Annotated in this window: 51 protein-coding genes and 1 tRNA gene (1 of these 52 only partly in view); 9 read left to right on the top strand and 43 right to left on the bottom strand. The window is 70.4% G+C overall.

Going from position 1 to position 57,671, the window contains the following annotated elements:
• The 6 genes from carB to pyrR form a co-directional block, all read right to left on the bottom strand.
• Nucleotides 1-2,956, bottom strand: the 5' portion of a protein-coding gene (gene carB / locus CU044_RS34965) for a carbamoyl-phosphate synthase large subunit (RefSeq protein WP_129772751.1). The gene continues 365 nt to the left of window position 1, outside the view; the window shows 2,956 of its 3,321 coding nt (coding positions 1-2,956); its start codon is at nt 2,954-2,956; the stop codon falls past the left edge of the window.
• On the bottom strand, nt 2,949-4,121 hold the full coding sequence (carA, locus tag CU044_RS34960; protein ID WP_129772750.1) for a glutamine-hydrolyzing carbamoyl-phosphate synthase small subunit: 1,173 nt from the start codon (nt 4,119-4,121) through the stop codon (nt 2,949-2,951). The genes carB and carA overlap by 8 nt, the downstream gene beginning before the upstream one ends.
• Nucleotides 4,118-4,696, bottom strand: coding sequence for a hypothetical protein (locus tag CU044_RS34955; protein WP_129772749.1), 579 nt, complete (start codon nt 4,694-4,696; stop codon nt 4,118-4,120). The genes carA and CU044_RS34955 overlap by 4 nt, the downstream gene beginning before the upstream one ends.
• Nucleotides 4,693-5,982 carry a dihydroorotase gene (locus CU044_RS34950; RefSeq protein WP_129772748.1) on the bottom strand — a complete coding sequence of 430 codons (1,290 nt, stop codon included), beginning with the start codon at nt 5,980-5,982 and terminating at the stop codon, nt 4,693-4,695. The genes CU044_RS34955 and CU044_RS34950 overlap by 4 nt, the downstream gene beginning before the upstream one ends.
• A gap of 2 nt (nt 5,983-5,984) precedes the next feature.
• The gene (locus CU044_RS34945; RefSeq protein ID WP_129772747.1) at nt 5,985-7,001 is read right to left on the bottom strand and encodes an aspartate carbamoyltransferase catalytic subunit; all 1,017 of its coding nucleotides are present in this window, start codon (nt 6,999-7,001) and stop codon (nt 5,985-5,987) included.
• An 82-nt stretch (nt 7,002-7,083) separates the two neighbouring features.
• Entirely contained in the window at nt 7,084-7,713 is a 630-nt protein-coding gene (gene pyrR / locus CU044_RS34940; protein WP_240046011.1) for a bifunctional pyr operon transcriptional regulator/uracil phosphoribosyltransferase PyrR, read from the bottom strand.
• A gap of 222 nt (nt 7,714-7,935) precedes the next feature.
• On the opposite strand from pyrR, the gene bldD reads away from it, so the two are divergent.
• The gene (bldD, locus tag CU044_RS34935; RefSeq protein ID WP_030355502.1) at nt 7,936-8,436 is read left to right on the top strand and encodes a transcriptional regulator BldD; all 501 of its coding nucleotides are present in this window, start codon (nt 7,936-7,938) and stop codon (nt 8,434-8,436) included.
• 243 nt (nt 8,437-8,679) lie between these two features.
• Here the strand turns inward: bldD and nusB are convergent, their stop codons facing one another.
• From nusB to CU044_RS34860, 14 genes are all read right to left on the bottom strand, one after another.
• The gene (gene nusB, locus CU044_RS34930; RefSeq protein WP_030355501.1) at nt 8,680-9,108 is read right to left on the bottom strand and encodes a transcription antitermination factor NusB; all 429 of its coding nucleotides are present in this window, start codon (nt 9,106-9,108) and stop codon (nt 8,680-8,682) included.
• A 2-nt stretch (nt 9,109-9,110) separates the two neighbouring features.
• Complete coding sequence (gene efp, locus CU044_RS34925) at nt 9,111-9,677, bottom strand: elongation factor P (RefSeq protein WP_129772746.1); 567 nt, start codon at nt 9,675-9,677, stop codon at nt 9,111-9,113.
• Between the two features lie 49 nt (nt 9,678-9,726).
• Entirely contained in the window at nt 9,727-10,842 is a 1,116-nt protein-coding gene (locus CU044_RS34920; RefSeq protein ID WP_129772745.1) for an aminopeptidase P family protein, read from the bottom strand.
• 181 nt (nt 10,843-11,023) lie between these two features.
• The gene (locus CU044_RS34915; RefSeq protein WP_165372046.1) at nt 11,024-12,061 is read right to left on the bottom strand and encodes an AAA family ATPase; all 1,038 of its coding nucleotides are present in this window, start codon (nt 12,059-12,061) and stop codon (nt 11,024-11,026) included.
• Between the two features lie 129 nt (nt 12,062-12,190).
• Nucleotides 12,191-12,631 (bottom strand): type II 3-dehydroquinate dehydratase, encoded by a 441-nt coding sequence (gene aroQ / locus CU044_RS34910; protein WP_129772743.1) that lies wholly within the window; start codon nt 12,629-12,631, stop codon nt 12,191-12,193.
• Nucleotides 12,628-13,722 (bottom strand): 3-dehydroquinate synthase, encoded by a 1,095-nt coding sequence (aroB, locus tag CU044_RS34905; protein ID WP_030355496.1) that lies wholly within the window; start codon nt 13,720-13,722, stop codon nt 12,628-12,630. The genes aroQ and aroB overlap by 4 nt, the downstream gene beginning before the upstream one ends.
• Entirely contained in the window at nt 13,719-14,276 is a 558-nt protein-coding gene (locus CU044_RS34900; protein WP_240046010.1) for a shikimate kinase, read from the bottom strand. Before CU044_RS34900 ends, aroB begins: the two co-directional genes overlap by 4 nt.
• 56 nt (nt 14,277-14,332) lie before the next feature.
• The gene (gene aroC / locus CU044_RS34895; RefSeq protein WP_129772741.1) at nt 14,333-15,517 is read right to left on the bottom strand and encodes a chorismate synthase; all 1,185 of its coding nucleotides are present in this window, start codon (nt 15,515-15,517) and stop codon (nt 14,333-14,335) included.
• 159 nt (nt 15,518-15,676) lie between these two features.
• A complete protein-coding gene (locus CU044_RS34890; protein ID WP_129772740.1) occupies nt 15,677-16,540 on the bottom strand; it encodes a shikimate dehydrogenase in 864 nt (287 codons plus the stop codon).
• The gene (gene mltG / locus CU044_RS34885) at nt 16,537-18,363 is read right to left on the bottom strand and encodes an endolytic transglycosylase MltG (RefSeq protein WP_129772739.1); all 1,827 of its coding nucleotides are present in this window, start codon (nt 18,361-18,363) and stop codon (nt 16,537-16,539) included. Before mltG ends, CU044_RS34890 begins: the two co-directional genes overlap by 4 nt.
• A 123-nt stretch (nt 18,364-18,486) precedes the next feature.
• A complete protein-coding gene (gene ruvX / locus CU044_RS34875; protein WP_129772738.1) occupies nt 18,487-18,951 on the bottom strand; it encodes a Holliday junction resolvase RuvX in 465 nt (154 codons plus the stop codon).
• 6 nt (nt 18,952-18,957) lie between these two features.
• Nucleotides 18,958-21,627, bottom strand: coding sequence for an alanine--tRNA ligase (gene alaS / locus CU044_RS34870; RefSeq protein ID WP_129772737.1), 2,670 nt, complete (start codon nt 21,625-21,627; stop codon nt 18,958-18,960).
• On the bottom strand, nt 21,627-21,989 hold the full coding sequence (locus CU044_RS34865; RefSeq protein WP_129772736.1) for a DUF6167 family protein: 363 nt from the start codon (nt 21,987-21,989) through the stop codon (nt 21,627-21,629). The genes alaS and CU044_RS34865 overlap by 1 nt, the downstream gene beginning before the upstream one ends.
• A 7-nt stretch (nt 21,990-21,996) precedes the next feature.
• The gene (locus CU044_RS34860) at nt 21,997-22,440 is read right to left on the bottom strand and encodes a DUF948 domain-containing protein (RefSeq protein ID WP_129772735.1); all 444 of its coding nucleotides are present in this window, start codon (nt 22,438-22,440) and stop codon (nt 21,997-21,999) included.
• 169 nt (nt 22,441-22,609) lie between these two features.
• Between CU044_RS34860 and CU044_RS34855 the strand changes: the two genes are divergently transcribed.
• A complete protein-coding gene (locus tag CU044_RS34855; RefSeq protein ID WP_129772734.1) occupies nt 22,610-24,802 on the top strand; it encodes an AAA family ATPase in 2,193 nt (730 codons plus the stop codon).
• Nucleotides 24,803-24,817: 15 nt separating this feature from the next.
• On the opposite strand, the gene rpsD is transcribed toward CU044_RS34855, so the two are convergent.
• Nucleotides 24,818-25,432: a 30S ribosomal protein S4 gene (gene rpsD / locus CU044_RS34850; protein ID WP_030355486.1), complete on the bottom strand. Its 615-nt coding sequence runs from the start codon at nt 25,430-25,432 to the stop codon at nt 24,818-24,820.
• A gap of 176 nt (nt 25,433-25,608) precedes the next feature.
• Between rpsD and CU044_RS34845 the strand changes: the two genes are divergently transcribed.
• Nucleotides 25,609-26,310: a DUF2470 domain-containing protein gene (locus tag CU044_RS34845; protein WP_129772733.1), complete on the top strand. Its 702-nt coding sequence runs from the start codon at nt 25,609-25,611 to the stop codon at nt 26,308-26,310.
• A 165-nt stretch (nt 26,311-26,475) separates the two neighbouring features.
• On the opposite strand, the gene CU044_RS34840 is transcribed toward CU044_RS34845, so the two are convergent.
• From CU044_RS34840 to CU044_RS34825, 4 genes are all read right to left on the bottom strand, one after another.
• Nucleotides 26,476-27,831 carry a replication-associated recombination protein A gene (locus tag CU044_RS34840; protein ID WP_129772732.1) on the bottom strand — a complete coding sequence of 452 codons (1,356 nt, stop codon included), beginning with the start codon at nt 27,829-27,831 and terminating at the stop codon, nt 26,476-26,478.
• A 69-nt stretch (nt 27,832-27,900) separates the two neighbouring features.
• Nucleotides 27,901-28,536 carry a vitamin K epoxide reductase family protein gene (locus CU044_RS34835; protein WP_129772731.1) on the bottom strand — a complete coding sequence of 212 codons (636 nt, stop codon included), beginning with the start codon at nt 28,534-28,536 and terminating at the stop codon, nt 27,901-27,903.
• Nucleotides 28,537-28,716: 180 nt separating this feature from the next.
• Nucleotides 28,717-29,979 carry a histidine--tRNA ligase gene (gene hisS, locus CU044_RS34830; RefSeq protein ID WP_129772730.1) on the bottom strand — a complete coding sequence of 421 codons (1,263 nt, stop codon included), beginning with the start codon at nt 29,977-29,979 and terminating at the stop codon, nt 28,717-28,719.
• A 13-nt stretch (nt 29,980-29,992) separates the two neighbouring features.
• Entirely contained in the window at nt 29,993-30,715 is a 723-nt protein-coding gene (locus CU044_RS34825; protein ID WP_129772729.1) for an MBL fold metallo-hydrolase, read from the bottom strand.
• A 141-nt stretch (nt 30,716-30,856) separates the two neighbouring features.
• On the opposite strand from CU044_RS34825, the gene CU044_RS34820 reads away from it, so the two are divergent.
• The gene (locus CU044_RS34820; protein WP_129772728.1) at nt 30,857-31,654 is read left to right on the top strand and encodes a peptidylprolyl isomerase; all 798 of its coding nucleotides are present in this window, start codon (nt 30,857-30,859) and stop codon (nt 31,652-31,654) included.
• A gap of 150 nt (nt 31,655-31,804) precedes the next feature.
• The gene (locus CU044_RS34815; protein WP_129772727.1) at nt 31,805-33,034 is read left to right on the top strand and encodes a DUF349 domain-containing protein; all 1,230 of its coding nucleotides are present in this window, start codon (nt 31,805-31,807) and stop codon (nt 33,032-33,034) included.
• A 131-nt stretch (nt 33,035-33,165) separates the two neighbouring features.
• Here CU044_RS34815 and CU044_RS34810 read toward each other — a convergent pair whose 3' ends face one another.
• The 15 genes from CU044_RS34810 to pgsA form a co-directional block, all read right to left on the bottom strand.
• Complete coding sequence (locus CU044_RS34810) at nt 33,166-35,721, bottom strand: bifunctional (p)ppGpp synthetase/guanosine-3',5'-bis(diphosphate) 3'-pyrophosphohydrolase (RefSeq protein ID WP_129772726.1); 2,556 nt, start codon at nt 35,719-35,721, stop codon at nt 33,166-33,168.
• Nucleotides 35,722-35,879: 158 nt separating this feature from the next.
• Entirely contained in the window at nt 35,880-36,425 is a 546-nt protein-coding gene (locus tag CU044_RS34805) for an adenine phosphoribosyltransferase (protein ID WP_129772725.1), read from the bottom strand.
• A complete protein-coding gene (gene secF, locus CU044_RS34800) occupies nt 36,422-37,549 on the bottom strand; it encodes a protein translocase subunit SecF (protein ID WP_129772724.1) in 1,128 nt (375 codons plus the stop codon). Before secF ends, CU044_RS34805 begins: the two co-directional genes overlap by 4 nt.
• Nucleotide 37,550: 1 nt before the next feature.
• On the bottom strand, nt 37,551-39,320 hold the full coding sequence (gene secD / locus CU044_RS34795) for a protein translocase subunit SecD (RefSeq protein ID WP_129772723.1): 1,770 nt from the start codon (nt 39,318-39,320) through the stop codon (nt 37,551-37,553).
• Between the two features lie 144 nt (nt 39,321-39,464).
• Nucleotides 39,465-39,917, bottom strand: a complete 453-nt coding sequence (gene yajC / locus CU044_RS34790; RefSeq protein ID WP_129772722.1) for a preprotein translocase subunit YajC — start codon at nt 39,915-39,917, stop codon at nt 39,465-39,467.
• A 165-nt stretch (nt 39,918-40,082) separates the two neighbouring features.
• Nucleotides 40,083-41,123, bottom strand: a complete 1,041-nt coding sequence (gene ruvB / locus CU044_RS34785; protein ID WP_129772851.1) for a Holliday junction branch migration DNA helicase RuvB — start codon at nt 41,121-41,123, stop codon at nt 40,083-40,085.
• A 119-nt stretch (nt 41,124-41,242) separates the two neighbouring features.
• Nucleotides 41,243-41,866: a Holliday junction branch migration protein RuvA gene (gene ruvA / locus CU044_RS34780; RefSeq protein ID WP_129772721.1), complete on the bottom strand. Its 624-nt coding sequence runs from the start codon at nt 41,864-41,866 to the stop codon at nt 41,243-41,245.
• Nucleotides 41,863-42,420 carry a crossover junction endodeoxyribonuclease RuvC gene (ruvC, locus tag CU044_RS34775; protein ID WP_129772720.1) on the bottom strand — a complete coding sequence of 186 codons (558 nt, stop codon included), beginning with the start codon at nt 42,418-42,420 and terminating at the stop codon, nt 41,863-41,865. The genes ruvA and ruvC overlap by 4 nt, the downstream gene beginning before the upstream one ends.
• A 128-nt stretch (nt 42,421-42,548) precedes the next feature.
• On the bottom strand, nt 42,549-43,301 hold the full coding sequence (locus tag CU044_RS34770) for a YebC/PmpR family DNA-binding transcriptional regulator (RefSeq protein ID WP_030355470.1): 753 nt from the start codon (nt 43,299-43,301) through the stop codon (nt 42,549-42,551).
• A 62-nt stretch (nt 43,302-43,363) separates the two neighbouring features.
• Nucleotides 43,364-43,954, bottom strand: a complete 591-nt coding sequence (pdxT, locus tag CU044_RS34765) for a pyridoxal 5'-phosphate synthase glutaminase subunit PdxT (protein ID WP_129772719.1) — start codon at nt 43,952-43,954, stop codon at nt 43,364-43,366.
• Between the two features lie 6 nt (nt 43,955-43,960).
• Nucleotides 43,961-44,875, bottom strand: coding sequence for a pyridoxal 5'-phosphate synthase lyase subunit PdxS (gene pdxS / locus CU044_RS34760; RefSeq protein WP_129772718.1), 915 nt, complete (start codon nt 44,873-44,875; stop codon nt 43,961-43,963).
• A gap of 108 nt (nt 44,876-44,983) precedes the next feature.
• Nucleotides 44,984-45,529, bottom strand: coding sequence for a hypothetical protein (locus CU044_RS34755; protein WP_129772717.1), 546 nt, complete (start codon nt 45,527-45,529; stop codon nt 44,984-44,986).
• Between the two features lie 426 nt (nt 45,530-45,955).
• Nucleotides 45,956-47,146, bottom strand: coding sequence for a glycosyltransferase family 4 protein (locus CU044_RS34750; protein ID WP_129772716.1), 1,191 nt, complete (start codon nt 47,144-47,146; stop codon nt 45,956-45,958).
• Nucleotides 47,143-48,048, bottom strand: a complete 906-nt coding sequence (locus CU044_RS34745) for a phosphatidylinositol mannoside acyltransferase (RefSeq protein WP_129772715.1) — start codon at nt 48,046-48,048, stop codon at nt 47,143-47,145. Before CU044_RS34745 ends, CU044_RS34750 begins: the two co-directional genes overlap by 4 nt.
• On the bottom strand, nt 48,045-48,713 hold the full coding sequence (pgsA, locus tag CU044_RS34740) for a phosphatidylinositol phosphate synthase (protein ID WP_129772714.1): 669 nt from the start codon (nt 48,711-48,713) through the stop codon (nt 48,045-48,047). Before pgsA ends, CU044_RS34745 begins: the two co-directional genes overlap by 4 nt.
• Nucleotides 48,714-48,999: 286 nt before the next feature.
• Between pgsA and CU044_RS34735 the strand changes: the two genes are divergently transcribed.
• On the top strand, nt 49,000-51,207 hold the full coding sequence (locus tag CU044_RS34735; RefSeq protein WP_129772713.1) for an elongation factor G-like protein EF-G2: 2,208 nt from the start codon (nt 49,000-49,002) through the stop codon (nt 51,205-51,207).
• Between the two features lie 228 nt (nt 51,208-51,435).
• The gene (locus CU044_RS34730; RefSeq protein ID WP_129772712.1) at nt 51,436-53,091 is read left to right on the top strand and encodes a hypothetical protein; all 1,656 of its coding nucleotides are present in this window, start codon (nt 51,436-51,438) and stop codon (nt 53,089-53,091) included.
• Nucleotides 53,092-53,123: 32 nt separating this feature from the next.
• Here CU044_RS34730 and CU044_RS34725 read toward each other — a convergent pair whose 3' ends face one another.
• The gene (locus CU044_RS34725) at nt 53,124-53,684 is read right to left on the bottom strand and encodes an HIT domain-containing protein (RefSeq protein WP_129772711.1); all 561 of its coding nucleotides are present in this window, start codon (nt 53,682-53,684) and stop codon (nt 53,124-53,126) included.
• A gap of 66 nt (nt 53,685-53,750) precedes the next feature.
• Here CU044_RS34725 and CU044_RS34720 point away from each other — a divergent pair, with 66 nt between their 5' ends.
• Nucleotides 53,751-54,440: a potassium channel family protein gene (locus tag CU044_RS34720; RefSeq protein WP_240046009.1), complete on the top strand. Its 690-nt coding sequence runs from the start codon at nt 53,751-53,753 to the stop codon at nt 54,438-54,440.
• A 63-nt stretch (nt 54,441-54,503) separates the two neighbouring features.
• Here the strand turns inward: CU044_RS34720 and thrS are convergent, their stop codons facing one another.
• On the bottom strand, nt 54,504-56,480 hold the full coding sequence (gene thrS / locus CU044_RS34715) for a threonine--tRNA ligase (protein WP_129772709.1): 1,977 nt from the start codon (nt 56,478-56,480) through the stop codon (nt 54,504-54,506).
• A gap of 263 nt (nt 56,481-56,743) precedes the next feature.
• Between thrS and CU044_RS34710 the strand changes: the two genes are divergently transcribed.
• Nucleotides 56,744-57,478 carry a 3'-5' exonuclease gene (locus tag CU044_RS34710; protein ID WP_129772708.1) on the top strand — a complete coding sequence of 245 codons (735 nt, stop codon included), beginning with the start codon at nt 56,744-56,746 and terminating at the stop codon, nt 57,476-57,478.
• Between the two features lie 73 nt (nt 57,479-57,551).
• Here CU044_RS34710 and CU044_RS34705 read toward each other — a convergent pair.
• A tRNA-Val gene (locus CU044_RS34705) sits at nt 57,552-57,623 on the bottom strand.
• Between the last annotated feature and the right edge of the window lie 48 nt (nt 57,624-57,671).

Raw genomic sequence — 57,671 nt, 5'->3', positions numbered from 1 at the left:
CCAGCTCACGGGCCGGGAAGATCATCGAGCGCTTGTCGCGGTTGGCGACGGAGATGAAGGCGCGGCCCTTGGTGGGCAGCGGGCCGTACGCGCCGGCCTGCGACTTGGCGTACGCCGTGCCGAAGGCGGAGTCGATGCCCATCACCTCACCGGTCGAACGCATCTCCGGGCCGAGGACGGTGTCCACCCCGCGTCCGTGGATGTCGCGGAAACGCGACCACGGCATCACGGCTTCCTTGACGGAGATCGGCGCGTCGAGCGGCAGCGTGCCGCCGTCGCCCTGGGCCGGCAGCAGTCCCTCGGCGCGCAGTTCGGCGACGGTGGCGCCGAGCGAGATACGGGCCGCCGCCTTGGCGAGCGGTACGGCCGTCGCCTTGGAGGTGAAGGGGACCGTGCGGGAGGCGCGCGGGTTGGCCTCCAGCACGTACAGGATGTCGCCGGCCATCGCGAACTGGATGTTGATCAGCCCGCGGACCCCGACGCCCTTGGCGATGGCCTCGGTCGAGGCGCGCAGCCGCTTGATGTCGAAGCCGCCCAGCGTGATGGGGGGCAGCGCGCACGCCGAGTCGCCGGAGTGGATCCCCGCCTCCTCGATGTGCTCCATGACGCCGCCGAGGTACAGCTCGGTGCCGTCGTAGAGCGCGTCCACGTCGATCTCGATGGCGTCGTCGAGGAACCGGTCCACCAGGACGGGCCGGGTGGGACTGATCTCGGTGGATTCGGCGATGTACGAGGAGAGCCTGATCTCGTCGTACACGATCTCCATGCCGCGCCCGCCGAGCACGTACGAGGGGCGGACCAGCACGGGGTAGCCGATCTCGTCGGCGATGGCCTTGGCCTCGGCGAAGGTGGTGGCGGTGCCGTGCTTGGGCGCGGGAAGCCCGGCCTCGGCGAGTACCCGGCCGAAGGCGCCGCGGTCCTCGGCGGCGTGGATCGCCTCGGGGGGCGTGCCGACGACCGGTACGCCGTTGTCCTTGAGCGCCTGGGCGAGGCCGAGCGGGGTCTGCCCGCCGAGCTGGACGATGACGCCCGCGATGGGCCCTGCCAGCGTCTCGGCGTGCACGATCTCCAGGACGTCCTCCAGGGTGAGCGGCTCGAAGTAGAGCCGGTCGGAGGTGTCGTAGTCGGTGGAGACGGTCTCCGGGTTGCAGTTGACCATCACGGTCTCGTAGCCCGCGTCACTGAGCGCGAAGGAGGCGTGGACACAGGAGTAGTCGAACTCGATGCCCTGGCCGATCCGGTTGGGGCCGGAGCCGAGGATGATCACGGCGGGCTTCTCGCGCGGCGCGACCTCGCTCTCCTCGTCGTAGGAGGAGTAGAAGTACGGGGTCTTCGCGGCGAACTCGGCGGCGCAGGTGTCGACCGTCTTGTAGACGGGTCGGATGCCGAGCGCGTGCCTGACCTCGCGGACCACGTCCTCGCGCAGTCCGCGGATACCGGCGATCTGGGCGTCGGAGAAGCCGTGCCGCTTCGCCTCTGCGAGCAGCTCGGGGTCGAGCTCGGGCGCCGAGGCCAGCTCGTCCGCGTACTCCTTGATCAGGAACAGCTGGTCGACGAACCACGGGTCGATCTTCGTCGCGTCGAAGACCTCCTCGGGGGTGGCACCGGCCCGGATGGCGTGCATGACGGTGTTGATCCGGCCGTCGGTGGGGACCTTGGCGGTCTCCAGCAGGGCGTCCTTCTCGGCGGGGCCGCCCGCCTCGCCGGTGAAGTCGAACTGGCTGCCCGCCTTCTCCAGCGAGCGCAGCGCCTTCTGGAGCGCCTCGGTGAAGTTACGGCCGATGGCCATGGCCTCGCCGACCGACTTCATGGTGGTGGTGAGGCTGGCGTCCGCCGCCGGGAACTTCTCGAAGGCGAAGCGCGGCACCTTCACGACGACATAGTCGAGCGTGGGTTCGAAGGACGCCGGGGTCTTCTCGGTGATGTCGTTGGGGATCTCGTCCAGCGTGTAGCCGACGGCGAGCCGGGCGGCGATCTTCGCGATCGGGAAGCCGGTTGCCTTGGAGGCGAGCGCGGAGGAGCGGGAGACGCGCGGGTTCATCTCGATGACGATGACCCGGCCGTCGTCGGGGTTGATCGCGAACTGGATGTTGCAGCCGCCGGTGTCGACGCCGACCTCGCGGATCACGGCGATGCCGACGTCCCGCAGGATCTGGTACTCGCGGTCGGTGAGCGTCATCGCGGGCGCGACGGTGATCGAGTCGCCGGTGTGCACGCCCATCGGGTCGAAGTTCTCGATGGAGCAGACGACCACGACGTTGTCGTGCTTGTCGCGCATCAGCTCCAGCTCGTACTCCTTCCAGCCGAGGATGGACTCCTCCAGGAGCACCTCGGTGGTCGGGGAGAGCATCAGGCCCTGTCCGGCGATCCGGCGCAGGTCCTCCTCGGTGTGCGCGAAGCCGGAGCCGGCGCCGCCCATGGTGAAGGAGGGGCGTACGACGACGGGGTAGCCGCCCAGTTCGTCGACGCCCTTGAGCACGTCGTCCATGGAGTGGCAGATGACCGAGCGCGCGGACTCGCCGTGGCCGATCTTGGTGTGGACGGCTTTGACGACGTCCTTGAAGAGGTCGCGGTCCTCGCCCTTGTTGATGGCCTCGACGTTGGCGCCGATCAGCTCGACGCCGTACTTGTCGAGCGTGCCCGCGTCATGGAGCGAGATCGCGGTGTTGAGCGCGGTCTGCCCGCCGAGGGTGGGCAGCAGCGCGTCGGGGCGCTCCTTGGCGATGATCTTCTCGACGAAGTCCGGGGTGATCGGCTCGACGTAGGTGGCGTCGGCGATCTCCGGGTCCGTCATGATCGTGGCGGGGTTGGAGTTGACCAGGATGACCCGCAGTCCCTCGGACTTGAGGACGCGGCACGCCTGGGTACCGGAGTAGTCGAACTCAGCGGCCTGGCCGATGACGATCGGTCCTGAACCGATGACCAGGACGGACTGGATATCGGTGCGCTTAGGCACGCTGGCCCTCCATGAGCTGTGTGAAGCGGTCGAACAGGTACGCGGCGTCGTGCGGGCCCGCGGCCGCCTCGGGGTGGTACTGGACGCTGAAGACCGGCCGGTCGAGCAGCCTGAGCCCCTCGACCACGTTGTCGTTGAGACAGACGTGGGAAACCTCGGCGCGGCCGTAGGGGGTGTCGGAGATCCGGTCGAGCGGTGCGTCGACGGCGAATCCGTGGTTGTGGGCGGTGACCTCGACCTTGCCGGTCGTACGGTCCTGCACGGGCTGGTTGATCCCCCGGTGGCCGTACTTCAGCTTGTACGTGCCGAACCCGAGCGCGCGGCCGAGCAGCTGGTTGCCGAAGCAGATGCCGAAGAGCGGGGTGCCGCGCTCCAGCACGCCCTTGACGACGGTGAGGTCGGCGGTGGCCGGGTCGCCGGGGCCGTTGGAGAGGAAGACTCCGTCGGGCCCGGTCGCGTACACCTCGTCGAGGGTGGCGGTGGCGGGCAGGACGTGCACCTCGATGCCGCGCTCGGCCATCCGGCGCGGGGTCATGCCCTTGATGCCCAGGTCGAGCGCGGCGACGGTGAAGCGCGCCGTGCCCGGCGGGAGTTCTTCGCCGTCGGGGCCGAGCGCGGGGACGACGTACGTCCGCTCGGTGGCGACCTCGGCGGACAGGTCGGCGCCGGTCATCTCGGGGGCCCGCTGGACACGGGCGAGCAGTGTCGCCTCGTCGGCCAGGGAGGCTCCGGAGAAGATGCCGACGCGCATCGCGCCGCGCTCGCGCAGGTGGCGGGTGAGCGCGCGGGTGTCGATCCCGCTGATGCCGACGACTCCCTGGGCGACCAGTTCGTCGTCGAGGGAGCGCCGGGAGCGCCAGTTGGAGGGGGTGCGCGCGGGGTCGCGTACGACATAGCCGGAGACCCAGATCCGCCGCGATTCGGCGTCCTCGTCGTTGACGCCGGTGTTGCCGATGTGCGGCGCGGTCATCACGACGACCTGGCGGTGGTACGACGGGTCGGTCAGGGTCTCCTGGTAGCCGGTCATGCCGGTGGAGAACACCGCCTCGCCGAAGGTCTCCCCCACGGCCCCGTAGGCACGGCCGCGGAAGCTGCGGCCGTCCTCCAGGACGAGTACGGCGGGAGTCGCCTTGTCGCGGGCGGTTCCCGGAGTGGAGGTGGTCATCGTGCGGGGCCTTCCGTCGTCGTGAACTGGTTCATGAAGTTGATGGCCTCGACCCATGCGCTGTGCTCGGCGGAGTGGTCGGAGCGGAAGCCGGAGTCGATCAGCTTGTCGCCGTGCTGCCAGGTGACGATCAGCAGCCCGCCCTCGGCCAGCACCTTGCCGGCGATGCCCTTGTCGAGCCGGGCCTCGCGCAGCTGGGCGGCCGGGACGAAGAAGTCGTTCGCGCCGGGGCGTACGACATCCAGCCCCGCGTCCGTGAGCGTCAGCTCGACGCGGCTGCGGGCGCCGAGGCCATGGGCCACGATCCGGTCGAGCCACTGCCCGGCGGTCGTGGAGCCGTGGTAGCGGCCGCTCATGCTCAGCTTGGCCTCACCTGGCGCTTCGGGCGCGCTGGGCAGCTCCGGCAGATCCGACTGGAGGCTGCCGCGCCATTTCCAGCCCTGGCGCATCAGCCAGTACACGAAGGCGATGAAGAGCAGCAGGCCGAGGACCCAGCCGATCCGGGCGGCCCAGTCGGTCACCTCCGCCGATTTCTGTTCGGCGGCCAGTGGCAGCAGAAGGTTCGCAGTAGTCACGCCAGATTCCCGTCGACGACCGTGGCACGGCCCCGCAGGAAGGTGTGGGTCACCCGCCCCGGCAGCTCACGCCCCTCGTAGGGGGTGTTACGGCTGCGGGAGGCGAACCCCGCGGGGTCCACGGCACCACGGTATGCCGGATCCACCAGCGTGAGGTTGGCGGGCTCACCCGGCGAGACGGGACGGCCGTGGCCGTCGAGCCTGCCGATACGGGCCGGCCGGAACGACATGCGGTCGGCGACCCCGGCCCAGTCGAGCAGTCCGGTCTCGACCATCGTCTCCTGGACCACCGACAGTGCCGTCTCCAGCCCCACCATGCCCATGGCCGCGGCGGCCCACTCGCAGTCCTTGTCCTCGTGCGGGTGCGGGGCGTGGTCGGTCGCGACGCAGTCGATCGTGCCGTCCGCGAGCGCCTCGCGCAGGGCCATCACATCGGCCTCGGTGCGCAGCGGCGGGTTCACCTTGTAGACGGGGTTGTACGACCGTACGAGTTCGTCGGTGAGCAGCAGGTGGTGCGGGGTGACCTCGGCGGTGACGTTCCAGCCCTTGGACTTCGCCCAGCGGATCAGCTCCACCGAGCCGGCGGTGGAGAGATGGCAGATGTGCACGCGCGAGCCGACATGCGCGGCGAGCAGGACATCGCGGGCGATGATCGACTCCTCGGCCACGGCGGGCCAGCCGCCGAGTCCGAGCTCGGCCGAGACGATGCCCTCGTTCATCTGGGCGCCCTCGGTCAGCCGCGGTTCCTGGGCGTGCTGGGCGATCACCCCGTCGAAGGCCTTCACGTACTCCAGCGCGCGGCGCATGATCACGGCGTCGTCCACGCACTTGCCGTCGTCGGAGAAGACCCGGACGGTGGCCGCCGAGTCGTGCATCGCGCCGAGCTCGGCCAGGTGCTTGCCCGCCAGGCCGACGGTGACGGCGCCGACGGGCTGGACGTCGCAGTAGCCCGACTCCCTGCCGAGCCGCCAGACCTGCTCGACCACACCGGCGGTGTCGGCCACGGGGAAGGTGTTCGCCATGGCGTGGACGGCCGTGAATCCGCCCACGGCCGCGGCCTTCGTACCGGTCAGCACGGTCTCGGAGTCCTCGCGGCCGGGCTCGCGCAGATGGGTGTGCAGATCGACCAGCCCCGGCAGCAGGATCCGGCCCCCGGCCTCGACGACGGTCGTCGCCCCGTCCGCCGGCAGCCCGGTGCCCACCTGGGCGATGGTCTCGCCGTCGATCAGTACGTCCTGTGCCTCGCCACCGAGCACCCGCGCGCCCCGGATCAGAATCTTGCTCATGGTTACTTGTTCTCCTCGGCGTTCAGGCGGGAATGGGTGACGGCGGGCTCGTTGCCGCCCAGCAGCAGATAGAGCACGGCCATCCGGATCGAGACACCGTTGGCGACCTGCTCGACGGCGGTGCAGCGGTCGGAGTCGGCGACCTCGGCGGTGATCTCCATGCCGCGGTTCATCGGCCCCGGGTGCATCACGATCGACTTCTCGGGCATGCGGCCCATGCGCTCGCCGTTCAGCCCGTAGCGGCGGGAGTACTCCCGCTCGGTCGGGAAGAAGGCGGCGTTCATCCGCTCGCGCTGCACCCGCAGCATCATCACGGCGTCGGACTGGGGCAGCACCCGGTCCAGATCGTACGAGACCTCGCACGGCCACCGCTCGACCCCGATCGGTACGAGCGTGGGCGGGGCGACCACGGTGACCTGGGCGCCGAGGGTGTGCAGCAGCAGGACATTGGAGCGCGCGACCCTGCTGTGCAGCACATCGCCGACGATGGTGACGCGCCGCCCGTCGAGATCCCGCCCGATGCCCGCGTCCGCGCCGACGAGCCTGCGGCGCAGGGTGAAGGCGTCGAGCAGCGCCTGCGTGGGGTGTTCGTGCGTACCGTCGCCGGCGTTGACGACCACGCCGTCGATCCACCCGGAGGTGGCGAGCCGGTACGGGGCGCCGGAGGCGCCGTGCCGGATGACGACGGCGTCGGCGCCCATCGCCTCCAGGGTCAGCGCGGTGTCCTTGAGCGACTCGCCCTTGGAGACGGACGAGCCCTTGGCGGAGAAGTTGATGACGTCGGCCGACAGGCGCTTGGCGGCGGCCTCGAACGAGATCCGGGTACGGGTCGAGTCCTCGAAGAAGAGGTTCACCACGGTGCGGCCGCGCAGGGTCGGCAGCTTCTTGATGGGCCGGTCGGCGACGCGCGCCATCTCCTCGGCGGTGTCGAGGATCAGGACGGCCTCGTCGCGGCTGAGGTCGGCGGCGGAGATGAGATGGCCGGGTGTGCGGGGGCCGGCCCCCGGGAGGCGCAGCATCTGGAGTGCTCCGTTGTGTGGGTGTGCGGGCGTGCGGGCGCGCGAAGGCATCCGTACGCGATGGGTGGCGTACGGAGGCGTGCTAGCGGTCGCCGGACGCGGGCTGCTTGAGGCCGAGCAGCACGGTGTCCCGGCCGTCTTCCTCCGCGAGCTGGACCTTGACCGTCTCGCGCAGCGAGGTGGGCAGGTTCTTGCCCACGTAGTCGGCGCGGATCGGCAGCTCGCGGTGGCCCCGGTCGACGAGTACGGCGAGCTGGACGGCGCGCGGCCGCCCGATGTCGCCGAGCGCGTCGAGGGCGGCGCGGATCGTACGGCCGGAGAAGAGCACGTCGTCGACGAGGACGACCAGTCGTCCGTCGACGCCGTCGCCGGGGATGTCGGTACGGGCCAGCGCGCGGGCGGGCCGCAGGCGCAGATCGTCGCGGTACATGGTGATGTCGAGGGAGCCGACGGGGATCGAGCGGCCGGTGATCTCCGCGAGCTTTCCGGCCAGCCGGCGGGCCAGGAAGACTCCGCGGGTCGGAATGCCGAGCAGCACCACGTCGTCGGCGCCCTTGGCGCGTTCGATGATCTCGTGGGCGATACGGGTCAGGGCCCGTGCGATGTCGGGGGCCTCCAGGACGGGGCGTGCCGCCTCGCCTGCCCCTTCTGCCCGGTCGGCCTCGTTGGTCTGACCGGTCAGGCCGGTGTCGCTGGAGTTGCTGGTGTCCATATGAAAACGGACCTCCTTCTCCGCCTCACGGGACGGATCTTAAAGGACGTCGAAATTACGCCACCCAGGCTAGCAGGAGGCCTTCGGAGTACCTGGTCGCACCCCTGTCGTGACACGGCGGGAAGCCCACCGCGGACCTTGGCGGGACTCCTTCGGCTTGACGCATCCAAGTAACGCTGCGTAACCTCACAGTGAGTTACCAGACTTCGTCCGGGGAGCTATATGTCCAGCGAATACGCAAAGCAGCTCGGGGCCAAACTCCGCGCCATCCGCACCCAGCAGGGCCTCTCGCTCCATGGCGTGGAGGAGAAGTCCCAGGGCCGCTGGAAGGCAGTGGTGGTCGGTTCGTACGAGCGTGGCGACCGTGCCGTCACGGTGCAGCGCCTCGCCGAGCTGGCGGATTTCTACGGGGTCCCCGTGCAGGAGCTTCTTCCCGGCACGACCCCCGGCGGAGCCGCCGAGCCGCCGCCGAAGCTCGTCCTCGACCTGGAGCGGCTGGCCCATGTGCCGCAGGAGAAGGCGGGCCCCCTCCAGCGTTACGCGGCGACGATCCAGAGCCAGCGTGGCGACTACAACGGCAAGGTGCTGTCGATCCGCCAGGACGACCTGCGCACGCTCGCCGTGATCTACGACCAGTCGCCCTCGGTCCTGACCGAGCAGCTGATCAGCTGGGGCGTTCTGGACGCCGACGCGCGCCGTGCGGTCGCCCACGAGGAGGGCTGAGCCGGCCCGCCGCCGACCAGCAGAAACGTCACCTCCGGAGGGTGGGTCCCGTATGCCGTACGGGCCCACCCTCCGGTGCGTTCAGCGCCCCGCGAGCAGTGGCCCGTGAACCCTCCGGAAGCGGCAAAGCGCCGGACGGGGCTGGGACAGCCCGCCCGGCGCTTTCGCGGTACGCCGACCGTCGGTGTGCCGACTCGCGGTACGTCGGCCGTTTCCGTGATCCGGAGGTTCCGGGGGCCACGCTCAGACGCGGCGCAAGCTCGGCTTGAGGTCCTTGAACCGGCCGAGCAGGCCGTTCACGAAGGACGGGGAGTCGTCGGTGGAGAACTCCTTGGCGAGCTGCACCGCCTCGTCGATCACCACCGCGTCCGGGGTCTCGTCCACCCACACCAGCTCGTACGCGCCGAGCCGCACGATGTTCCGGTCGACGACCGGCATCCGGTCGAGCGTCCAGCCCACCGAGTAGGTGGAGATGAGCTCGTCGATGCGGTCCGCGTACTCCGCGTACCCCTCGACCAGTTCCATCGTGTACTCGCCCACCGGCGGCTGGCGGTCGTCGGTCCGGGCGTGCCGTATCCAGTCCGCGAGGACCGTCTGCACGGACGCCCCGCGCTGGTCGGCCTCGAAGAGAATCTGGAAGGCGCGCTTACGGGCCTTGTTCCGGGCAGCCACGGTTAGCTGTTCACCCGGCCGAGGTACTCGCCGGAGCGCGTGTCGACCTTGATCTTCTCACCGGTGGTGATGAAGAGCGGGACACCGATCTCGTAACCGGTCTCCAGCGTGGCGGGCTTGGTGCCACCGGTGGAGCGGTCGCCCTGGACGCCGGGGTCGGTGTGCTGGATCGTCAGCTCGACGGCGGCGGGCAGCTCGACGTACAGCACCTCGCCCTCGTGGGTGGCGACGCTGGCCGTGAAGCCCTCGATCAGGTAGTTGGCGGCGTCGCCGACTGCCTTGCGGTCGACCATCAGCTGGTCATAGGTCTGCATGTCCATGAAGACGAAGTACTCGCCGTCCATGTACGAGAACTGCATGTCGCGGCGGTCAACGGTGGCCGTCTCGACCTTCACGCCGGCGTTGAAGGTCTTGTCGACGACCTTGCCGGAGAGCACGTTCTTCAGCTTGGTGCGCACGAAGGCCGGGCCCTTGCCGGGCTTGACGTGCTGGAACTCGACGACGGACCAGAGCTGGCCCCCGTCGAGCTTGAGCACCAGGCCGTTCTTGAGGTCGTTCGTGGAAGCCACGGTTGCGGAATCTCCTGGACTGAAGCTGGTGGACGACCGAGGGTGCGCACTAGAGCGCGAGCAGTTCCTTGGTCGTGATGGTGAGTAGCTCGGGTCCGCCGTCCGCCTCGGGGCGGACGACGAGCGTGTCATCGATCCGGACACCGCCCCGGCCCGGGAGGTGGACCCCCGGTCCGACGGTGACCGGCACACAAGCGTCCAGTTTACCCATGGCCGCGGGGGCCAGCTGCGGGTCCTCGTCGATTTCGAGTCCGACACCATGTCCCGTACGGGGTGCGAGCCCCTCGCCGTGCCCCGCCACCTCCAGCGGATGCCGGGTGGCGTGGTCCACCTCGCGGTAACCGGCGCTCGGCACAAGGGCCTCCCGACCTGCCCGTTGTGCCGCGAAGACCAGTTCGTACAGCTCGATCTGCCAGTCGGCGGGGGAGGTCCCGATGACGAACGTGCGGCCGATCAGACAGCGGTAGCCGCGGTAGTCGGCACCGAGGCTGACGGAGAGGAAATCGCCCTCCTCGACCCGGCGGTCCGAGGGATGGTGCCCGCAGCGGCCGGAGTTGGGGCCGGTGGCGACGGCGGTCGGGAAGGCGGGGCCGTCCGCGCCGTGGTCGACGAGGCGCCTCTCCAGCTCCAGCGCGAGATGGCGTTCGGTACGGCCCACCAGGATCGACTCCAGGAGCTCGCCCAGCGCCTGGTCGGCGATCTCGGCCGCGATGCGCAGGCAGGCGATCTCCTCCTCGTCCTTGACAATCCGCTGCTGCTCGACGGCGCCGCCCAGATCGGTCAGCCGCAGCCGTGGCGCCACGGAGCCGATCGCGCGGTGGCGGGCGACGGTCAGATGGTGCTCCTCCACGGCGAAGGTCCCGGCGACCGACGAACCGAGGGTTCCGGCGGCGGCGATCGCGGGGTCGCCGGTGGTGTGGGGCAGGACGGTGAGCCGGAGGTGTTCGTCGATCCGCCGTCCCCCGGCGTCGTCGTCGGCGGGGGGACGCGGGCAGAACAGCATGTCTCCGTCGGGGCCGGCACCGAGCAGCAGGACGGCGCCGGGGGGCGCCCCGCCCGCGAGGTAGCGGACATTGGCGGGGCGGGAGACCAGGGCCGCGGCGTCGCCCGCCGCCGAGCACCGGTCACGCAGCCGCGCGCGGCGGGCCGCATACACGTCTGACATGACCCGAGCGTATGAGCGAGGGCGTCACCCGGCCGGTTCAGCGCGTCCGACCGGGGGGCGCGCTCACGCCGTGGGCGCGCGACTCACGCCACGGGCGCGGCTCACGTCCACCGTCCGCGCCCACGCGCGGCTGTCGGCCGTCAGCCGGTCGTCGCTCCGTCGGGCATCGGTCCGTCGGGCGTCACCAGCTGGGCGGGCTCGTGAGGGAACGGGCGAGGACGTCGTCGAGGACCCGGGCCGTGGTCTCCACGTCGTACTTGGAGTTGTCGATGATCGGCAGTCCGGAGCCGTACCAGCCGGCCATGCGGCCGTGGATGCTGGCCACCTCCTCGTCGGACAGCCTGCGGTTGCCGCTGCGCTCGGCGTTGCGCTCCAGCACGATCTCCAGCCCCGGCAGCAGCACCACCGGCAGCAGCCCGGGACCGACATGGCGCTTCCAGCCTCCGAGGCCGACGACCGGCCGGTCGGGGAAGACCGCGTCGTCCAGGATGCAGGAGATGCTGTTGGCGAGGAAGTTGCGCGCGGCGAAGCCGCAGGTGCGGCGGGCCAGCCGGTACTGCGCCTCGGAGTGGTCGTTCCATCCGGACTGCGGATCGGCGAACCCGGAGCAGACCCATTCGCGGACGTCGTCCAGGCTGATGTGCGCGGTGGGCACCCGGCGGCTCATGGCCCAGTGCCTGGCCACGGTCGTCTTGCCCGCGCCGGCCGGGCCGATCAGCAGAACGGCGAGGGTCGCGGCGCCGGTACCGCCGTCGGGGCCCGGCGGCGGGGCGGGTACGGGCACCGGGCCGCCGGGCGGCAGCTGGATGTGCCCGGTGGAGTCCGCGGAGGGCGGCCCCGCGGGCGGCCCCTGCGGCGGTACGGGCGCGCCGTGCGGTGCATGCGCCGGACGAGGGCCGGGCGGCTGGTGCGAGCTGGGAGGCTGGTGCGGGCCCGGTGCCTGGTGCGAGCCGGGCGGCTGATGCGGGCCCGGTGCCTGGTGCGAGCCGGGCGGCTGATGCGGGCCCGGTGCCTGGTGCGAGCCGGGCGGCTGATGCGGGCCCGGTGCCTGGTGCTGCGCGGGCGCGTGGTGCGGCCCCGGAGGCTGCTGGGGTGCTGGGGGCTGATGCGGCACAGGAGGTTGCTGTGGCCCCGGTTGTGCTCCTTGGTGCGCCCACCCGCCGGATCCGTACCCCGGTCCCTGGGAAGGCGGCAACGGAGCCCCCGCTGAGTGCTGCATCCGGTGCCACTCCGTCTCGTGCGACTGACGCTGGTCGGCGGCTCCCTGCCCTGTCGGCCGCGCGCTACCGAACGGTACCGCCCCCGGCCGCCACACTGGCAACGGCCGGGGTGCGCCAACAGTGCCCTGTCAGCCGGTCACTTCCTCCGCGAGCGCGCGCAGGGCGAGCCGGTACGAGCCGATGCCGAAGCCCGCGACCGTACCGCTGGCGACGGCCGCGACGACCGAGGTGTGGCGGAATTCCTCCCGTGCGTACGGATTCGAGATGTGCACCTCGATGAGCGGCGCGGTGCGCTGAGCTGCCGCGTCCCGCATCCCGTACGAGTAGTGGGTGAACGCACCGGGGTTGAGAACGACCGGAATTGAGCCATCGGCGGCCTCGTGCAGCCAGCGGATCATCTCGCCCTCGTCGTTCGTCTCACGGACGTCGACCTCGAAGCCGAGCTCCTTGCCCAGCTCACGGCAGGCGTCCACCAGACCCGCGTACGAGGTCGCTCCGTAGACATCCGGCTCGCGCGAGCCGAGCCGGCCGAGGTTGGGGCCGTTGAGGACGAGGACCCGTCGGGTCACGCCGACACCTCCCCGTACGCGGCGAGCAGCACCGCCGGATCGGGGCCCTCCAGGACGGTCGGCTTGGCGAGCCCGTCCAGCACGATGAACCGCAGCAGGTCACCGCGGGACTTCTTGTCGACCTTCATCGTCTCCAGCAGCTTGGGCCACTGGTCACCGCGGTAGGTCAGCGGCAGCCCGACGGACTCCAGTACGGAGCGGTGCCGGTCCGCGGTCGCGTCGTCCAGCCGGCCGGCGAGCCTGCCCAGTTCGGCGGCGAAGACCATGCCGACGGAGACGGCCGCGCCGTGCCGCCACTTGTAGCGTTCGTTCTTCTCGATCGCGTGGGCGAGGGTGTGGCCGTAGTTCAGGATCTCGCGCAGCCCGGATTCCTTGAGGTCGTTGGAGACGACCTCGGCCTTGACCCGGATCGAGCGCTCGATCAGCTCGGCGGTGTGCGGGCCGGAGGGCGTACGCGCGCCTTCGGGGTCGGACTCGACGAGATCGAGGATGGCCGGGTCCGCGATGAAGCCGGCCTTGATGATCTCGGCCATGCCGCTGACGTAGTCATGGACGCCCAGCGAGTCCAGCGCGGCGAGGTCGCAGAGCACCCCGGCGGGCGGGTGGAAGGCGCCGACGAGGTTCTTGCCCTCCGCGGTGTTGATACCCGTCTTGCCGCCCACCGCCGCGTCGACCATGGCGAGCACCGTGGTCGGTACGGCGATCCAGCGCACCCCGCGCAGCCAGGTCGCGGCGACGAACCCGGCCAGGTCGGTGGTGGCGCCGCCGCCGACACCGATGATCACATCGGTACGGGTGAAGCCGGTCTGCCCGAGCGCCTTCCAGCAGTACGCGGCGACCTCGACGGTCTTGGCCTCCTCGGCGTTGGGCACCTGGATCGCGACGGCCTCGTACCCCTGGTCCGCCAGATCCTGGCGCAGCGCCTCACCCGTGCCCTCCAGCGCCTCGGGGTGCAGGACCGCGACCCGCTTGGCCTTGGGGCCGACGAGCGCGGGCAGCTCCCCCAGCAGCTGCCGGCCGACCAGCACCTCGTACGGGTCGTGCCCGGCCGTGCCGCCGACCTGGATCCGGGTGACTGTCTGGTCCGTCATGCGGGGTTCTCCTTGCCGGGGGTCCGGAGTTCTTCTGCCGGGAGGTGCTTGAGCTCCAGCGCGTCGAGGACGGCCTCGGCGACCTCTTCGGGCGTGCGGTCGTCGGTCGGGACCACCACCCGGGCCACATCCGTGTAGTGATGGCGGCGGGCCTCCATCAGCGTCTTCCACTGCTGGCGGGGGTTGACGGCCAGCAGTGGGCGGGCGATGTTCAGTCCGACCCGCTTCACCGCCTCACCGACCTCCATCGACAGATAGACGACGGGCAGCCCGGCGAGCAGCTCACGCGTGGCGGCGTCGAGGACCGCGCCGCCGCCGAGGGCCAGTACGCCCCGGTGCTCGGCGATCGCCAGCCGTACCGCCTCGCGCTCCAGCTCGCGGAAGCGCGGCTCGCCCTCGTCGACGAAGATGTCCGCGATCGACCGTCCCTGGGTGGCGACGATGTCGGCGTCGCTGTCGCGGAAGCCGGTGCCGAGACGCTCGGCGAGCAGTTCGCCCACAGTGGACTTGCCGACGCCCATCGGCCCGACCAGCACGATGACCGGTGCGCTCACCCGATCCGCCCCCTTCGCCCTCACCGGATCTGCCTTCTTCGCCGGATCCGGCCCACTCATCGGATCCGCAGGTTGTCGAGGTACGAGCGGACGTTGCGCCGTGTCTCGGGCACGCTGTCGCCGCCGAACTTCTCGGCGACCGCGTCCGCGAGCGTCAGCGCGACCATGGCCTCGGCGACGATGCCGGCGGCCGGCACGGCGCACACGTCGGAGCGCTGGTGGTGCGCCTTCGTGGCCTCGCCGGTGACCACGTCGACGGTGGCCAGCGCGCGCGGCACGGTCGCGATGGGCTTCATCGCGGCCCGTACGCGCAGCAGCTCACCGGTCGTCAGCCCGCCCTCGGTGCCGCCGGAGCGGCCGGACGCGCGCCTGATGCCGTCGTCGGTCGCCACGATCTCGTCGTGCGCCTGCGAACCGGGCACCCGCGCCAGTCCGAAGCCGTCGCCGACCTCGACGCCCTTGATCGCCTGAATGCCCATCAGGGCGGCGGCGAGGCGTGCGTCGAGCCTGCGGTCCCAGTGCACGTGCGAACCGAGCCCGACGGGCACTCCGTACGCCAGCACCTCGACCACACCGCCGAGGGTGTCGCCGTCCTTGTGGGCCTGGTCGATCTCCGCGACCATCGCCTCGCTCGCGTCCGCGTCCAGGCAGCGCACCGGATCCGCGTCCAGCTTCGCCACGTCGGACGGGACCGGGTACACCCCGTACGGAGCCTTGGCCGCGGCCAGCTCGACGACATGGGACACGATCTCGATCCCGGCCGTCTCCGCCAGATACGAACGCGCCACCGCGCCGAGCGCGACCCGCGCGGCGGTCTCCCGCGCGCTGGCCCGCTCCAGGACGGGCCGTGCCTCGTCGAAGCCGTACTTCTGCATCCCGGCGAGATCGGCGTGGCCGGGCCGGGGCCGGGTCAGCGGCTCGTTACGGGCGAGTCCCGCCAGTACGTCGGGGTCGACCGGATCGGCCGCCATGACCTGTTCCCACTTGGGCCACTCGGTGTTGCCCACCATGATCGCGACGGGCGATCCCATGGTCAGACCGTGCCGTACGCCGCCGAGGAAGGTGACCTCGTCGCGCTCGAACTTCATCCGGGCACCGCGCCCATAGCCGAGGCGCCGCCGGGCCAGGTGGTCCGCCACCATCTCCGTGGTGATGGGCACACCGGCGGGAAGTCCCTCCAGCGTCGCCACGAGTGCGGGGCCGTGGGACTCCCCCGCGGTCAGCCAGCGCAACCTGCTCAACGGTGCTCCTCATACTCGCGCCCGGAACTGCAGCGGCACGACCGGGTGCGCGGCCCTGGCCCGCCTTGTCCGATCCTCCCACGGCCGGGACGCCGACCGGCGACACGGTCCGATACGCGGACAAAGACCCGGACGAAGACGCGCGGCGGGCGCCCGCCGTCAGGACGGGAACGAGGACGAGGAGGGCAACGAGGACGAGCCGAGCGCGGCGGTTCCCGCCGCCCGCATGACGGCGAGCGGCGCGGGCGAGCGGCCCGTCATCAGTTCCACCTGGAGCACCGCTTGGTGCACCAGCAGGTCGAGCCCGCCGATGACCGCACCGTCGCGCGCGGCCCAGGCCGCCGCGAGCGGTGTCGGCCAGGGCTCGTACAGCACGTCGAAGAGCGTCCCGGCCCCGGCCGGGACGGCCGCGGTCAGCTCGTCGGTGGCACCGGCCGGGGTGGTGGCGATCACGAGAGGGGCGTGCAGCGCCCGGTCCGCCTCCGCCCAGTCGGCGATCCGGACGTCGACGGCGAGCCGCTCGGCCCAGCCGCGCATCTCGGCCGCGCGCGTCTCACTGCGTACGTACGCGGTGACCGGGCCCGTGCAGATCAGGGCGAGCGCCGCGACGGCGGACGAGGCGGTCGCGCCCGCGCCGAGGATCGCCGCGGACTCCACCTTCTCGACGCCGCGCTCACGCAGCGCGGCGATCATTCCGGGAATATCGGTGTTGTCGCCGGTACGCCGGCCGTCCTCGGCGAAGACGACGGTGTTGACCGCCTCCACGGACGCCGCGGTGTCGGTGATCTCGTCCAGCAGCGGGATGACGGCCCGCTTGAGCGGCATGGTCAGCGAGAGACCGGCCCAGGCCGGATCGTCCCGCAGCGTCTCCAAGAAGCCGGGCAGCCCGACCTCTCCGACCTCGAACCGGTCGTACGACCAGTCGTCGAGGCCCAGCGCGTCGTACGCGGCGCGATGCAGCACCGGGGACAGGGAGTGGGCGATGGGCGATCCGAGGACCGCCGCCCGCCGACGTCGGATCACGGTTTCTTGCTTTCCTTCTCGTACTGCTGACGGTTCTCTTCGTGCTCCTCATTGGTGACGGCGAAGAGCGTCTTGTCCGAGGTCACCGAGACGAAGTAGTACCAGGGACCGTCCGCCGGATCGATCGCCGAATTCAGGGCGTCGGTACCCGGATTTCCGATCGGGCCCGGCGGAAGACCCTTGATGTCGTACGTGTTGTACGGGTCCTTGATCTTCCGGAGATCGTCGACCGCACCGATATCCAGGCGGCTCTGGCTCTTGATGTAATTGACCGTGGAGTCGAACTCAAGACGTCCGACGGTCTCCGTGTTCTCCGGCTGGAGGCGGTTGTAGACGACGCGCGCGACCTTCTCGAAGTCGTGCTTGTACTTGCCTTCCGCCTGGACGAGGCTCGCGACCGCGATCAGCTGGAGCGGTGATTTCAGTCCGAGCTTCTCGGCCTCGCCCTTGAGGTCCTGCTTGCCGTATTCGGCGTTGGCGCGGGTGACCATCTTCTTGAGGACGGCCTCGGGCTTCATTCCCTTCGCGACCGGATAGCTCGCGGGGAAGAGGAAACCCTCCAGCGGATCCTTGATGTCCTTGTTGTCATTCGCCCACTTCGGCAGACCGAGGTTCTTCGCCTCTGCCTTGGCGACAGCCGCGGTCTCGCCCGCCTTGAGGCCGAGCCGCTTGTCGATCTGCTCGTAGACCCAGACATTGCGCCGGCCCTCGGGAATGACCAGCGCGTTTCGGCTGCTCGGGCTGAGCATTGTCTTCACCGCGTTCGCCGCGGACATCTTCTTGCTGAGCCGGTAGACGCCCGCCTGGATCGTATTGCCCTTGGGATTCGCCTGCTGCGCGGAGACAAAGGCGCGCTGGCTTTTCACCACGCCCTTCTTCACCAGGAGTGCGGCGATCTCATATCCGCCGGCGCCCTGGGGGATCTCCACCTCCACGGAGCCCGATCCGGTGCCGGCGAAGTCCGGCGGGGGGCCGAATTTCGTCTGCCAGTACTGGTAGCCGACATAGCCGACGCCACCGACACCGCCGACCAGCACCGCGGCCACCACCACGCAGGCGACGCCGTTGCGGCCCTTCTTCTTCGTCTTGCCGCGCCGGTCGCGGCCGCCGCCCCGGCGGCCCTCGCCCGGTTCGGCGTCCTCGCCGTCGCCGTCGCCGTCACCGGTGAAGAAGGGGTGGGTCTCCTTCTGCTGCCCGTCGTCCCAGCCGTCGCCCTGCTCGGGCGCCGGCTCCGGCTCGGTGCGTCGCTGAGCGGGCGGCTGCGGCGGCGGATACGCGTCGGGGGTGGCGTAGTAATCCTGGTTGTCGCCGTAGCCGGCGGGCTGCTGTGCGTCGTAGGACGTTCCGGGCTGTCCGCCGTACGGCATGGTGGCCTGCTGGCCGTTGTCCCAACTGCCGTTGTACTGCGGGTCGTTGTACTGCGGCTGCGGATGCTGCTGATGTGACTGCCGCGCCTGATGGGCGTGCTGCTGCGGCTGCGGGGAATGCTGCTGATGACCGCCGTACTGCTGGGCCTGGTGGGACTGCTGCGCGTCGCCGTACTGGGGGTTGTGGTACTGCTGCCCGTCGTACTGCGACTGCTGCGCCTCGTAGTGCGGCTGCCCGCCGTGCTGCGGGTGGTACTGCTGCTGGTACGGGTCCTGACCGCCCCCGTACTGTGCCTGCCCCTGCGGGTGCGGCTGCTGCGCGTACTGCTGCTGAGGCTGCCCGGCATAGGGAGCGCTGCCGTCGGTGGCCTGCTGTGCCGCCCACCCCTGGTCCCCGTACAAAGGGTCCTCTGGGTGCCACGGTTCGGAGCCGGGGCCCCGGCCATAGTCAGTCATCGATCCCCTAGAGCCGCGAGGCGATGATCGCGGAGCGCCCTGGCACCGCGTCCCTTTCGCCTCTTTGCTGTGCGGCAGCTGTTCGAACACTGCCGCATCGCGCGGAACGTTACCGTATCGCGATCAGATGACCACTTCGACGCCCTCGCCGGGAGGATTACCTGATACCCGTTCGGCCTCAAGCGCGCTCTGGAGGATGACGACCGCCGCCACTTGGTCGATCACGGACCGGCCCTTCTTCGCCTTCACGCCCGAGGCCCGCAATCCCTGACTGGCCGTCACTGTGCTCATCCGCTCATCGACCAGTCGTACGGGCAGCGGCGCGACGGACCGCGCCATCTCCTCGGCGAACGTCCGTACCTTCGCCGCGGCCGGTCCCTCGCCCCCGTTGAGTGAGCGCGGGAGCCCGATCAGCACCTCGATCGGTTCGTACTCCTCGACGATCTGGCGCAGCCGCCGGTGGGCGGCCGGGACGTCGCGCCCCGGCACGGTCTCCACCGGCGTGGCGAGGATCCCGTCGGGGTCGCACGAGGCGACCCCGATCCGGGCGTCCCCGACATCGATCGCGAGCCGGCGTCCGCGTCGCATACGGCGTCAGGCCGTCTCGGCGACGAGGCGTTCCACAGCGGCGACGGCGTCCCCGATGGCGTCCGGGTTCTGGCCGCCGCCCTGGGCGACGTCCGGCTTGCCGCCACCGCCGCCGCCGAGGGTCTTGGCCGCGGTACGGACCAGGTCACCGGCCTTGAGACCCCGTCCACGGGCGGCCTCGTTGGTGGCGATGACCGTCAGCGGGCGTCCGTTGGCCGTGGTGAACAGCGCCACGACGGCCGGCCGGTCGCCCTGGATGCGGCCACGGACGTCGAGGACCAGCTTGCGCAGATCGTCGGCCGAGGTGCCGTCCGGGACCTGTCCGGTGACCAGCGCCGTGCCCCGTACGTCCTTGGCACTCCCGGCGAGTCCGGCGGCGGCGGCTAGCACCTTCTCCGCGCGGAACTTCTCGATCTCCTTCTCGGCGTCCTTCAGCTTGGCCAGCATGCCGGAGATCTTCTCGGGCAGTTCCTCGGAACGGCCCTTGACCAGCTCCTGGAGCTGGGCGACGACGGTGTGCTCCTTGGCGAGGAAGTTGTAGGCGTCCACGCCGACCAGAGCCTCGATGCGCCGCACCCCGGAACCGATCGACGACTCGCCGAGCAGCTTCACCAGACCCAGCTGGGCGGTGTTGTGGACATGCGTACCGCCGCACAGTTCCTTGGAGAAGTCGCCGATGGTGACGACACGGACCCGCTCGCCGTACTTCTCGCCGAACTCGGCGATGGCGCCCTGCTTCTTGGCCTCGTCGATCGACATGACCTCGGCCTGCACGTCCAGCTCGCGGGAGAGGACCTCATTGATCTTCTGCTCGACATCGAGGAGGACCGTGCCGGGTACGGCGGCGGGCGAGCCGAAGTCGAAGCGGAAGCGGCCCGGCGAGTTCTCCGAGCCGGCCTGGGCGGCCGTCGGGCCGAGGGCGTCACGCAGCGCCTGGTGCGTGAGGTGCGTGGCGCTGTGGGCGCGGGCGATGGCGCGGCGGCGGTTGATGTCGATGGCGGCGTAGGCGGAGGAGCCCACCGTCACCTCGCCGACCTGCACGGATCCCTTGTGCACGGAGACACCGGGGACCGGCTGCTGGACGTCACGGACCTGGATGACGGCGCCGGTGTCGAGCTTGATCCGGCCCTGGTCGGCGAGCTGGCCGCCGCCCTCGGCGTAGAAGGGCGTGCGGTCGAGGACGATCTCGACCTCGTCGCCCTCGGTGGCGGCGGGCGACGGCACACCGTCGACGAGGAGGCCGACGATCGTCGACTCGCCCCCGGTCGAGGTGTAGCCGGTGAACTCGGTGGAACCGCTGTTGTCGGCGACGGCGCGGTAGGCGGAGAGGTCGGCGTGGCCGGACTTCTTGGCCTTGGCGTCGGCCTTGGCCCGCTCCCGCTGCTCCTTCATCAGCCGCCGGAAGCCGTCCTCGTCCACGGAGAGGCCCTGTTCGGCGGCCATCTCCAGGGTGAGGTCGATCGGGAAGCCCCAGGTGTCGTGGAGCAGGAACGCCTTGTCGCCGGAGAGGACCCGGCCGCCGGCGGACTTGGTCTCGGTGACGGCGGTGTCGAGGATGTTCGTGCCGCCCTTGAGGGCCTTGAGGAAGGCGGCCTCCTCGGCGAGGGCGACGGTCTCGATGCGCTTGCGGTCGGTCTCCAGCTCCGGGTACTGCTCGCCCATGGTCCTGATGACCACGTCGATCAGATCGGCGACGACCGGTTCGGTGGCGCCGAGGAGCCGCATGTTGCGGATGGCGCGGCGCATGATGCGGCGCAGCACATAGCCGCGGCCCTCGTTGCCGGGGGTGACGCCGTCGCCGATGAGCATGGCGGACGTACGGATGTGGTCGGCGACCACACGCAGCGAGACGTCGGAGCCGTGCTCGGCGCCGTACCGCACGCCCGTCAGCTCGGTGGCCTTGTCCATGACGACGCGCAGGGTGTCGGTCTCGTACATGTTCTGTACGCCCTGGAGGATCATGGCGAGGCGTTCGAGACCGAGACCGGTGTCGATGTTCTTCGACGGCAGGTCCCCGAGGATCTCGAAGTCCTCCTTGCCGGTGCCCTCACCGCGCTCGGACTCCATGAAGACCAGGTTCCAGATCTCCACGTACCGCTCGTCGTTGACGGCGGGACCGCCCTCGACGCCGAACTCGGGGCCCCGGTCGTAGTTGATCTCGGAACAGGGACCGCACGGGCCGGGCACACCCATGGACCAGAAGTTGGGGCCCATGCCCAAGCGCTGGATGCGCTCGGCCGGTACGCCGATCTTCTCGCGCCAGATCCGCTCGGCCTCGTCGTCGTCGAGGTAGACGGTGATCCACAGGCGCTCCGGGTCGAGCCCGTAACCGCCGTCCGCCACGGAGCTGGTGAGCAGCTCCCAGGCGTAGGTGATCGCGCCTTCCTTGAAGTAGTCGCCGAAGGAGAAGTTGCCGCACATCTGGAAGAACGTGCCGTGCCGGGTGGTCTTGCCGACCTCTTCGATGTCCGGTGTGCGCACACACTTCTGCACGCTGGTGGCGCGCTGGTACGGCGGCTTGACCTCGCCGAGGAAGTACGGCTTGAAGGGCACCATGCCCGCCGGGACCAGCAGCAGAGTCGGGTCGTCCGCGATGAGCGACGCCGAAGGGACGACGGTGTGACCGCGCTCCTCGAAGAAGCTCAGCCAGCGGCGACGAATTTCAGCCGACTCCATCAGTGGTCCTCATTCCGGTTGTGCGGGTCGTAGTGACGCGGGTGGTCCTGCGGGTGGGCGGAGTACACCGTCCGGGGCTGTTCTGTGTACTCGATGGCGGCGCGGTGCCGGGGAGCGGGAAGCGCGTGGTCGGCGGACGCGTCGAGACCGAGCGCCTCGCCGAGCTCCGCCTCGCGCCGCGCCATCCCGGCTCTGACGTCAACGGCGAATTCCCTGACTTTGTGCCCGGCGTCGATCGCCTTGTTCGCGGCCTGGGCCGCGAGGCTCTCCGGGGTCAGCTGCTTGATCTTGCGGTGGACCTTGGTGGTGGCCCAGACACCGGCGGCCGCGCCCGCGGTGAACCAGAACGTACGGCGGAACATCGCTGCGTCAGCCCTTCTTCTTCCTGCGCCGGGCGGACGGCAGCGTACGCCCGGGGATGACCCTGCGCCGGACGGCCGGTTCGGGCGCCGTGCCGGCGTCCGGTGCTCCTCTGCGCCCGAGCGCCTGGCGTACGCCGTAGCCGAACGCGGCGACCTTGACCAGCGGGCCGCCGAAGGTCGAGGCGACCGTCGTGGAGAGTGCCGAGGCGTTGGAGGTGACTTCCTGGACGTCCGTCGCGATGGCGTCGACCCGGTCGAGCTGGGTCTGCGCGGAGCGGACCGTCGCGGACGCGTCCGCCAGCAGCGGCACGGCCTGTTCGGTCACGTCCGCCACCAGTCTGGTGGTCGCCTTGAGGGTCTGCGCCAGCCTCACCAGCACCACGGCCAGGAAGGAGACCAGAATGGCCCAGAACACGGCCACCAGGATCCCGGCAACCTCTCCACCGGTCACGCCGCACCGCTCCCTGATCGTCGAAGGTCATCTGGAAAGCGACTGGAAAGTCGTCCTCCGACCCTATCGCGCCGGGGGTCGCGTCCCGTACCGGATTAGCGGGGGCCCGGGTGGCGTTCAGCGAGAAAGATTGTACGGAGTGCGGCGGGTTGAGTACTCTGCGTGTCCCATGCGACGCCCCTTTCGCTCCGGCCCTCCGTCGGCCGTGCCCGCCCCGGCTCCGGGCAATCTCCCCGCCGAGCTGAACCGCTTCGTGGGGCGCGACGACGAGTTGGCCACCCTGGCACGGCATCTCGGGGACTCCCGGCTGGTCACGGTGGTGGGGGTGGGCGGAGTCGGCAAGACCCGGCTGGCCCTGAAAGCCGCGGATGCCATGAAGAAACGCTACTGCGATGGCATCTGGCTCGCCGAACTCTCCGCGCTCCGCGACCCCGAACTGCTCGAACACGCGTTGGTGGAGGCACTCGGACTGACGGACCACAGCAGCAGGCCCGCGCGCCGGGTGCTCGCCGGCCATCTCGCCACGCGTCAACTGCTGCTGGTCATCGACGGGTTCGAGCAGCTCGTCGACGCCTGCGCCACGCTCGTACGGGAACTTCTGCGCCGGGCACCGGAGTTGCGGGTGCTCGCCGTCGGCAGGCGCCCGCTCAGGGTGGACGGCGAGCTGACGTTCGCGCTCGCCCCGATGACGGAGACGGACGCGGTCCGGCTCTTCACGGAACGGGCCACCGCCGTACCACCCGGTCCGGGGCAGGCCGACGCCCGGTCCGCGGCCGTCCAGGAGCTGTGCCGGCGCCTCGACGGGATCCCGCTCGCGCTGGAACTGGCGGCCGGGCGGCTCCATGTCCTCTCCGTCGAGCAGATCCTCGACCGCGTCGGGGACCGTTTCCGGGTGCTCACCGAAGGCAGACGGGGCGCGCCGCCGCGCCACCAGACGCTCAGGACCGCGATCGGCTGGAGCCATGAGCTGTGCACTCCGGCCGAACGGCTGCTGTGGGCGCGGCTGTCGGTCTTCGCCGGACCGTTCGACCTGGAGGCCGCCGAGTATGTGTGCGGCGGACCCGAACTGCCGGAGGAAGAGGTCCTGGACGTCCTCGCCGAGCTGATCTCCCAGTCCCTGGTCGTCCGCGAGGAGACCCGAGCGGGTACGCGCTACCGGATGCTGGACACCGTCAGGGCGTACGGCGCCGAGTGGCTGGACGCCCTGGAGGACACCGACCGGATGCGCCGCCGGCACCGCGACTGGTACATGGGGCTGGCGACCTGGTACGAGCTGGACTGGTTCAGCCCGCGCCAGGCGGAGGTCGCGGCCGGTACGGAGAGCGCGCTGCCCAATCTGCGCGCCGCGCTCGAACTGTGTCTGGAGAGTCCCGACGAGGCGCATCTGGGCCAGCATCTGGCGGGCACACTCTGGTTCTACTGGGCGGGATGCGGCCGGCTGACCGAGGGGCGGCACTGGCTGGGCCGGGCCCTCGCGCTGGACAGCCCGTATGACGAGTCGCGGCTCAAGGCCCTGTGGGTGCTCGGCTATGTCGCGGTTCTCCAGGGGGACAACACGGCCGCGTCCGGCGCCCTGCACGAGTGCCGGGAGGAGGCGGAGCGCACCGGCAACGCGCTGGCGCGCGCCTATGCCGTGCACCGGCTGGGCTGTCAGGCGCTGCTCACCGACGACATGCCGCGCGCCGAGCGGCTGCTGCGCTCGGCGCTCGCTTCGTACCGGGAACTCGGCGAGCTGAACAGCAATGTGCTGATGGGCCAGGTCGAGCTGGCCATGGCGCTGGTGTTCCAGGGCGATCTGGAGGCGGCGGTCGCGCTCTGCGAGGAGGTGCGCGAGATCTGCGAGGACAGCGGCGAGCGCTGGACCAGGGCGTACGCGCTGTACGTACTGGCCTACTCCGCCTGGACACGCGAGGAGCACACCGAGGCGCGTGCGCTGATCGCGGAGTCGATCGCCATCCACCATGGATTCAACGATCTGGTGGGGCTGGTGCTGGCCGTCGAGCTGATGGCGCTGGTGACGGCGAGCGAGGGCGATCCGGCGGAGGCCGCGGTGCTCCAGGGGGCCGCGAACGGACTGTGGGGGTCGGTCGGCCCGCAGCTGTTCGGCTCCGGCTTCTTCGGTGCGCCGCGCGCGCTGTGCGAGCGGCGCGCGAGCGAGGAGCTGGGTACGGAGCGGTACGCGGCGTACGAGGGTGAGGGGCTCGGGCTGTCGCCGAGCGCGGCCGTGGAGCGGGCACTCGCCGAGCGCCGCCGGCCGGCCGCCGCGCCGCCGCACCAGCAGTCGAACGCCCGCCGGCCGGCCCGGAGAACGCGGAAGCCCGCCGGCTCCCCCACCGCGCGGGGCGGGGAAGCGGCGGGCTGAGACTTCGTGTCCGCGTCAGCGGGCGTAGTACTCGACGACCAGCTGCTCGTCACAGATGACCGGGATCTCCTTGCGCTGCGGGTCACGGTCCAGGCGGAACGCCAGGGCCTTCAGGTTGACCTGCAGGTAGCGCGGGGTCTCGCCGTCGGTGTCGTAGCCACCCTCGCGCGCGACCTGGAAGGGGACCTTCTCGCGGCTGCGCTCGCGGACCATCACGACGTCGTCGGGACGGACACGGAACGACGGCTTGTCGACCTTGCCACCGTTGACCTCGATGTGGCCGTGGACGACCATCTGGCGGGCCTGGTAGATGGTGCGGGCGATGCCCGACCGCAGGACCAGCGCGTCGAGGCGGCGCTCCAGCTCGACGACCAGGGCCTCGCCCGTCTTGCCCTCGGCCTTGCGGGCGCGGTCGTAGGCGCGGGCCATCTGGCGCTCGCTGATGTCGTACTGGGCGCGCAGGCGCTGCTTCTCCAGCAGACGGACCTTGTAGTCACTGTTCTGCTTGCGTCCACGGCCGTGCTCGCCCGGCGGGTAGGGACGGGCCTCGAAGTACTTGACAGCCTTCGGCGTCAGCGCGATACCGAGCGCGCGTGACTTCTTGACCTTGGGACGCGACTGGTTAGGCACGTTCTCCAGACCTCCGTTGTAGGTTAGGTTAGGCTCACCTTACTTAAGGAGATCGCATGTCTCGCCCTGGGAACACCACGCGCATCACAGACAGCCTCGGCGCACAGAGCGACGATTCGACGGAGGTCCGATCAGCTCATGGTCAGCCGCGTCCCAGCGGGCTTGAAATCGATCGGATGCCGTCAGCAGCCGAGCGCACACGAACTCTCGTACAGAGTACATGCTCGGCAGTACTGATCATTCCGGGCCTGGACGGGGCCAAGCCGTACCAGCTGATGCCCGACGCGCGGAGCGTCGGACCGGACGGCGAGGTGTTCCTCGCGTTCCCCGCCGACTCCCCCGCCGTACGCGCCGCGACGCACGCGCAGGACGACGAGCTGAACGCGGTGCTGGAGGTCACGGACGTCGCGCCCGTGTCCGTACCCCACCGTATCCGGGGCCGGGCCTGGCTCTCCGGCTGGCTCACCCGCGTACCGGGCGGGGCCGAACCCGGTCGTATGACGCTGCGGCTGGAGGTCGGCGAGGCGTGCGTGGACGATCTCTGGGGCGCGGACTCGGTGGAGCCCGAGGACTTCGCCACGGCCGCGGCCGATCCGCTGGTGGAACACGAGGCGGAACTGCTCCAGCATCTGCACTCCGCCCACAGCGCGGAGGTCCAGTCGCTGCGCGGGCTGCTCGGCGAACGGGCCACGGGCTCCCCGGAGTCCGGGACCGCCGGGACCGTCGCCGTACCCGTCGGGCTCGACCGTTTCGGGCTGCGGGTGCGCTTCACGGGAGTGCGGTGCTTCGACGCCCGCTTCGACTTCCCCGAGCCGGTGCGGAACGTCAACGAGCTGCGGTACGCGATGCACACGCTCTTCGACGCGGCCGCGGGATAACGCCTAGGGTCTTTCGTTTGGATCAGGCCGGATCAGGGAGCGGGGGCTGGTGCCGTGGATCGCAAGGCGGAGGAGGGAGCCATGGCGGAGCCCTGGTGACCGACGACAACGCGGCGAGGCGCGGTGCCAGAGCACGCGAGCCCGGCATGATCCAAACGAGAGGCCCTAGGTCCTGTCCCCGCGCAGCCGCTCGCGCACCTTGTCGACCACGTCCGCGTACCGCGCCTCCGCGCCGTACCGCGTGGGCTCGTAGTACCGCCTGCCCCGCACCTCTTCCGGCGCGTACTGCTGCGCGGCGATGCCGCCCGGCACATCGTGCGGATAGATATAGCCCTGGGCGTGACCGAGCTTGGCCGCGCCCTTGTAGTGGCCGTCGCGCAGATGCGTGGGGACCGGCCCCGCCAGCCCCTTCTTGACGTCCTCCAGGGCGGCGGAGATGGCGGTCGTGGCCGCGTTCGACTTGGGGGCCAGCGCCAGCGCGATGGTGGCATGGCTCAGGGTGAGAGCGGCCTCCGGGAAACCGATCATGGCCACGGCCTGGGCAGCGGCGACCGCTGTCGGCAGTGCGGTGGGATCGGCGAGACCGATGTCCTCGCTCGCCGAGATCATCAGCCGTCTGGCGATGAACCGGGGGTCTTCCCCCGCCTCGATCATCCGGGCCAGATAGTGCAGCGCCGCGTCCACGTCGGAGCCGCGGATGGACTTGATGAGCGCGCTCGCCACGTCGTAGTGCTGATCGCCGTCACGGTCGTAGGCCACCGCCGCCCGGTCGACGGTCTCCTCCACCGTCCGGAGGCTGATCTCCTTCTCGCTCTTGTCGATCGCGGCGCCGGCCGCCGCCTCCAGCGCCGTCAGCGCGCGCCGTGCGTCGCCGCCCGCGATCCGGAGCAGATGCGCCTCGGCGTCGTCGGGGAGCGTGACCGCGCCGCCGAGACCGCGCTCCTCGGTGAGGGCCCGCCGCAGCAGACCACGCAGATCGTCGTCGCTGAGCGGCTCCAGCGTGAGCAGCAGGGAGCGGGAGAGCAGCGGGGAGATCACCGAGAAGTACGGATTCTCGGTGGTGGCGGCGATGAGCGTGACCCAGCGGTTCTCGACCGCGGGCAGCAGGGAATCCTGCTGGGCCTTGCTGAAGCGGTGGATCTCGTCGAGGAAGAGGACGGTCTCCTTGCCGAAGCCCCCGGACGCGCGGCGGGCCCCGTCGATGACGGCCCTGACCTCCTTGACGCCCGCGGTGATCGCGGAGAGCTCCACGAAGCGTTTGTTGGTCGCCTTGGAGACGACGTACGCGAGGGTCGTCTTGCCCGTGCCCGGCGGGCCCCAGAGAATCACGGACGAAGGACCGGCGGGGCCGCCGTTCCCCTCGCCCACCAGCCTCCGCAGCGGGGATCCGGGCTTCAGCAGATGGCTCTGGCCGACTACTTCGTCGAGGACGCGCGGGCGCATCCGGACGGCCAGGGGGCTGCTGGACGGGTCCTTCTCCTGGCGGTCTTCCGCCGCTGCGGTAAAGAGGTCGGGCTCCACGCGTGAAGCCTATGCCAGACCACTGACAACGCCCTCGCCCTCGGGGCCTCCCGCCCGCCGACGGTGCCCTCAGCCGGTCCAGAAGTCCCACCAGCGGGTCAGGATGAGCATCCCGATGATCCCGATGTGCAGCACCGGCAGCACCCACGTGAACTCGCCCAGGAAACCGCGCAGCCACGACGGCGCGGGCAGCACGCCCTCGCGGATGTTGTGGGACGTGACGTACCAGAACATCAGGATCGTGGCGACCCAGGCCAGGCAGCACCACAGGCAGAGCGAGCTGATGGTGTATAGCGACTGGTACTGGAGCCAGGTGCAGAATCCGACGCCGAAGAGGGTGCCCGCGTTCAGCCCGAGCCAGAACCAGTTCCGGTAGCGCGCCCCGGCGAGCAGTCCGACCCCGATGAAGATCACGACGGCGTAGGTGACGAGTCCGAGCATCGGGTTCGGGAAGCCGAAGGCCGACGCCTGGTCACTCTTCATGATGTTGCCGCAGGAGACCACCGGGTTCAGGCTGCATCCGGGCGTGAAGCCCGGGTCCTCCAGCAGCTTGAACTTGTCGAGGGTGATCACCCAGGCCGCCAGCAGTCCCGCCGCGCCGGTGATGACCAGCAGGAGCGCGAACGCGCGGCTGCCGCCGACGGTGCCCGCGGCCGTCCCTTCCTCGCGGTCGGAGGAGACGTCGTCCACCACTGCTCGCGTCATATCACCGTTCCATCACTCGGGGAGTTCGCACGCTCGGGGAGACGCGGGGAGCTCGCGTACTCGGAGACCTCCGGGGCAGGCTCATTGTGCCGCACAGGCCCCCGGGTCCACCGTTCGCCCGGCATAAGGAAAGCGGGGCCCGGACGGTCTCCGTCCAGGCCCCGCACCGTTTCCGCGCGGTCAGCCGAGCCGCTGTGTCAGCTCCGTCACAAGGTCGTCGAGCGCCACCGCCGACTGCTCGCCGCTCTCCATGTCCTTGAGCTGGGCGACGCCCTCCGCGAGATCGCGCTCGCCCACGACGATCGTGTAGCGGGCACCGGACCTGTTGGCGTTCTTCATGGCGCCCTTGAGGCCCTTCGCGCCGTACGAGAAGTCCGCGGGGATCCCGGCCCTGCGCAGCTCGGTGACGACGGCGAACAGCCGACGCCGCGCCTCCTCGCCGAGCGGCACCGCGAAGACGCTGGTGGCGTTCGGGAGATCGAGCCGGATCCCCTCGGCCTCCAGCGCCAGCACCGTACGGTCCACGCCGAGCGCCCAGCCGACCGACGGGAGCGCCGGGCCGCCGATCATCTCGGAGAGCCCGTCGTACCGGCCGCCGCCGCCCACCGCGGACTGCGCGCCGAGCCCGTCGTGCACGAACTCGAAGGTGGTCCTGGTGTAGTAGTCGAGACCGCGTACGAGCTTCTCGTCGTCCTCGTACGCCACCCCGGCGGCCGTCAGCAGCTCGCGCACCTCCTCGTGGTACGCCTTGCACGCGTCGCACAGATAGTCGCGCAGCATCGGCGCCCCGACGAGCTGCTCCTGTACGTCGGCGCGCTTGTCGTCGAGCACCCGCAGCGGGTTGATCTCGATGCGCCGGCGCGTGTCCTCGTCCAGGTCGAGCCCGCGCAGGAAGTTCTGGAGCACCTCGCGGTAGACGGGGCGGCACTCCTTGTCGCCCAGCGAGTTGAGCAGGATGCGGAAGTCGCGCAGCCCCAGGGAGCGGTACGCCTGGTCGGCCAGGATGATCAGTTCGGCGTCGAGCGCGGGGTCCTCCGCGCCGATCGCCTCGGCGCCGACCTGCGAGAAGTGGCGGTAACGGCCCTTCTGGGGGCGCTCGTAGCGGTAGTACGAGCCGGAGTACCAGAGCTTGACCGGCAGATTCCCGGCCTTGTGCAGATTGGCCTCCAGCGCGGCACGCAGCACGGAGGCGGTGCCTTCGGGGCGCAGTGCCAGCTTGTCGCCGCCCTTGGTCTCGAAGGCGTACATCTCCTTGGAGACGATGTCGGTGGACTCGCCGACACCGCGGGCGAACAGCTCGACGTTCTCGAAACCGGGCGTCTCGACATAGCCGTAGCCGGAGTTGCGCAGCGGCGCGGAGATGGCCTCGCGCACGGCGAGATAGACCGCCGAGACGGGCGGGATCAGGTCGTAGGTGCCCTTGGGGGCCCGGAAGGTGCTCATGGGGATCGGTGCTTCACATTCCTCGTCGCGGAGCGGCGGTCGGGCCGCTTCCGTGGCCGGCGGCCAGCTCCCTCAGATAAGGGTTGGCGGCGCGCTCGCGGCCGATGGTCGTCTGGGGGCCGTGTCCGGACAGCACCACGGTCGAGTCGTCGAGCGGCAGGCACACCCGTGCCAGGGACTCGATGATCTCGGCGTGGTCGCCACCGGGCAGATCGGTGCGTCCGATGGAGCCGGCGAAGAGCAGATCGCCCGAGAAGAGAACCGGCGGGATATCGGCACCGCCGACCGCCTCGGGCGTTCCGAACGTCACCGACCCCTTGGTATGGCCCGGGGCGTGCGCGACGGTGAACTCCAGTCCCGCCAGCGCCAGTCCGGCGCCGTCGGTCAGCTCCTGGACCTCGGCCGGCTCCCCCACGGTCAGCTCGCCCATCAGCGGCATCCCGATCGAGCGGCCGAGCGCCTTCTCGGGGTCACTCATCATGTAGCGGTCCGCGGGGTGGATCCACGCCGGTACGTCATGTGCTCCGCACACGGGGACGACCGAGGCGACATGGTCGATGTGCCCATGAGTCAGGATGACGGCGACGGGCTTGAGCCGGTGCTTGCGTACCGCGTCCTCAACGCCCTGTGCGGCCTGGTGGCCCGGGTCGATGATCACGCACTCCTCGCCCGCGGCGGGGGCGACCAGATAGCAATTGGTCCCCCAGGCCCCGGCGGGGAACCCGGCAATGAGCACGATCGTCCTTATATGTCGTCCGTCGGGAGAATGCAGCAGTTCAGAGACTACCGGCGGTCCTCAATCCACAGCGAACCCATATACGGTAACGGGCTAGATCAGGCCGGACAGGATCACATACACATACGAGGAGTGGACCCGGTGGTCAACAGCGATCAGCGGCGGCGGCAGCTCGCCCGGGAGAAGTTCGAGCGGCAGCAGCAGCGCCGGGCCGAGGCCCGGAACAAGGCGAAGCGCCGCAATGTCATCATCGCGTCCGTGCTGGCCGTGGTGGTGCTCGCGGGAGCCGCGGCGTACGCCTCGGTCGGCCTGACGGACGGCGACAGCAGCGACAAGGCCGCCGGCCCGGAGTCGAGCGACTCCGCCTCGCCCTCGCCCTCGCCGAGCGAGAGCAGCAAGCCCGAGCCGAAGATGGCCATCGACAAGAACGCCAAGTACACCATGGCGCTCAAGACGAGCCAGGGCGACATCTCCATCGCGATGGACGCCAAGAAGACACCGCACACGGTGAACTCGTTCAAGGCGCTCGCGGACAAGAAGTACTTCGACAGCACGAAGTGTCACCGGCTGACCACCGAGGGCATCTTCGTGCTCCAGTGCGGCGATCCGAAGGGCGACGGCACCGGCGGTCCCGGCTACACGATCGAGGACGAGAATCTGACGGCTCTCGGCAAGGCGGGCGCCGACGGCTCGGTCACGTACCCGGCGGGGACGGTCGCGATGGCCAATACCGGCCAGCCGCACACCGGCGGCAGCCAGTTCTTCCTGGTCTACAAGGACACCAAACTCCCGCCCAGCTACACGCCGTTCGGGACCATGGACGACGCCGGCCTGAAGGTCGTGGAAGCCGTGGCGAAGGCCGGAGTGGACGGCGGCACGGGCGACGGCGCGCCCAAGAAGACCGTCACCGTGGAGAAGGGCACGGTCGACACGGCGTGACCCTGTGAATTTCGGCCGCGCTGAGTGCGGACAGCCGGGCGGCCGGTCGCCTAGATTGGCGTTGTGCAGGGCGGGCGCAGCCCGTCCCAGGAAACTGTGGATGATGCCCGGGGGCCACACCCCTCACGGACATCAGGTGGAGGAGGCGCTGTGAGCAGCGACCCGTGGGGCCGCGTCGATGAGACGGGCACCGTGTACGTGCGTACGGCCGAGGGCGAACAGGTCGTCGGATCGTGGCAGGCAGGCTCTCCGGAGGAGGCTCTGGCCTATTTCGAGCGCAAGTACGAGGGCCTGGTTGTCGAGATCGGCCTCCTCGAACGGCGGGTGAAGACCACCGATCTGTCCGCGAAGGATGCGACGACCGCGATCGAGCATCTGCGCGGCCAGGTCGACGAGCACCACGCCGTGGGCGATCTCGAAGCGCTGCGCAAGCGGCTCGACGCGCTGGTGGCGACGGTCGACTCGCGCCGTGAGGAGCGCAAGGCGCAGCGGGCGAAGCAGACCGACGAGGCGCGCCACGCCAAGGAGGCGCTGGTCACCGAGGCGGAGGAGCTCGCGCAGAGCGATCAGTGGCGGTCGGCCGGTGAGCGGCTGCGGGCACTGGTGGACACCTGGAAGGGCCTGCCGAGGCTCGACCGGAAGTCCGACGACGAGCTGTGGCACCGCTTCTCGCATGCGCGCTCGGCGTTCTCCAAGCGCCGCAAGGCGCACTTCGCGGCGCTCGACGCGCAGCGCGAGGACGCCCGCAAGGCCAAGGAGAAACTGGTCGCGGAGGCCGAATCGCTGTCCGGCTCCACCGACTGGGGCGGTACGGCCGCCCGCTACCGCGAGCTGATGACCGAGTGGAAGGCGGCGGGCCGCGCCCAGCGCGAGGCCGAGGACGATCTGTGGAACCGCTTCCGCGGCGCCCAGGACGTCTTCTTCGCGGCGCGTGGCGAGGTCTTCGCCGAGCGGGACGCCGAGCAGGGCGAGAACCTCAAGCTCAAGGAGGAACTCGCGGTCGAGGCCGAGCGGCTGGTGCCGGTCACGGACCTCAAGGCGGCCAGGGCGGCGTTCCGGGCGCTCAACGAGCGCTGGGAGGCCATCGGCCACGTACCGCGTGACGCCCGTCCCAAGGTCGAGGGCCGGATGCACGCGGTGGAGCGGGCTCTTCAGGAGTCCGAGGAGAACGAGTGGCGCCGGACGAACCCGGAGGCGCGTGCACGCGCCGCGGGTCTGACGGGCCAGCTCCAGGGCGCGGTCGACAAGCTGCGTACGCAGATCGACGCGGCGCGCGCGGCGGGCAACAACGCCAAGGCGGACAAGCTCGCCAAGGAGCTGGAGGGCCGGCAGGCCCTGCTGGACCAGGCGCTGAAGGGTCTTCAGGAGTTCGGCGGCTGAGAGACCGGGCCGGGCACCGCCCGGCCCGGCGTCATCCTGAGACGACGAAGGGGCTCCCCGCATCCGCTGCGGGGAGCCCCTTCGTCGTTGCCCTTCGTCGTTGCCCTTCGTCGCCCCTCGTCCGTCGCCCTCTACGGCCTGCGCGCCGAGGTGACGCGGTAGACGTCGTAGACGCCCTCCACACCCCGTACGGCCTTCAGGACATGTCCCAGGTGCTTCGGGTCGCCCATCTCGAAGGTGAACCGGGACGTGGCGACCCGGTCGCGGGAGGTCTGGACGGCCGCGGACAGGATGTTCACATGCTGGTCGGACAGGACGCGGGTGACGTCCGACAGCAGCCGGGAGCGGTCCAGCGCCTCGACCTGGATGGCGACCAGGAAGACCGACGACTGGGTCGGGGCCCACTCGACCTCGAGGATCCGTTCGGGCTGCTGGGAGAGCGAGTCGACATTGACGCAGTCGGCGCGGTGCACCGAGACACCGCTGCCGCGTGTCACGAAGCCGATGATCGGGTCGCCCGGGACCGGCGTACAGCAGCGGGCGAGCTTGACCCAGACGTCCTCGACGCCCTTGACGACCACGCCGGGGTCGGCGTTGGCGCGGCGCTTGCTGCGGCCGTGCGAGGGCGGGGCGCTCTCGGCGATGTCCTCGTTGGCGGCCTCCTCGCCGCCGAGGGCCTGCACCAGCTTCTGTACGACGCCCTGCGCGGCCACATGGCCCTCGCCGATCGCCGCGTACAGGGACGAGATGTCGGGGTAGCGCATCTCGTGCGCGAGCGTGACCAGCGAGTCGCCGGTGAGGATGCGCTGGATCGGCAGGTTCTGCTTGCGCATGGCCCGCGCGATGGCGTCCTTGCCCTGCTCGATCGCCTCGTCGCGGCGCTCCTTGGAGAACCACGCGCGGATCTTGTTCCTGGCCCGCGGTGACTTGACGAAGCCCAGCCAGTCGCGCGAGGGGCCCGCCCCGGACGCCTTGGAGGTGAAGACCTCCACCAGATCGCCGTTGTCCAGCGTCGATTCGAGCGGTACGAGCCGCCCGTTGACCCGGGCTCCTATGGTCCGGTGGCCGACCTCCGTGTGCACCGCGTACGCGAAGTCGACGGGGGTGGCACCGGCGGGCAGCGCTATCACATCGCCCTTGGGCGTGAAGACGAAGACCTCGTTGCGGGACAGGTCGAAGCGGAGCGACTCCAGGAACTCGCTGGGGTCCTCGGTCTCCTTCTGCCAGTCCAGCAGCTGGCGCAGCCACGCCATGTCGTTGACGGTGTCCTGGCCGGCGCCCTTGCCCGCGTTCCTGGGCACGTCCGTACGCACCTTGGAGGCGCCCGCGACGGCCTCCTGCTTGTACTTCCAGTGCGCGGCGATGCCGTACTCGGCGCGGCGGTGCATGTCGAACGTACGGATCTGGAGCTCGACGGGCTTGCCGTTGGGCCCGATGACCGTCGTGTGCAGCGACTGGTACATGTTGAACTTGGGCATCGCGATGTAGTCCTTGAACCGGCCGGGGACCGGATTCCACCGCGCGTGGACGGTGCCGAGCGCCGCGTAACAGTCGCGGACGGTGTCGACGAGGACACGGATGCCCACCAGATCGTAGATCTCCGCGAAGTCCCGGCCGCGGACGATCATCTTCTGGTAGACGCTGTAGTAGTGCTTCGGGCGGCCGGTGACGGTGGCCTTGATCCGGGCGGCGCGCAGATCCGACTGGACCTCGTCGGTCACTATGGCCAGATACTCGTCCCGCTTGGGGGCGCGCTCCGCGACGAGCCGGACGATCTCGTCGTACATCTTCGGGTAGAGGATCGCGAAGGCGAGGTCCTCCAGCTCCCACTTGATGGTGTTCATGCCCAGCCGGTGGGCCAGGGGCGCGTAGATCTCCAGCGTCTCGCGGGCCTTCTTCTCCTGCTTCTCCCGCTTGAGATAGCGCATGGTGCGCATGTTGTGCAGCCGGTCGGCGAGCTTGATCACCAGGACCCGCGGGTCCTTGGCCATGGCGACGACCATCTTGCGTACGGTCTCGGCCTGCGCCGCCTCGCCGAACTTGACCTTGTCCAGCTTGGTGACGCCGTCGACGAGCAGCGCGACCTGGTCGCCGAAGTCGCGGCGCAGGGTGTCGAGGCCGTACTCGGTGTCCTCGACGGTGTCGTGCAGCAGACCCGCCATCAGAGTGGCCGGGTCCATGCCCAGCTCCGCGAGGATCGTCGTCACCGCGAGGGGATGCGTGATGTACGGGTCGCCGCTCTTGCGCTTCTGACCGCGGTGCCAGCGCTCGGCGACCTGGTAGGCGCGCTCGATCTGGCGGAGCGTGGCCGTCTCGATCTTCGGGTCGTTGCCGCGCACGGTCCGCAGGAGCGGTTCGAGCACCGGGTTGTACGGCGACGAGCGCTGCACCCCGAGCCGGGCGAGCCGGGCCCGTACGCGGTTGGAGGACCCGCCGGAACGCGGCGTGGCCGCGGGGCCGGGCTTGGGGGCGCTGACGGGCGTGGAGGGGCGCTCCGGGGGCGCGGGGGGCAGGGGCGCCGGGGGCGCCTCCACGGGGCGCCCGTCCGAGGTCTCCGCGGACGCGCGGGCGGCCTTCTCCTCCGCCGCGACCGCGGCCTTGTGCCGCGGCACGGACGATGCCGCCGCGGCCTGCTCGGCAGAGTGATCGGGCGTTGCGGCGGCCAGTGGCTGGACCTCTTCTGGCAAGGGCGCTCCTCGTGCGGATCCAGGTCCCCCGGTCAGGCCCGGAGGTTCCATGGTATCGACCTCGGGCGTCTCTCTCGCCCCAGGACCTGAGAGCCCTGCAACGACGGACGGGCACCCGGTTGTTCCCGGGTGCCCGTCCGTATGCCTCGAAGGGCCGCTCAGAGCGTGATCAGAGCCTCCAGCGGGGCCCCGCCCAGGACGGGCTCAAGACGGGCCCTGCCGCCCAGGAAACCCAGCTCCATCAGGACCGCGACGCCCACCACCTCGGCGCCGGCCCGCCGGACCAGCTCCAGCGAGGCCTCGGCCGTACCGCCGGTGGCCAGTACGTCGTCGATGACGAGGACCCGGTCGTCCTGGTCCAGGTCCTCCGCGTGGACCTCTATCTCCGCGGAGCCGTACTCCAGCTCGTACGACTGCGACAGCGTCGCGCCGGGGAGCTTGCCCGCCTTGCGTACGGGGATGAAGCCCACGCCCGCCCGGACCGCCACGGGGGCCGCCAGGATGAAGCCGCGGGCCTCCAGGCCCACGATCTTCGTCGCGCCGTACCGCGCGCACAGCTCCGCGAGCGTGTCGGTGAGCGCCGTGAAGGCCTTCGGGTCGGCCAGCAGCGGCGTGATGTCCTTGAAGACGACGCCAGGCTTGGGGTAGTCCGCGACATCACGGATGCGGCTGAGCAGCAGCTCCCGCGTGCTGGTGTCCGTCACCGACGCCTCCCCGAACCCGACGGGCGGCCACGACCGCCCCTGGCGCGCTGGCCGGCCACGGCGGCCGCCGGCGCTCCGGGAACGATGTCCTCGGGACCGTCGTCCTCGATGGCGTCGTCACCGTCCGAGGAGCCGTCGGGCTGCTCGCCCTTGGCGGCAGCGGCGGCCCGCTTGGCGAGCACCCGCTTCTTCAGCGCCTTGATCCGCGGGTCGCGTTCCTTCAGGTCGGCGACGAGCGGCGTGGCGATGAAGATCGAGGAGTACGCACCGGCGGCGAGGCCGACGAAGAGCGAGAGCGAGATGTCGTTCAGCATGCCGGCGCCGAGGAAACCGCCGCCGATGAAGAGCAGACCGGCGACCGGCAGCAGCGCGACCACGGTGGTGTTGATGGAACGCACCAGCGTGCTGTTGATCGAGCGGTTGGCGACCTCGCTGTAGGTCCAGCGGGTCTGCTTGGTGATGTCCTTCGACCCCTCCTTGAGACTGTCGAAGACGACGACGGTGTCGTAGAGGGAGTAACCGAGGATGGTGAGCAGACCGATCACCGTACCCGGGGTGACCTCGAAGCCGACCAGCGCGTACACACCGACGGTGATCGTGAGGTCGTGGATCAGGGCGATCAGGGCCGCGACCGCCATACGCCATTCGAAGGCGATCGCCAGATAGATCACCACCAGGACCATGAAGATCCCCAGGCCCATCCAGGCCTTGTTGGCGATCGTCGCGCCCCAGCTCGGACCGACGAGTTCGGCGTTGATCTTCGCCTCGTCGACCTTCAGGTCCTTGGCGAGCTCCGTGCGCACGCCGTCGGCCTGCTTGGTGTCCAGTTCGGTGACCTGGATCCGCATGCCGCCGTTGCCGAGCTGCTGGACGATCGCGTCGTGGCCCGAGGCCTCTTCGGTGATCGTCCGGGCCTGCGTCACGGAGACGCTCGTGCTCGGGATGGTGAAGACGGCACCGCCCTTGAACTCGATGCCCATGTTGAGACCGCGTACCACCACGCCCGCGATGGCCGTGATGGTGATCAGGATCGAGAGCGCGTACCAGAACTTGCGCTTCCCGATGAAGTCGTAGCCGACTTCACCGCGGTAGAGCCGGGCGCCGAGTGCGCCGAGTCGCGACATCTCACGCCTCCTTCGGGTCGGTGGGAGCGCTGACACGGCGGGAGCGGCGCAGCGGGGGCTTGGCGCCGAGCCGCTTCGGGTCCAGTCCGGACCAGGGGTGACCGCTGGCGAAGAACTTCGTGCGGGCGAGGAGCGTCATCACCGGCTTGGTGAAGAAGAACACCACGACCACGTCGAGGAGGGTGGTCAGACCGAGGGTGAACGCGAAGCCCTGGACCTTGCCGACCGTGACGAGGAACAGCACGGCGGCGGCGAGGAACGACACGAAGTCGGAGACCAGGATCGTGCGCCGGGCGCGCGGCCAGGCGCGTTCGACGGCGGGCCTGAGCGTGCGGCCCTCGCGGATCTCGTCACGGATGCGCTCGAAGTAGACGATGAACGAGTCCGCGGTGATACCGATGGCGACGATCGCACCGCACACGGCCGGCAGGTTCAGCGCGAAGCCGATTCCCGGGCCGAGCAGCGACATGATCGTGTACGTCATGATGCCCGACGCGCCGAGGCTGAGGATCGCGATGCCGGCGAGACCGCGGTAGTACGCCACCAGGTAGATGACCACCAGGGCGAGGCCGATCGCACCGGCGATCAGGCCCGCCTCCAGTTGCTCACCGCCGAGCGCGGCGGTGACCGTCGTGACGCTCTGCTCCTGGAAGGAGAGCGGCAGCGCGCCGTACGACAGGATGTTGGCCAGGTCCTGGGCGGACTGCTGGGTGAAGCTGCCGGAGATCTCGGCGCTGCCGCCGAGCGTCTGGCTCACCGAGGGCGCCGAGACGACATTGCCGTCGAGCACGATGGCGAACTGGTTCATCGGCGGCTGCTGCTGGGAGAGCTTGCCGGTGATGGACTGGAACTTCTTCGTGCCACCGCTGCTGAAGTCCATCGTGACGATCCAGATGCCACGCTGCGGGTCGAGAACGCCCTTGGCGTCATCGACGTCCGTGCCCTCCAGCTCGGCGGGGCCGAGGATGTACTTCTCCCACTCGCCGCCGGAGTTCTTGCCGCAGGCCACGATCGTGTCCTTGGGCGTGGCTCCCTGGTTGGCCTTGGTGCGCGCGGCCTGGTTGGTGCAGTCCAGGTCCGTGAACTTCTTCTCCAGAGCGGCCGTGGCCGGGTCGGTGGAGGGCGTGGCGGAGGGGGACGGCTTGTCCGAGGAGCCGGGCTTGTCCGAGGAGGACGCGCCCGGAGAGGGTGTCACGTCCTTCTTCAGACCGTCCGTGACGGCACGGCCCTGAGCGGTGGAGCTCGATGAGGGCGACGGGTCGGAGTTGCCGGCGGACTCGTCGCTCGACGGGTTGCCCGCGGAGGAGGAAGGGGAGCCGCTCGGAGTACCGCTGGCCGAGGGCTGCGGAGCGGCCGGGCCGCCCGCGGCGACCGTCAGTACCGGCCGGAAGTACAGCTGGGCCGTGGTGCCGACCTGATCACGGGCCTGCTTCTCGTTCGTCCCCTTGGGGATGTTGACGATGATGTTGCTGCTGCCCTGCGTCTGGACCTCGGCCTCCGAGACACCAAGACCGTTGACACGCCGCTCGATGATGCTGACGGCGGTGTCCATGTTGGTCTTGTTGATCGCGTTCGGCTTGCCCGGCGTGTTCTTCGCCTGGAGCGTGATGCTCGTGCCGCCGGCGAGGTCGATTCCCAGGCGTGGCGTGACATGACCGGACCAGAACATCCCGCCCGTGAGGGCGACCATGGCAATCAGGAACAGTGCCAGGGTGCGCCCTGGCCTGCCTGGGGACCCCGCTTGCCTGCGGCCCTTATTAGGTGCTGCCACCTTCTCGTTTCTCCCTGTCCAACCGCCCCACGCCGGGTGTGCGCCGGAGCGGCCACGAAGTGTTGTGGGGACCTGCCCCCGCAGAATTCCAGCGCGACCGTACGCCGCGACGGGCCGCGGCGCGGCCCGTCGGCACGGTCGGGACTACTTCGCGCCGGCCTCGCCGTCGGCCTTGCCGTCCTTGGCCTCGGCGTCGTCGGCCTCGGGCTTCTTGCCCAGGTCGATCTTGGCGTCGTCCGGGGTGCTGTCCGTCCCGGTCAGCGAGGAGGCGTCGTCCGGGACGACCGGAGCGTCGAGGTCGCTCTTGAGGTCGTCCTCGCCGTGCACGATGCGGTTGTACTCGTCGTCGTCCAGGACGGCGCCGATGGCGTTCTTGGCGTAGACGGCGTGGACGCCGGGAGCGACCTCCAGAAGGACCATGTCGTCGTGCACCTCCTTGACGGTGGCGTACATGCCCCCGATGGTGCGGATGCCGGTGCCGGGCTGCATTTCGTCGCGCATCTGCGCGGCTGCCTGCTGCTTCTTCTTGGCGGACCGGGTCATCAGGAACATGGCCCCGATGAGCACGATGAAGGGGAGGAGGGTCACGATACTCACGGGAGGGAACTTCCTTCGCACGACCGCGCTGTCGAGCGGCCTGGTATACGGGGGTGGGCACGCCGACCCGGAAGGGCGGCATCGGCGGAGTCTAAGCGAGTCCGCTTCGTTGGAACAACGCCCAGCATCGCACCGGGGTTCCTGACCCGGCGAGTGCCATCGCCCTCATGCCCCGAACAAACCCCGCTGGCCACCCGCGCCGGGGGCCTGCTGAGGGGGTGCGAGCCCCAGGTGGGCCCAGGCGGCGGGGGTCGCGACCCGGCCGCGCGGAGTGCGGGCCAGCAGTCCCTCCCGTACGAGAAAGGGCTCCGCGACTTCCTCCACCGTCTCACGCTCCTCCCCCACGGCCACCGCCAGGGTCGACAGGCCGACGGGGCCGCCGCCGAAGAGCTTGAGCAGGGCCGTCAGTACGGCGCGGTCGAGCCGGTCCAGGCCGCGGGCGTCCACCTCGTAGACCCCGAGGGCCACGGCGGCCACCTCGCGGTTGATGACGCCGTCCGCCTTGACCTGCGCGTAGTCGCGTACGCGCCGCAGCAGCCGGTTGGCGATACGGGGCGTGCCGCGGGAGCGTCCCGCGATCTCCGCCGCGCCCTCGGCGTCGATCTCCAGATCGAGGAGGTGGGCGGAGCGGTGGATCACACGCTCCAGCTCGGCGCTCTCGTAGAACTCCATATGGCCCGTGAAACCGAAGCGGTCGCGCAGCGGGGGCGGCAGCAGACCGGCCCGGGTGGTGGCACCCACCAGAGTGAACGGCGGCAGCTCCAGCGGGATGGCGGTGGCGCCAGGACCCTTGCCGACGATCACGTCGACCCGGAAGTCCTCCATCGCCATGTAGAGCATCTCCTCGGCGGGCCGGGACATCCGGTGGATCTCGTCCAGGAAGAGAACCTCACCCTCCTGGAGGGAGGAGAGGATCGCCGCGAGATCGCCGGCGTGCTGGATGGCGGGACCCGAGGTGATCCGGATCGGAGCCTTCATCTCAGCCGCGATGATCATGGAGAGGGTGGTCTTGCCCAGCCCCGGAGCGCCCGAGAGCAGTACGTGGTCGGCGGTCGCCCCACGCGCGAGGGCCGCCTTCAGCACCAGGTCGAGCTGCTCGCGCACCCGCTCCTGCCCGACGAACTCACCCAGCGACTTGGGCCGCAGCGCCGCCTCGACGGCCTGGTCCTCGCCGTCGGCGGACGAGCCGACGAGCCGCTCGGCCATGTCGTCCGGCGGCGTACCGCCGCTGGTGTCGTCCCAGTTCACTCTGTTTCACCTCGGGAAAGGGGCGCGTCGCTCGACGGCGCCTCGGAGTACGGCACGGAAGGGCGGCCGGCGCCGGCTCAACGCGTTCTGTTCAGGCTCTGGAGCGCGGCCCGCAGCAGTCGGGGCACGGGGGGCTGTGTCCCCTCGGCGAGCGCCGCCTCGGCCTGCGGGGTGACCAGGGCCACCGCGTCATCCGCCTCGCGGCCGGCATAGCCGAGACCGATCAGCGCGGCGTGCAGCTGGTCGCTCCAGGAGGCGGAGACAGCGGAGCCGACGGCCCCCCGTCCGGCCACGCCGACCGGTTCGCCGAGCCGGTCCTTCAGTTCGAGCAGCAGCTTCTGGGCGCCCTTCTTGCCGATGCCGGGGACCGCGGTCAGCGCCTTCTCGTCGCCCGTGGAGACGGCGAGACGCAGCGCGTCCGGGCTGTGTACGGCGAGCATGGCCTGCGCCAGCCTCGGGCCCACCCCGCTCGCGGTCTGCAACAGCTCGAAGACCTGGCGTTCGTCGTCGTCCGCGAAGCCGTACAGGGTCAGGGAGTCCTCCCGCACGACCAGGGAGGTGGCGAGCCTCGCGTCCTGGCCGACGCGCAGCCCGGCGAGCGTCCCGGGCGTGCACTGGACGGCCATGCCGACGCCGCCTACCTCGATCACCGCCGTGGTCGGGGCGAGGGCGGCGACCGGGCCGCTGACGAAGGCGATCATCGCGTGACCTTCCGTACGGATGCGGTGGTGGGGACACGGGAGGGACGGGCCGCCGCCTGCGCCTGCTGAAGCCGGTTCAGCACGGGGGCACGCCAGATATGGCAGATGGCGAGCGCGAGGGCGTCGGCGGCGTCGGCCGGCTTCGGCGGGGCGTCGAGCCGCAGCAGCCGGGTCACCATCGCACCGACCTGGGCCTTGTCCGCCCGGCCGCTGCCGGTGATGGCCGCCTTGACCTCGCTGGGGGTGTGCAGGGCCACGGGGATGCCGCGGCGCGCGGCGCAGAGCATGGCGACCGCGCTGGCCTGCGCGGTGCCCATGACCGTACGCACATTGTGCTGGGCGAACACCCGCTCCACCGCGACGAGTTCGGGCCGGTGCTCGTCCAGCCAGCCGTCGATGCCCTGCTCGATGGCGACCAGCCGCCGACTGGTCTCGGCGTCCGCGGGCGTACGGACCACGCCGACGCCCAGCATGGCCAGCGGACGGCCCGCGACGCCCTCGACGACGCCCACGCCGCACCGGGTCAGCCCGGGATCAACTCCCAGCACCCGCATGGCGCCCCCTCCCTCGGTCAAATGTTCCCGCTGATCAGCACAGTATCGGTCGCCACCGACAACGCGACGGGCCGACGGGAGGGCGTGTCCCGTCGGCCCGTCAGATGAAGCCGTGTCAGCCGTGACCGTCAGGCGTCGACCTTCTCCATCACATCGTCCGAGACGTCGAAGTTGGCGAAGACGTTCTGCACGTCGTCGCTGTCCTCAAGGGCGTCGATCAGCTTGAAGATCTTGCGCGCGCCCTCCTCGTCCAGCTCGACCTGCATGGTCGGGACGAAGTTGGCGTCGGCGGAGTCGTAGTCGATACCCGCCTCCTGGAGCGCGCTGCGGACCGCGACCAGGTCGGTCGCCTCGCTGAGCACCTCGAAGGACTCACCGAGGTCGTTGACCTCCTCGGCGCCCGCGTCGAGGACCGCGCCCAGGACGTCGTCCTCGCCCAGCTCGCCCTTGGGGACGATCACGACGCCCTTGCGGTTGAAGAGGTACGAGACGGAGCCCGGGTCGGCCATCGAGCCACCGTTACGGGTCATGGCGACGCGGACGTCGGAGGCGGCGCGGTTGCGGTTGTCGGTCAGGCACTCGATGAGCACCGCGACGCCGTTCGGGCCGTATCCCTCGTACATGATCGTCTCGTAGTCGGCGCCACCGGCCTCCAGGCCGGCACCGCGCTTGACGGCCGAGTCGATGTTCTTGTTCGGCACCGAGCTCTTCTTCGCCTTCTGAATGGCGTCGAAGAGGGTCGGGTTACCGTCGACATCGGCACCGCCGGTCCGGGCCGCGACCTCGATGTTCTTGATCAGCTTCGCGAAGAGCTTGCCGCGCTTGGCGTCGATCACGGCCTTCTTGTGCTTCGTCGTAGCCCATTTAGAGTGGCCGGACATCTGCCTGTCTCCTTCGCGTAACCAATCCTGCTCCGTTCGGCAGCGATCCTACCGGGATACGGTCACCGTGCGGAGCGCACCATGTCGGTGAAGAACCGGTGCAGCCTGTCGTCGCCCGTCAGCTCCGGATGGAACGAGGTCGCGAGGGCGTTGCCCTGCCGTACGGCGACCACATGGCCCCCGTACTCCGCGAGCACCCGCACCTCGGCGCCGACCGACTCGACCCAGGGGGCCCGGATGAAGACGCCCTCCACGGGGCCGCCGTCGACACCGCTGACCTCGACCGCGGCCTCGAAGGACTCGTTCTGCCTGCCGAAGGCGTTCCGGCGGACGATCATGTCGATCCCGCCGACCGTCTCCTGGCCGGAGCGCGGATCGAGGATCTTCTCGGCGAGCATGATCATCCCGGCGCAGGTGCCGTAGACCGGCATCCCGGCCCCCACCCGCTCCCGCAGCGGCTCCAGCATGCCGAAGAGCGCCGCCAGCTTGGACATCGTGGTGGACTCGCCGCCCGGGATCACCAGCCCCTCGACCCCGTCGAGCTCCGCCGGGCGCCTGACGGTCCTGGCCTCGGCTCCCGCCGTCGCCAGGGCCGCCAGATGTTCCCGGACGTCGCCCTGGAGCGCCAGGACGCCGATCACAGGGGTGCTCATCGCCGGTTACCAGCCACGGTTCGCGTAGCGCTCGGCCTCGGGCAGGGTGTCGCAGTTGATGCCGACCATGGCCTCGCCCAGATCGCGGGACGCCTCCGCGATGACCTTCGGGTCGTCGTAGAAGGTGGTCGCCTTCACGATCGCCGCGGCGCGCTTGGCCGGGTCACCCGACTTGAAGATGCCGGACCCGACGAAGACGCCCTCGGCACCGAGCTGGCGCATCAGCGCCGCGTCGGCGGGGGTGGCGACACCGCCCGCGGAGAACAGCACCACCGGCAGCTTGCCGAGCGCCGCGACCTCCTTGACGATCTCGTACGGCGCGCGCAGCTCCTTGGCGGCGGCGTACAGCTCGTTGCTGTCGAACCCGCGGAGCCTGGCGATCTCGTTCTTGATCTGCCGCAGATGCCTGACGGCCTCCACGACGTTGCCCGTGCCCGCCTCGCCCTTGGAACGGATCATCGCCGCGCCCTCGCCGATCCGGCGCAGCGCCTCCCCCAGGTTGGTGGCACCACAGACGAAGGGCGTGGTGAACGCCCACTTGTCGGAGTGGTTGACCTCGTCGGCCGGGGTCAGCACCTCGGACTCGTCGATGTAGTCCACGCCCAGCGACTGCAGGACCTGGGCCTCCACGAAGTGACCGATCCGCGACTTCGCCATCACCGGGATCGAGACCGCGTCGATGATCCCCTCGATCATGTCCGGGTCGGACATCCGGGCGACGCCGCCGTCCTTGCGGATATCGGCGGGCACCCGCTCCAGCGCCATCACGGCGACCGCGCCGGCGTCCTCGGCGATCTTCGCCTGCTCCGGCGTGACGACGTCCATGATCACACCCCCCTTGAGCTGCTCGGCCATACCGCGCTTCACGCGCGCGGTGCCGGTCTCGGGGGACTGGGGAACGGTGGGAAGCGTGGTGGACACGGAGCGACCTCACTGGCTGAAAACGATGGGGAACTGCACCACCAGAAAACGCCCCGGAACCAGTCCACAGCAAGAGCCAATGAGGAGGCGGTGGCTCGTTTCGCGTGCTCAGGTACCCGGCCGGTCGGCCAGCGCGACCGGCGGCTCGTCGTCCATCTCGAACGCGAGCGGGAACGGCGCGTGGCCGGCGAGCCGGAACCAGCGGACCTTGCGGTGCCGACGCAGCGCGCGGGCCGCGCGTACGGAGTCGTTGTGGAACCGGCGCGCCATGGGTACGCGCCGCACCGCGGCGGCGAGCTCCCCGGCGGCCTCCTCGCCCCCGGGCGCGGCCTGCACCGCCTCCACCTGGGCGGTCTCCCCGAAGACGGCCCGCAGCGCCTGGCTCAACTCGCTCTCCGCGACCTCCCGCTGCTCCTCCTCGGCCTGCCGGGCGGCGTGCGCGGCCTGATATAGGACGATCGACGCGGCGGGATCGAGCACGCCGGAAGAGGCCAGTTCCTGAGTGACCGAGGCGCGCCGCAGCAACTGGGCGTCGAGGGCGGCGCGGGCGGCGTCGATACGGGCGTGCAGCCGGTCGAGGCGGCCGGCGGTCCAGCTGAGGTAGAGGCCGATCGCGACGACGGCGACGACGATCCAGATAAGGGTCTCGATCACAACGGGCAACGGTATCGCCTCCCGGCGGGGGGTCGTGGTGCGGTCTCGTCGTCGTGGGCCGGGGCCGGGTGCCGCCGCCTCCCCCGCCCGCCCTCGCGCACGGCCGCGCCAGTCCGTGACGGGCGGTGAAGGGGGGCGCGCAGGGGTCGTGTCCGGGACGTAGAGCGTGATGTGTGGCGCACGAACGCCCGAACCAACGACAGGCCGGAGTCGCGCCGTACGGGGGTCCGGAGGTGTCCCCCGGGAAAGCACAGCATGCAGTCCCGGGCGCGAGGCCCGGAGCGCACCCCGGCAACACCCCGCACACAACCACCGGCCCCAGCCGAAACGCGCCCCGGACCGCGCCCCCCGCCGGACGGCGCACCGGCCCCGGCCCCGGCCCCGGCCGAACCGCACCCGGAAACCGGCCACCGCCGAAACGAACCGCTACCCGCCCGAGAAGAGCGCCTCGCCGTCGCCCTCTCCCCGCCGCCACAACCGGCCCCGCAGTCCCGTCCGTTCGTCCGTCGCCACCGACGCCGCCCCGTCCGTCACCGTCTCGTACACCGCCAGAATGTCCGCCCCCACCGTCGACCAGTCGAAGCGCCGCACATGCGCGCTCCCCCGCTCCCGCAGCTCCGCGCGCCTCTCCGCGTCGCCCAGCAGCCGTACCGCCGCCCCCGCCAGCGCGTCCGCGTCCTCGTTCGTGAACAGTTCGCCCGCCGCCCCCTGGTCCAGGACCTGCGCGAACGCGTCCAGATCGCTCGCCAGTACCGCCGCGCCCGCCGACAGCGCCTCGACGAGGATGATGCCGAAGCTCTCGCCGCCCGTGTTGGGCGCGACGTACAGGTCGACGCTGCGCAGCAGCCGCGCCTTGTCCTCGTCGCTGACCATGCCGAGGAACTCGACGCGCTCCCGCATCTCCTTGGGGAGCGACTCCACCGCTTCCTTCTCGTCCCCGCGCCCCGCCACCAGCAGCCGCGTCTCCGGGTAGACGGCGAGGATCTTCGGGAGGGCGTTCATCAGCACCGGCAGGCCCTTGCGCGGCTCGTCGATCCGGCCGATGAAGCCGATGGTGCGCCCCTGCCAGTCGGGGTTGACGTCGGCCTTGGCGAAGAAGTCGACGTCGACGCCGTTCGGGATGACCACGGCGTCCCCGCCCAGGTGCTCCACCAGCGTCCGTCGCGCGTACTCGCTCACCGCGATCCGCGCGCTGATCTTCTCCAGCGCGGGCTGGAGGATCGGGTACGCGGCGATCATGGCCCGCGACCGCGGGTTCGAGGTGTGGAACGTGGCGACGATGGGGCCCTGCGCGGCCCAGCAGGTGAGCAGACCCAGCGACGGCGCGGTCGGTTCGTGGATGTGGATCACGTCGAAAGCGCCGTCGTGCAGCCAGCGCCGTACCCGCGCGGCCGACAGGAAGCCGAAGTTCAGCCGGGCGACCGAGCCGTTGTACGGGACGGGCACGGCGCGGCCGGCCGAGACGACGTACGGCGGGAGCGGGGTCTCGTCGTCCGCGGGGGCCAGTACGGACACCTCGTGTCCGAGCCGGATCAGATGGTCCGCCAGATCCCTGATGTGGAACTGGACTCCGCCCGGTACGTCCCAGGAGTACGGGCAGACGATGCCGATCCTCACTCGGGCCCCCGCTCCAGGTCCTTGAGCCACAGCCGTTGCAGCATGTGCCAGTCCTCCGGGTGCTCGGCGATTCCGTCGGCGAAGGCATCGGCCATCGCCTGTGTCATCACAGACGTCTTCTCGGCGCGGGTACCTGTCCCGGGTACCTCGATCGCCGGGTACACGCGTCCCCGCATGACCGTCGAATCGTCGAACCAGAGCGCCGCCGGCATCAGCAGCGCCCCGGTCTGCTGGGCGAGCAGCGCGGGCCCCGCCGGCATCCGGGCGGCGTCCCCGAAGAAGTCGACCTCGACGCCGGACGACGACAGATCGCGGTCGGCGACCAGGCAGACCAGTCCGCCGCCGCGCAGCCGCCGCGCGAGCCGGCCGAAGGCGGAGCCGCCGGTGTGCGGCAGGACCTCCATGCCCAGGCTCTCGCGGTAGGCGACGAACCGGTCGTACAGCGTCTCGGGCTTGAGCCGCTCGGCGACCGTCGTGAACGGCACCCCCTGTCCCCGAGTGAGCCACGCGCCCGCGAGGTCCCAGTTGGCCATGTGCGGGAGGGCCAGTACGACGCCGCGTCCGGAGGCGAGTCCGTCCATCAGCAGGTCGATGTCCTTGATCTCGGCGCCCGCACGCACGCGCTCCGTGCTCCAGGCCGGCAGCCGGAAGGACTCCATCCAGTAGCGCATGTACGAGCGCATCCCGGCCTTGGAGAGCGCGGCGAGCCGCTCGGGCCCGGCGTCGGGCACCACACGCGCGAGATTGGATTCGAGGCGCAGGACGCTCGGCCCGCGCCGCTTCCACACGGTGTCCGCGATGGTCCGGCCGAGGGCCGTGGCCACGGGCTCCGGCAGCTTCTTGACCGCGCCCCAGCCGAGCCCGTACAGCGCGTCGGTCACGCGGTCGCGCGCCCCGCTCATGAGGTGGCCCCGCTGCCCCGGGAGCCGGCCGCCGCGGCGTCGGCCTCGGCGGATTCGCGGCGTACCGTGACGACGCGCTGGCCGAGTGTGACCACGCTGCCCACGGCGACGATCCACAGAGCGATCGGCAGCAGGATGTCGATGCCCGGGACTCCGAAGCCGTGCAGCCCGGCGAGACCGGCCGCGACCAGCGAGATGACCAGCCGCTCGGCGCGCTCGACCAGCCCGTTGACGGCCACGGGCAGCCCGATGGACTCCCCCCGGGCCTTGGTGTACGAGACGACCTGGCCGCTGGCCAGGCAGAAGATCGCGACGGCGCAGAGCGCGTTGCTGTCGCCGGTGCCCGCGTACCAGAGCGCGAATCCGGCGAAGATCGCGCCGTCCGCGACCCGGTCGAGGGTCGAGTCCAGGAAGGCGCCCCAGCGGCTGGAGATCCCTGCCTGCCTGGCCATATTGCCGTCGATGAGATCGGAGAAGACGAAGACGGTGATGACGATGGTGCCCCAGAAGAACTCCCCGCGAGGGAAGAAGACCAGCGCACCCGCCATCACTCCGGCCGTACCGATGAGCGTGACCGCATCCGGGCTGACTCCGCGGCGGAGCAGAAATGCGGCGAACGGTGTGAGGACACGCGTGAAGAATGCACGCGCGTACTTGTTCAGCATGGCCTTCCCGAGGTTCGGTGGGCCGCGTGGCCCCGACGGCCACCGGCTGGGCCCTGTCCGGTGGGTCTCCGTGGGCCTTCGGACAGGACCTGGCCCATCGTAGCCAGGACCCCGGCGCCGTACTCCGGGGCACCCGCACCATGCGCCCGCGTACGACGTATGGACGCACCGTGGCCGGGGTGCGAAGCTCGAAGGACCACCGCGGGCCTCGCCGGAGCTGCCGCGCGGCTCACCCGGCCCGCTCCTCTCTCCATCCCCTCACGTGGACGACCGGGAGGCAGGGATCATGGGCGACAAGGCGCGTATACACCCCGGGGCCGCCGGAAGGGCGCCGACGGCCGACCGGCCCGCGTCCGTACGGAACGTGGTGCTGGTGGGCCACAGCGGTTCGGGAAAGACCACGCTGGTCGAGGCTCTGGCGCTCACCGCCGGAGCGGTGAACCGGGCGGGACGGGTCGAGGACGGCGCGACGGTCTCGGACTACGACGAGATCGAGCACCGCCAGCAGCGTTCCGTACAGCTTTCTCTCGTGCCCCTGGAATGGGGCGGGTGCAAGATCAATCTGCTGGACACCCCCGGCTACGCGGATTTCGTCGGGGAGCTGAGGGCCGGTCTGCGGGCCGCGGACGCGGCCCTTTTCGTTGTGTCGGCCGCCCAGGAGGCGGAGGCCGTGGCGGGTGCGACCCGTACGGTCTGGGACGAGTGCGCGGCGGTCGGGATGCCGCGCGCGATCGTCGTCACGCATCTGGACACGGCGCGCACCGGCTTCGACGAGATGACCCGGATCTGCGCGCGGATCTTCGGCGGGGACGATCCGGACGCCGTGCTGCCGCTCTATCTCCCGGTGCGGGGAGCGGAGGGCCCCGACGGACACGCTCCGGCCACCGGGCTCGTGGGGCTGCTGTCGCGGAAGATCTCCGACTACGCCTCCGGGGAACGCCGGGAGAATCCGCCCGGTCCCGACGAGCTGCCGCGGATCGAGGAGGCCCGCGACCGGCTGATCGAGGGGATCATCGCGGAGAGCGAGGACGAGACCCTCATGGACCGCTACCTCGGCGGCGCGGAGATCGATGTCACCACGCTGATCGAGGATCTGGAGAAGGCCGTGGCGCGCGGTGTCTTCCATCCGGTGCTCGCGGCGGCTCCCGCGCCGCCCGGCGCCCGGCAGGGCCTGGGTACGGTCGAGATGCTGGACCTGATCGTCGGCGGCTTCCCGACCCCGCTGGAGCGGCCGGCCCCCGTCGTGACGACCCTGCGGGGCGCCCCGCGTCCGGACATCCGCTGCGACCCGCGGGGACCGCTGGTGGCGGAGGTGGTCAAGACCGCCTCGGATCCGTACGTCGGCAGGATCTCTCTCGTACGGGTCTTCTCCGGCACCCTGCGGCCGGACGAGACGGTCCATGTCTCGGGCCACGGGCTGACCGACCGGGGGCACGAGGATCACGACGTCGACGAGCGGATCGGCGCCCTGTCCTCCCCCTTCGGCAAGCAGCAGCACGTGCTGGCCCACTGCGTCGCCGGTGATCTGGCCTGTGTCGGGAAGCTGTCCAGCGCCGAGACGGGCGACACGCTGTCCGCCAAGGACGATCCGCTTCTGGTGGAGCCCTGGGTCATGCCCGATCCGCTGCTGCCGCTGGCCGTCGAGGCGCACAGCAAGGCCGACGAGGAGAAGCTGTCCCAGGGGCTCGCGCGGTTGGTCGCGGAGGACCCGACGATGCGGCTCGAACAGAACCAGGACACCCATCAGGTGGTCCTCTGGTGCCTGGGCGAGGCCCATCGGGAGGTCGCGCTGGACCGGCTGCGCAGCAGGTACGGGGTGCAGGTGGACGCCGTACCGTACCGGGTCGCGCTGCGGGAGACCTTCGGCGAGAGCTCCGCGGGGCGCGGCCGCCATGTGAAGCAGTCCGGCGGCCACGGCCAGTTCGCGATCTGTGAGATCGAGGTGGATCCGCTGCCTCCCGGGTCCGGGATCGAGTTCGTCGACAAGGTCGTGGGCGGCGCGGTGCCGCGGCAGTTCATCCCCTCCGTCGAGAAGGGCGTACGGCTCCAGGCGGCGCGGGGTGTCGCGGCGGGGCATCCGCTCGTCGACATCCGGATCACGCTGCTGGACGGCAAGGCCCACTCGGTGGACTCCTCCGACGCCGCGTTCCAGACGGCGGGCGCCCTGGCGCTGCGCGAGGCCGCGGGCGACGCGTCCATCCATCTGCTGGAGCCGGTCGCGGAGTTGGCGGTCCTGGTGCCCGACGAGTACGTGGGGCAGGTGATGAGCGATCTGTCCGGCCGGCGCGGCCGGGTGGTCGGCACCGAACAGGCCGGGCAGGGAAGGACGTTGGTGAAGGCCGAGGTCCCGGAGCTGGAGATCGGGCGGTACGCGGTGGACCTGCGGTCGGTCTCGCACGGCACCGGCCGCTTCAGCCGGGCGTACGCGCGCCACGAGCCCATGCCGCCCGCGGTCGCGGACCGGCTGCGCGAGCGGGAGGGGGCAGGGGTCTGACATCCGTTCCGGTGCGGGGTCCGAGCCCTGTCCGGTAAATCCGTTCCGGGGCCGGAGAGTTGTCCCGTTCCAGGCTTTCGGGTGCCGCGTGTGGCGAAAGAGCGCCAGGTCTCCTGACGCGGAGGGCACGGCCCGGTTACGCTGTGGTGCCCAGCTCCAGCAGGTGTGCGGGGCACGCGCGCCGGGTGGCCGGCCGCGGCAGCGGAACCTTGTGGCGAAGGGGCGTCAGTGGCGGACGACGTATTCGACTTCGGCCCGGGGGCACAGGTCCCGATCATGGGTTCGGACGGACAGACCGCGGCGACGCATGCCCTCGCCTCGGCCGCGTACCGGGACAGTCCGGTCGAGGAGATCCTCAAGGCCGACAACGAGTGGCACAAGTCCTCGGTCTCGAAGGGCAAGTTCTCGCTCTTCGAGCCGAATCTGGGCGAGGCGTTCTCCCGTGCCGTACAGCTCCGGATGCTCGGCGGCGGCCGTGGCGCGCTGATCCAGTCCTTCGGCATGGAGCCGCAGACCGTGGTGGAGCACGCCCTGGCGGCGTCGCGTATCCGCAAGGAGCGTGACTCCAAACTCACCGCCGTGACCGTGGTGTTCGGGGTGCTGTTCCTGCCCGGACTGCTGCTCTGGCTGGGCGTGTTCCAATTGCGCCGCACGCTGGCGGGGGCCAAGGACAAGCGGGCCGGCATGGTGGGCGGCGCCCTGCTGTTCGCGGTGGCGGCGCTGGCGGTGATCGTGCTGGTCGCGCTGCCGTTCAACGGCGTGCTGGGCTGGTATCTGCGCGGCATGATCGTCGCGCCCGTCATCGGCTGGCTGGTCGCCAGGCGGATCTGCGAGATGACCGCGAAGGATCTGCGCACCCGCTGGGACAATCTCCTCTCGGGCGGCGGGGTGGGAGCCAAGATCCCCGAAGCCGTGCCGGGGAACCCGGGCGACGCCACCCGCGAGGCGCTCCGCCAGGGCCTGGAGAAGCTCACCGCCGAGCAGCGGTCCAACATGGTCTTCTACGCGGGCCCCAAGGGCATATTGGGCATGGGCACCCGCTGGGGCAGCTGGCAGCTGGCCGAGGAGCTCGTCCCCAGGGACGCGGGCAAGGAGATCCACCAGTTCCGCGCGTATGACGTGATACGGGCGATCCATGACCAGATGAAGCTGCTGGAGCGCGGGCCGCTCAACTCCGGTGGTTTTCCGACGCCTTCCGTGAAGCACTGGATCGTGTCGCCGGTCGGCGAGGGCGCGGGTTCGGTGTCCCGGCGTGAGGGCCAGGACGTGGAGGCGTTCCAGGTCAAGCCCCACGAGATACAGCGGATCTGCAACCACCAGCAGTTCGGCAGCGGCGACCGGCACTACCTGGGCGTGCAGTTCGTCCTCTGGGACGGCCAGCTGGTGATCACCATGATGATCACGGTCACCGTGCTCCACGAGACCCTGCGCATCGAGGTCACCGGCCATGCCCTGGGCCCGGTGCACTCCCTGTTCACCACGAAGTCCTCGCCCAAGACCGTCACGGTCGCCAAGACGGTCCGGTTCTGGGAGACCACCTCACGGACGCTGCCCCTGATCGATCCGCCTGAGGTGGTGCGGCTCGCGGTCCGTGCGCCGTTCACCTGGTATCCGCCGATCCTGGACTTCCTCGGCGGCAAGCTGTCGCTGCCCGAGCCCTTCGGTCTGCGGCACGCCTGGGCCGATCAGCCCTGGCGCCACCGCTTCATGGCAGACGACGCGATGCGCGCCGCCACCCCCGTACTGCGCGTGGCGCACAACGCCGCGCTGCGGGTGCTGGAGGAGCACGGCGTGGACACCGAACGCTTCAAGGGCCGTGCGTCCTCGCTGAGCGGCGCGGTGCAGGATCTGTCGCCGAAGAAGGCCGACGCCTACGACGCGTAGCGGCGGCGCCCGCGAACGCGTGGCAACCGCGCCTACGGGCGCGGCCAGGCATCGGCCAGCATCGCCCGGGTGTCGGCGAGCAGCTGCGGAAGCACCTTCGTATGTCCGACGACAGGCATGAAGTTGGTGTCGCCGCCCCAGCGCGGCACCACATGCTGGTGCAGATGGGCGGCGATCCCGGCCCCTGCCACCGCGCCCTGGTTCATCCCGATGTTGAAGCCGTGCGCGCCGGACGCCGTACGGAGCGCGGTCATCGCCCGCTTGGTGAACAGGCCCAGCTCGGCGGTCTCCGCCTCGTCCAGCTCCGTGTAGTCGGCGACATGACGGAACGGCACCACCATCAGGTGCCCGCCGTTGTACGGGTAGAGGTTCAGCACCGCGTACACCCGCTCGCCGCGCGCGATCACCAGTCCGTCCTCGTCGGACTTGGACGGGATGGAGCAGAAGGGACAGCCGTCCTCGGCGCCCGGTCCGGTGGGCTTGTTCTCGCCCTGGATGTAGGCCATCCGATGGGGCGTCCACAGGCGCTGGAACGCGTCCTGGGTCCCCACTCCGATCTGCTGCTCCGGCTCGCTCGTCATGCTGTGCAGCATATGACTTCGGCCCCGCGGAGCGTGTCGCCGGGCCCGCGCCCGACGGGCCCCGGCCATGCTGGGGCGATGCATGTCCGAAATGGGCCCGACCGGCAGCTCGGCTGGGAGCGGCGCACGGAGCTGCCGCTGCTCGTGGCCTCGGTGCTGTTCCTCGCCTGCTACGCGGTACGGGTCCTGGACCACAGCCCCGACCCGTTCTGGCGCGACCTCGCGTTGGGCCTGGCCCTGCTGATCTGGCTGCTCTTCGCGGTGGACTACGGGGTGCGGCTGGTGCTCAGCGGCCAGGGTCTCCGGTTCGTCCGTACGCACTGGCTGGACACCGTCGTACTGGTACTGCCGCTGCTGCGCCCGCTGCGGATCGTGAACACCTATGTGACGCTCCAGCGGCGCCGGGACCGTCCCCGGCTCAGTCTTTACGGGCGGGTGATGGCGTATGCCGGGATCACGTCCGTCCTGCTGAGCCTCGCCGCCGCCCTCGCCGTCTATCAGCAGGAGCACGACGCGCCGGGGGCCACGATCACCACGTTCGGCGACGCGGTCTGGTGGGCCTGCTCGGCGATCACCACCGTCGGCTACGGCGATGTGACACCCGTGACGCCGCTCGGCCGGGTGTTCGCGGTGTTCCTGATGGGGTGCGGGCTGGCGCTGCTCGGCGCGGTGACCGGTTCGTTCTCGTCCTGGCTGATCCAGGTCTTCGACAGGGAGGGCAAGGAAGAGCCCCCGGGAGGCGACGGCTCCCCGGGGGCTTCGTCCTGACCGGTCAGGACTCGGACCGACGACGGTCGCGGACCGGCCGCGGTCGCGGACCTGACCTCGTCCTCAGATCTGGGCGCGCTCGTCGACGACCTTGGCGATCTTCGCGATGGCCTCGTCCACGGGGATTCCGTTCTCCTGCGAACCGTCGCGGTACCGGAAGGAGACGGCGCCGTTGGCCATGTCCTCGTCGCCCGCGATGATCATGAACGGAACCTTCTGCTTCTGCGCGTTCCTGATCTTCTTCTGCATACGGTCCGACGACGAGTCCACCTCGACCCGCAGCCCCCTGGCCCGCGCCGCCTTGGCGAACTCCTGGAGGTACGGGATATGCGCGTCGCCGATCGGGATACCCGTCGCCTGCACCGGCGCCAGCCACGCCGGGAACGCGCCCGCGTAGTGCTCCAGGAGCACCGCGAAGAAGCGCTCGATGGACCCGAACAGCGCGCGGTGGATCATGACGGGACGCTGCTTGGACCCGTCCGGCGAGGTGTACTCCAGGTTGAAGCGCTCCGGCAGATTGAAGTCCAGCTGCACGGTCGACATCTGCCACGTACGGCCGATGGCGTCCCGCGCCTGCACCGAGATCTTCGGACCGTAGAACGCGGCGCCGCCCGGGTCGGGGGTCAGCGGCAGCCCCTGCTTCTCGGCCACCGCGCGCAGGACTTCGGTGGCCTCTTCCCACGCCTCGTCCGTACCGACGAACTTCTCCGGGTCCTTGGTGGACAGCTCCAGATAGAAGTCGGTCAGTCCGTAGTCGCGCAGCAGGTTCAGCACGAAGGTGAGCGTCGAGTCCAGCTCGTCCGCCATCTGCTCCTTGGTGCAGTAGATGTGCGCGTCGTCCTGGGTGAAGCCGCGGGCCCGGGTCAGCCCGTGCACGACGCCCGACTTCTCGTACCGGTAGACCGTCCCGAACTCGAACAGCCGCAGCGGCAGCTCACGGTAGGAGCGGCCCCGCGCGTCGAAGACCAGGTTGTGCATCGGGCAGTTCATGGGCTTGAGGTAGTAGTCCACGCCCTCGTCGAGCTGCATGGGCGGGTACATGCCGTCGGCGTACCAGTCCAGGTGCCCGGACTTCTCGAAGAGCTTCCCCTTCGTGGCGTGCGGTGTGTAGACGAACTCGTACCCCTCCTCCTCGTGCCGGCGGCGCGAGTAGTCCTCCATCGCCCGGCGGATGACACCGCCCTTGGGGTGGAATACCGCGAGACCCGAACCGACCTCGTCGGGGAAGGAGAACAGATCGAGCTCGCTGCCGAGCTTGCGGTGATCGCGCTTCTCGGCCTCGGCGAGGAACTCCAGATGCGCCTTCAGCTCTTCCTTCGACGGCCACGCGGTGCCGTAGATACGCTGGAGCATCGGGTTCTTCTCGCTGCCCCGCCAGTACGCGGCGGCGTTCCGCATCAGCTTGAACGCCGGGATGTTGCGGGTGGTGGGCAGGTGGGGGCCGCGGCAGAGGTCCTTCCAGCACAGCTCGCCGGTCTTGGCGTCCAGGTTGTCGTAGATGGTCAGCTCGCCGCCGCCCACCTCGACATCCGCGCCGTCGTCGGTGGACGCGGCGCCCTTGATGCCGATGAGCTCCAGCTTGTACGGCTCGGCCGCCAGCTCCTCGCGGGCCGCCTCGTCGGTGACGACGCGGCGCGAGAAGCGCTGGCCGCGCTTCTGGATCTCCTGCATCTTCTTCTCGATGGCCTTGAGGTCATCGGGGGTGAATGGGGTCGCCACGTCGAAGTCGTAGTAGAAGCCGTCCTTGACCGGCGGGCCGATGCCCAGCTTGGCCTCGGGGTGCAGCTCCTGTACGGCCTGCGCCATGACATGCGCGGTGGAGTGGCGCAGGATGGCGAGGCCGTCCTCGGAGGAGATCTCGACGGGCTCGACGACCTCGCCCTCGCCGATCTCGTACGCGAGGTCCTTCAGCTCGCCGCCCACACGCGCGGCGATCACGGTGCGCTCACCGGGAAAGAGCTCGGCCGCCGTAGTGCCCGTCGTCACCACGCGCTCTTCCCGCTCGGAATCGCGTTGGATGATCACACGGACGTCTGACACCGGTCTCTCCTGCTGTACTCGCGAGGCGCGACAGCGGTCGCTGCGCGTTCTGAATCGTACCGAGCCCGGAGGGCCGCGCGCGAAACGGTTAGCCGGGACACAGGCGGAACAGCGCGGTACCGGCCCCCTCTCATTCCGCCCGGCATCCCGTCCGGTCACCGTAAGGCGCCCACCGGACACGGCGCGTACCGAACGACCTGTCCGGGTATCCCCTTTTCGGGCAGAGCTGGAACATCTGCCGCTCATGCGCGAGGAGTTCGGGAATGACGTGTTGGTACGAAGGGCCGCTGGCCGCATTCGACACCGAGACGACGGGGGTGGACGCCGAGGAGGACCGGATCGTTTCGGCCGCGCTGGTCGTCCAGGACATGGCGGGCACCCAGCCGCGGGTGACGCGCTGGCTGATCGATCCCGGTGTGCCCGTGCCCGCGGCCGCCACCGAGGTGCACGGGCTCACGGACGACTTCCTGCACCGCAACGGCCGCTGGCCGGCTCCGGCGGTGGAGGAGATGGCGCGGGCGCTGGCCGGGCAGTGCGCGGCGGGCCGGCCGCTCGTGGTGATGGACGCGCCGTTCGATCTGACGGTCCTCGACCGCGAGCTGCGCCGCCACCGCGCCTCGTCGCTCGCCGAGTGTCTGCGGAACGTGCCGCTGTGCGTGCTGGACCCCTTGGTCCTCGACAACCATCTGGACCGGTACCGCAAGGGCGGCCGTACGCTCGCCGATCTCTGCGCCCATTACGAGATCGAGCTGGACGGGGTGCGGGACGCGACCGGCGGCGAACTGGCCGCGCAGGCGGCGCTCGACGTCGTGCGCGCGGTCGGACGGCGCTTCTCCGCGCGGATGGAGCGGCTGAGCGCCACCGAGTTGCACACGCTCCAGGCCGTCTGGCACGCGGCGCAGATCCGGGGGCAGCAGACGTGGTTCTCGCGCGGCGGCGAGGATGCGGCGGATCCGGCCTGGCCCCTGCGGCCCGAACTGCCCGCGGAGGCGGCCTGATCCGGGGGGCCGTGACGCAAGGGGGCGGAACGCGCGAAGGCCGGTCCGTCATCGACGGACCGGCCTTTCCCGGTGGGCGATACTGGGTTCGAACCAGTGACCTCTTCGGTGTGAACGAAGCGCTCTCCCACTGAGCTAATCGCCCGGGAACGGACTGAACGATACAGGCCCTCACGGGCTTCCTACAAACCGA

This window comes from Streptomyces sp. L-9-10, assembly GCF_004151105.1.
Lineage (GTDB): Bacteria > Actinomycetota > Actinomycetes > Streptomycetales > Streptomycetaceae > Streptomyces.
Note: the sequence above shows the minus strand (reverse complement) of the source record. Positions and strands in the feature narration are given on the sequence as shown.

Excerpts from the sequence above, each read along its gene's own strand:
- CU044_RS34950 (WP_129772748.1), bottom strand. The coding sequence starts at position 5,982 with ATGAGCAAGATTCTGATCCGGGGCGCGCGGGTGCTCGGTGGCGAGGCA.
- ruvA (WP_129772721.1), bottom strand. The coding sequence starts at position 41,866 with ATGATCGCCTTCGTCAGCGGCCCGGTCGCCGCCCTCGCCCCGACCACG.
- ruvB (WP_129772851.1), bottom strand. The coding sequence starts at position 41,123 with ATGGCCGAGCGGCTCGTCGGCTCGTCCGCCGACGGCGAGGACCAGGCC.
- CU044_RS34710 (WP_129772708.1), top strand. The coding sequence starts at position 56,744 with ATGACGTGTTGGTACGAAGGGCCGCTGGCCGCATTCGACACCGAGACG.
- CU044_RS34865 (WP_129772736.1), bottom strand. The coding sequence starts at position 21,989 with ATGTTCCGCCGTACGTTCTGGTTCACCGCGGGCGCGGCCGCCGGTGTC.
- CU044_RS34735 (WP_129772713.1), top strand. The coding sequence starts at position 49,000 with ATGGGCGACAAGGCGCGTATACACCCCGGGGCCGCCGGAAGGGCGCCG.
- carA (WP_129772750.1), bottom strand. The coding sequence starts at position 4,121 with ATGACCACCTCCACTCCGGGAACCGCCCGCGACAAGGCGACTCCCGCC.
- secF (WP_129772724.1), bottom strand. The coding sequence starts at position 37,549 with ATGTCGCGACTCGGCGCACTCGGCGCCCGGCTCTACCGCGGTGAAGTC.
- CU044_RS34845 (WP_129772733.1), top strand. The coding sequence starts at position 25,609 with ATGCCGTCAGCAGCCGAGCGCACACGAACTCTCGTACAGAGTACATGC.
- CU044_RS34745 (WP_129772715.1), bottom strand. The coding sequence starts at position 48,048 with ATGAGCGGGGCGCGCGACCGCGTGACCGACGCGCTGTACGGGCTCGGC.
- pdxT (WP_129772719.1), bottom strand. The coding sequence starts at position 43,954 with ATGAGCACCCCTGTGATCGGCGTCCTGGCGCTCCAGGGCGACGTCCGG.
- CU044_RS34725 (WP_129772711.1), bottom strand. The coding sequence starts at position 53,684 with ATGCTGCACAGCATGACGAGCGAGCCGGAGCAGCAGATCGGAGTGGGG.
- CU044_RS34945 (WP_129772747.1), bottom strand. The coding sequence starts at position 7,001 with ATGCTGCGCCTCCCGGGGGCCGGCCCCCGCACACCCGGCCATCTCATC.
- alaS (WP_129772737.1), bottom strand. The coding sequence starts at position 21,627 with ATGGAGTCGGCTGAAATTCGTCGCCGCTGGCTGAGCTTCTTCGAGGAG.
- CU044_RS34835 (WP_129772731.1), bottom strand. The coding sequence starts at position 28,536 with ATGACGCGAGCAGTGGTGGACGACGTCTCCTCCGACCGCGAGGAAGGG.
- ruvX (WP_129772738.1), bottom strand. The coding sequence starts at position 18,951 with ATGCGACGCGGACGCCGGCTCGCGATCGATGTCGGGGACGCCCGGATC.
- pyrR (WP_240046011.1), bottom strand. The coding sequence starts at position 7,713 with ATGGACACCAGCAACTCCAGCGACACCGGCCTGACCGGTCAGACCAAC.
- ruvC (WP_129772720.1), bottom strand. The coding sequence starts at position 42,420 with ATGCGGGTGCTGGGAGTTGATCCCGGGCTGACCCGGTGCGGCGTGGGC.
- mltG (WP_129772739.1), bottom strand. The coding sequence starts at position 18,363 with ATGACTGACTATGGCCGGGGCCCCGGCTCCGAACCGTGGCACCCAGAG.
- bldD (WP_030355502.1), top strand. The coding sequence starts at position 7,936 with ATGTCCAGCGAATACGCAAAGCAGCTCGGGGCCAAACTCCGCGCCATC.
- CU044_RS34770 (WP_030355470.1), bottom strand. The coding sequence starts at position 43,301 with ATGTCCGGCCACTCTAAATGGGCTACGACGAAGCACAAGAAGGCCGTG.
- hisS (WP_129772730.1), bottom strand. The coding sequence starts at position 29,979 with ATGAGCACCTTCCGGGCCCCCAAGGGCACCTACGACCTGATCCCGCCC.
- CU044_RS34720 (WP_240046009.1), top strand. The coding sequence starts at position 53,751 with ATGCATGTCCGAAATGGGCCCGACCGGCAGCTCGGCTGGGAGCGGCGC.
- CU044_RS34920 (WP_129772745.1), bottom strand. The coding sequence starts at position 10,842 with ATGTCAGACGTGTATGCGGCCCGCCGCGCGCGGCTGCGTGACCGGTGC.
- CU044_RS34915 (WP_165372046.1), bottom strand. The coding sequence starts at position 12,061 with ATGCAGCACTCAGCGGGGGCTCCGTTGCCGCCTTCCCAGGGACCGGGG.
- aroB (WP_030355496.1), bottom strand. The coding sequence starts at position 13,722 with ATGACGGACCAGACAGTCACCCGGATCCAGGTCGGCGGCACGGCCGGG.
- CU044_RS34855 (WP_129772734.1), top strand. The coding sequence starts at position 22,610 with ATGCGACGCCCCTTTCGCTCCGGCCCTCCGTCGGCCGTGCCCGCCCCG.
- pgsA (WP_129772714.1), bottom strand. The coding sequence starts at position 48,713 with ATGCTGAACAAGTACGCGCGTGCATTCTTCACGCGTGTCCTCACACCG.